The organism is Bacillus pfraonensis, assembly GCF_050768835.1.
Classification (GTDB): domain Bacteria; phylum Bacillota; class Bacilli; order Bacillales; family Bacillaceae_G; genus Bacillus_A; species Bacillus_A pfraonensis.
The window spans coordinates 230,686-284,949 of the sequence record NZ_JAHCDO010000014.1 but is presented as its reverse complement, the minus strand read 5'-3'; the positions used below and the strand labels follow the sequence as shown (position 1 = coordinate 284,949).

Annotated in this window: 50 protein-coding genes, 4 pseudogenes and 1 riboswitch (1 of these 55 only partly in view); of the genes and pseudogenes, 43 read left to right on the top strand and 11 right to left on the bottom strand. The window is 33.6% G+C overall.

What is annotated here, in order from left to right; translation table 11 throughout:
• A partial coding sequence (locus KFD70_RS16010) for an IS3 family transposase (protein WP_431613234.1) occupies window positions 1-907 on the top strand: 907 nt, incomplete at its 5' end.
• Between the two features lie 296 nt (window positions 908-1,203).
• Here KFD70_RS16010 and KFD70_RS16005 read toward each other — a convergent pair.
• On the bottom strand, window positions 1,204-2,490 hold the full coding sequence (locus KFD70_RS16005; RefSeq protein ID WP_336454162.1) for a TcaA 3rd/4th domain-containing protein: 1,287 nt from the start codon (window positions 2,488-2,490) through the stop codon (window positions 1,204-1,206).
• A 232-nt stretch (window positions 2,491-2,722) separates the two neighbouring features.
• Here KFD70_RS16005 and KFD70_RS16000 point away from each other — a divergent pair.
• Window positions 2,723-3,583: pseudogene (locus KFD70_RS16000) on the top strand (M23 family metallopeptidase).
• Window positions 3,584-3,625: 42 nt separating this feature from the next.
• On the opposite strand, the gene KFD70_RS15995 reads toward KFD70_RS16000, so the two are convergent.
• The gene (locus KFD70_RS15995) at window positions 3,626-4,924 is read right to left on the bottom strand and encodes an Nramp family divalent metal transporter (protein ID WP_336454163.1); all 1,299 of its coding nucleotides are present in this window, start codon (window positions 4,922-4,924) and stop codon (window positions 3,626-3,628) included.
• Between the two features lie 539 nt (window positions 4,925-5,463).
• On the opposite strand from KFD70_RS15995, the gene trhO reads away from it, so the two are divergent.
• A complete protein-coding gene (gene trhO, locus KFD70_RS15990; RefSeq protein WP_336454164.1) occupies window positions 5,464-6,438 on the top strand; it encodes an oxygen-dependent tRNA uridine(34) hydroxylase TrhO in 975 nt (324 codons plus the stop codon).
• A gap of 62 nt (window positions 6,439-6,500) precedes the next feature.
• Here the strand turns inward: trhO and KFD70_RS15985 are convergent, their stop codons facing one another.
• Complete coding sequence (locus tag KFD70_RS15985) at window positions 6,501-6,833, bottom strand: DUF1877 family protein (protein WP_336454185.1); 333 nt, start codon at window positions 6,831-6,833, stop codon at window positions 6,501-6,503.
• A 679-nt stretch (window positions 6,834-7,512) separates the two neighbouring features.
• Window positions 7,513-7,716, bottom strand: a complete 204-nt coding sequence (locus KFD70_RS15980; RefSeq protein ID WP_420792384.1) for a GNAT family N-acetyltransferase — start codon at window positions 7,714-7,716, stop codon at window positions 7,513-7,515.
• A 226-nt stretch (window positions 7,717-7,942) separates the two neighbouring features.
• Here KFD70_RS15980 and panE point away from each other — a divergent pair, with 226 nt between their 5' ends.
• The 6 genes from panE to deoR all read left to right on the top strand — a co-directional run bounded on the left by panE (window position 7,943) and on the right by deoR (window position 16,703).
• Window positions 7,943-8,875, top strand: a complete 933-nt coding sequence (panE, locus tag KFD70_RS15975; RefSeq protein WP_336454165.1) for a 2-dehydropantoate 2-reductase — start codon at window positions 7,943-7,945, stop codon at window positions 8,873-8,875.
• A 129-nt stretch (window positions 8,876-9,004) separates the two neighbouring features.
• Window positions 9,005-9,150: riboswitch (cyclic di-AMP (ydaO/yuaA leader) on the top strand.
• Between the two features lie 146 nt (window positions 9,151-9,296).
• Window positions 9,297-11,123 carry an APC family permease gene (locus KFD70_RS15970; protein WP_336454166.1) on the top strand — a complete coding sequence of 609 codons (1,827 nt, stop codon included), beginning with the start codon at window positions 9,297-9,299 and terminating at the stop codon, window positions 11,121-11,123.
• Window positions 11,124-11,751: 628 nt separating this feature from the next.
• Window positions 11,752-12,912, top strand: a complete 1,161-nt coding sequence (gene nheA / locus KFD70_RS15965; protein ID WP_431613233.1) for a non-hemolytic enterotoxin subunit A — start codon at window positions 11,752-11,754, stop codon at window positions 12,910-12,912.
• 53 nt (window positions 12,913-12,965) lie between these two features.
• Window positions 12,966-14,174 (top strand): non-hemolytic enterotoxin subunit B, encoded by a 1,209-nt coding sequence (gene nheB / locus KFD70_RS15960; RefSeq protein ID WP_431613232.1) that lies wholly within the window; start codon window positions 12,966-12,968, stop codon window positions 14,172-14,174.
• Window positions 14,175-14,370: 196 nt separating this feature from the next.
• The gene (gene nheC / locus KFD70_RS15955; RefSeq protein WP_336454169.1) at window positions 14,371-15,459 is read left to right on the top strand and encodes a non-hemolytic enterotoxin subunit C; all 1,089 of its coding nucleotides are present in this window, start codon (window positions 14,371-14,373) and stop codon (window positions 15,457-15,459) included.
• Window positions 15,460-15,755: 296 nt separating this feature from the next.
• Entirely contained in the window at window positions 15,756-16,703 is a 948-nt protein-coding gene (deoR, locus tag KFD70_RS15950; RefSeq protein WP_336454170.1) for a DNA-binding transcriptional repressor DeoR, read from the top strand.
• Between the two features lie 60 nt (window positions 16,704-16,763).
• Here the strand turns inward: deoR and KFD70_RS15945 are convergent, their stop codons facing one another.
• Window positions 16,764-17,126 (bottom strand): hypothetical protein, encoded by a 363-nt coding sequence (locus tag KFD70_RS15945; RefSeq protein WP_336454186.1) that lies wholly within the window; start codon window positions 17,124-17,126, stop codon window positions 16,764-16,766.
• A 164-nt stretch (window positions 17,127-17,290) separates the two neighbouring features.
• Here KFD70_RS15945 and deoC point away from each other — a divergent pair, with 164 nt between their 5' ends.
• From deoC to KFD70_RS15925, 4 genes are all read left to right on the top strand, one after another.
• Window positions 17,291-17,962, top strand: a complete 672-nt coding sequence (gene deoC, locus KFD70_RS15940; RefSeq protein WP_336454171.1) for a deoxyribose-phosphate aldolase — start codon at window positions 17,291-17,293, stop codon at window positions 17,960-17,962.
• Window positions 17,963-18,073: 111 nt separating this feature from the next.
• Window positions 18,074-19,255 carry a NupC/NupG family nucleoside CNT transporter gene (locus tag KFD70_RS15935; RefSeq protein WP_431613231.1) on the top strand — a complete coding sequence of 394 codons (1,182 nt, stop codon included), beginning with the start codon at window positions 18,074-18,076 and terminating at the stop codon, window positions 19,253-19,255.
• A gap of 37 nt (window positions 19,256-19,292) precedes the next feature.
• Window positions 19,293-20,594 carry a pyrimidine-nucleoside phosphorylase gene (locus tag KFD70_RS15930; protein ID WP_431613230.1) on the top strand — a complete coding sequence of 434 codons (1,302 nt, stop codon included), beginning with the start codon at window positions 19,293-19,295 and terminating at the stop codon, window positions 20,592-20,594.
• Between the two features lie 39 nt (window positions 20,595-20,633).
• Complete coding sequence (locus tag KFD70_RS15925) at window positions 20,634-21,029, top strand: cytidine deaminase (protein WP_336454174.1); 396 nt, start codon at window positions 20,634-20,636, stop codon at window positions 21,027-21,029.
• A 140-nt stretch (window positions 21,030-21,169) separates the two neighbouring features.
• On the opposite strand, the gene KFD70_RS15920 is transcribed toward KFD70_RS15925, so the two are convergent.
• The gene (locus KFD70_RS15920; RefSeq protein WP_431613229.1) at window positions 21,170-21,400 is read right to left on the bottom strand and encodes a DUF896 domain-containing protein; all 231 of its coding nucleotides are present in this window, start codon (window positions 21,398-21,400) and stop codon (window positions 21,170-21,172) included.
• 504 nt (window positions 21,401-21,904) lie between these two features.
• Between KFD70_RS15920 and KFD70_RS15915 the strand changes: the two genes are divergently transcribed.
• From KFD70_RS15915 to KFD70_RS15900, 4 genes and pseudogenes are all read left to right on the top strand, one after another.
• Window positions 21,905-22,801 (top strand): LysR family transcriptional regulator, encoded by an 897-nt coding sequence (locus KFD70_RS15915; RefSeq protein WP_431613228.1) that lies wholly within the window; start codon window positions 21,905-21,907, stop codon window positions 22,799-22,801.
• Between the two features lie 58 nt (window positions 22,802-22,859).
• On the top strand, window positions 22,860-23,708 hold the full coding sequence (locus KFD70_RS15910) for a YitT family protein (RefSeq protein ID WP_336454177.1): 849 nt from the start codon (window positions 22,860-22,862) through the stop codon (window positions 23,706-23,708).
• Window positions 23,709-23,927: 219 nt separating this feature from the next.
• Window positions 23,928-24,489 (top strand): annotated as a pseudogene (locus KFD70_RS15905) (NADPH-dependent FMN reductase).
• Window positions 24,490-25,135: 646 nt separating this feature from the next.
• A complete protein-coding gene (locus KFD70_RS15900; RefSeq protein WP_336454180.1) occupies window positions 25,136-26,194 on the top strand; it encodes a lactonase family protein in 1,059 nt (352 codons plus the stop codon).
• A 228-nt stretch (window positions 26,195-26,422) separates the two neighbouring features.
• Here the strand turns inward: KFD70_RS15900 and KFD70_RS15895 are convergent, their stop codons facing one another.
• Together KFD70_RS15895 and KFD70_RS15890 are read right to left on the bottom strand one after the other, a co-directional pair.
• On the bottom strand, window positions 26,423-26,632 hold the full coding sequence (locus tag KFD70_RS15895; RefSeq protein ID WP_336454181.1) for a hypothetical protein: 210 nt from the start codon (window positions 26,630-26,632) through the stop codon (window positions 26,423-26,425).
• 52 nt (window positions 26,633-26,684) lie between these two features.
• The gene (locus KFD70_RS15890) at window positions 26,685-27,236 is read right to left on the bottom strand and encodes a hypothetical protein (RefSeq protein ID WP_336454187.1); all 552 of its coding nucleotides are present in this window, start codon (window positions 27,234-27,236) and stop codon (window positions 26,685-26,687) included.
• A gap of 284 nt (window positions 27,237-27,520) precedes the next feature.
• Between KFD70_RS15890 and KFD70_RS15885 the strand changes: the two genes are divergently transcribed.
• From KFD70_RS15885 to KFD70_RS15815, 15 genes and pseudogenes are all read left to right on the top strand, one after another.
• Window positions 27,521-27,832, top strand: coding sequence for a metal-sensing transcriptional repressor (locus KFD70_RS15885; protein WP_336454182.1), 312 nt, complete (start codon window positions 27,521-27,523; stop codon window positions 27,830-27,832).
• Between the two features lie 12 nt (window positions 27,833-27,844).
• Window positions 27,845-30,241, top strand: coding sequence for a heavy metal translocating P-type ATPase (locus tag KFD70_RS15880; RefSeq protein WP_336454183.1), 2,397 nt, complete (start codon window positions 27,845-27,847; stop codon window positions 30,239-30,241).
• A 20-nt stretch (window positions 30,242-30,261) separates the two neighbouring features.
• On the top strand, window positions 30,262-30,465 hold the full coding sequence (copZ, locus tag KFD70_RS15875) for a copper chaperone CopZ (RefSeq protein ID WP_336454184.1): 204 nt from the start codon (window positions 30,262-30,264) through the stop codon (window positions 30,463-30,465).
• A 325-nt stretch (window positions 30,466-30,790) separates the two neighbouring features.
• Window positions 30,791-31,318 (top strand): annotated as a pseudogene (locus KFD70_RS15870) (helix-turn-helix domain-containing protein); the annotation flags it as partial.
• Window positions 31,315-32,022, top strand: a complete 708-nt coding sequence (locus KFD70_RS15865) for an RNA-guided endonuclease InsQ/TnpB family protein (protein ID WP_431613227.1) — start codon at window positions 31,315-31,317, stop codon at window positions 32,020-32,022. The pseudogene KFD70_RS15870 and the gene KFD70_RS15865, both read left to right, overlap by 4 nt.
• Before the next feature lie 153 nt (window positions 32,023-32,175).
• Window positions 32,176-32,790 (top strand): annotated as a pseudogene (locus KFD70_RS15860) (M24 family metallopeptidase); the annotation flags it as partial.
• Between the two features lie 764 nt (window positions 32,791-33,554).
• A complete protein-coding gene (locus tag KFD70_RS15855; RefSeq protein ID WP_144623521.1) occupies window positions 33,555-35,435 on the top strand; it encodes a KAP family P-loop NTPase fold protein in 1,881 nt (626 codons plus the stop codon).
• 2 nt (window positions 35,436-35,437) lie between these two features.
• Window positions 35,438-36,151, top strand: a complete 714-nt coding sequence (locus KFD70_RS15850; protein ID WP_000537290.1) for a hypothetical protein — start codon at window positions 35,438-35,440, stop codon at window positions 36,149-36,151.
• Complete coding sequence (gene qatC, locus KFD70_RS15845) at window positions 36,144-37,589, top strand: Qat anti-phage system QueC-like protein QatC (RefSeq protein ID WP_000608380.1); 1,446 nt, start codon at window positions 36,144-36,146, stop codon at window positions 37,587-37,589. The genes KFD70_RS15850 and qatC overlap by 8 nt, the downstream gene beginning before the upstream one ends.
• On the top strand, window positions 37,582-38,325 hold the full coding sequence (locus KFD70_RS15840; RefSeq protein WP_000088878.1) for a TatD family hydrolase: 744 nt from the start codon (window positions 37,582-37,584) through the stop codon (window positions 38,323-38,325). The genes qatC and KFD70_RS15840 overlap by 8 nt, the downstream gene beginning before the upstream one ends.
• A gap of 538 nt (window positions 38,326-38,863) precedes the next feature.
• Complete coding sequence (locus KFD70_RS15835) at window positions 38,864-40,180, top strand: hypothetical protein (RefSeq protein WP_000622555.1); 1,317 nt, start codon at window positions 38,864-38,866, stop codon at window positions 40,178-40,180.
• 288 nt (window positions 40,181-40,468) lie between these two features.
• Window positions 40,469-40,789, top strand: a complete 321-nt coding sequence (locus tag KFD70_RS15830) for an ArsR/SmtB family transcription factor (RefSeq protein WP_000658767.1) — start codon at window positions 40,469-40,471, stop codon at window positions 40,787-40,789.
• Window positions 40,790-40,953: 164 nt separating this feature from the next.
• Window positions 40,954-42,339 (top strand): FAD-dependent oxidoreductase, encoded by a 1,386-nt coding sequence (locus KFD70_RS15825; protein WP_000836311.1) that lies wholly within the window; start codon window positions 40,954-40,956, stop codon window positions 42,337-42,339.
• Window positions 42,340-42,418: 79 nt separating this feature from the next.
• Window positions 42,419-42,622, top strand: coding sequence for a hypothetical protein (locus tag KFD70_RS15820; protein WP_000236375.1), 204 nt, complete (start codon window positions 42,419-42,421; stop codon window positions 42,620-42,622).
• Window positions 42,623-42,681: 59 nt separating this feature from the next.
• Complete coding sequence (locus KFD70_RS15815; protein ID WP_000405935.1) at window positions 42,682-43,176, top strand: arsinothricin resistance N-acetyltransferase ArsN1 family A; 495 nt, start codon at window positions 42,682-42,684, stop codon at window positions 43,174-43,176.
• A 125-nt stretch (window positions 43,177-43,301) separates the two neighbouring features.
• Here the strand turns inward: KFD70_RS15815 and KFD70_RS15810 are convergent, their stop codons facing one another.
• Complete coding sequence (locus tag KFD70_RS15810) at window positions 43,302-44,048, bottom strand: GIY-YIG nuclease family protein (RefSeq protein WP_000704751.1); 747 nt, start codon at window positions 44,046-44,048, stop codon at window positions 43,302-43,304.
• 570 nt (window positions 44,049-44,618) lie between these two features.
• On the opposite strand from KFD70_RS15810, the gene KFD70_RS15805 reads away from it, so the two are divergent.
• The 7 genes from KFD70_RS15805 to KFD70_RS15775 all read left to right on the top strand — a co-directional run bounded on the left by KFD70_RS15805 (window position 44,619) and on the right by KFD70_RS15775 (window position 49,459).
• The gene (locus KFD70_RS15805) at window positions 44,619-44,966 is read left to right on the top strand and encodes an ArsR/SmtB family transcription factor (protein WP_000415941.1); all 348 of its coding nucleotides are present in this window, start codon (window positions 44,619-44,621) and stop codon (window positions 44,964-44,966) included.
• Between the two features lie 28 nt (window positions 44,967-44,994).
• Entirely contained in the window at window positions 44,995-46,044 is a 1,050-nt protein-coding gene (gene arsB, locus KFD70_RS15800; protein WP_000072357.1) for an ACR3 family arsenite efflux transporter, read from the top strand.
• 32 nt (window positions 46,045-46,076) lie between these two features.
• The gene (gene arsC, locus KFD70_RS15795; protein WP_000428326.1) at window positions 46,077-46,481 is read left to right on the top strand and encodes an arsenate reductase (thioredoxin); all 405 of its coding nucleotides are present in this window, start codon (window positions 46,077-46,079) and stop codon (window positions 46,479-46,481) included.
• A gap of 63 nt (window positions 46,482-46,544) precedes the next feature.
• Entirely contained in the window at window positions 46,545-46,904 is a 360-nt protein-coding gene (gene arsD / locus KFD70_RS15790; protein WP_000717838.1) for an arsenite efflux transporter metallochaperone ArsD, read from the top strand.
• Window positions 46,905-46,922: 18 nt separating this feature from the next.
• Window positions 46,923-48,683, top strand: coding sequence for an arsenical pump-driving ATPase (arsA, locus tag KFD70_RS15785; RefSeq protein ID WP_431613226.1), 1,761 nt, complete (start codon window positions 46,923-46,925; stop codon window positions 48,681-48,683).
• 39 nt (window positions 48,684-48,722) lie between these two features.
• Complete coding sequence (locus KFD70_RS15780) at window positions 48,723-49,004, top strand: HesB/IscA family protein (RefSeq protein ID WP_001027746.1); 282 nt, start codon at window positions 48,723-48,725, stop codon at window positions 49,002-49,004.
• Between the two features lie 26 nt (window positions 49,005-49,030).
• Window positions 49,031-49,459: a protein-tyrosine phosphatase family protein gene (locus KFD70_RS15775; protein WP_000186248.1), complete on the top strand. Its 429-nt coding sequence runs from the start codon at window positions 49,031-49,033 to the stop codon at window positions 49,457-49,459.
• A gap of 356 nt (window positions 49,460-49,815) precedes the next feature.
• On the opposite strand, the gene KFD70_RS15770 is transcribed toward KFD70_RS15775, so the two are convergent.
• The gene (locus KFD70_RS15770) at window positions 49,816-50,031 is read right to left on the bottom strand and encodes a DUF7695 domain-containing protein (RefSeq protein ID WP_001233388.1); all 216 of its coding nucleotides are present in this window, start codon (window positions 50,029-50,031) and stop codon (window positions 49,816-49,818) included.
• A gap of 224 nt (window positions 50,032-50,255) precedes the next feature.
• Here KFD70_RS15770 and KFD70_RS15765 point away from each other — a divergent pair, with 224 nt between their 5' ends.
• Window positions 50,256-50,402 carry a hypothetical protein gene (locus KFD70_RS15765; protein ID WP_002170282.1) on the top strand — a complete coding sequence of 49 codons (147 nt, stop codon included), beginning with the start codon at window positions 50,256-50,258 and terminating at the stop codon, window positions 50,400-50,402.
• Here the strand turns inward: KFD70_RS15765 and KFD70_RS15760 are convergent.
• Window positions 50,396-50,626, bottom strand: coding sequence for a helix-turn-helix domain-containing protein (locus tag KFD70_RS15760; protein WP_431613225.1), 231 nt, complete (start codon window positions 50,624-50,626; stop codon window positions 50,396-50,398). The genes KFD70_RS15765 and KFD70_RS15760 overlap by 7 nt on opposite strands.
• A gap of 177 nt (window positions 50,627-50,803) precedes the next feature.
• Between KFD70_RS15760 and KFD70_RS15755 the strand changes: the two genes are divergently transcribed.
• The 3 genes from KFD70_RS15755 to KFD70_RS15745 form a co-directional block, all read left to right on the top strand.
• A complete protein-coding gene (locus KFD70_RS15755; protein WP_144623517.1) occupies window positions 50,804-52,171 on the top strand; it encodes a GIY-YIG nuclease family protein in 1,368 nt (455 codons plus the stop codon).
• Between the two features lie 201 nt (window positions 52,172-52,372).
• The gene (locus tag KFD70_RS15750) at window positions 52,373-53,716 is read left to right on the top strand and encodes a hypothetical protein (RefSeq protein WP_431613237.1); all 1,344 of its coding nucleotides are present in this window, start codon (window positions 52,373-52,375) and stop codon (window positions 53,714-53,716) included.
• A protein-coding gene (locus tag KFD70_RS15745) for a DNA-binding protein (RefSeq protein WP_431613224.1) crosses the window boundary here: on the top strand, window positions 53,706-54,264 show its 5' portion. Its footprint extends 2,483 nt past the window's final position; only the first 559 of its 3,042 coding nucleotides appear in the window; its start codon is at window positions 53,706-53,708; the stop codon falls past the right edge of the window. The genes KFD70_RS15750 and KFD70_RS15745 overlap by 11 nt, the downstream gene beginning before the upstream one ends.

Below are 54,264 nucleotides of genomic sequence, written 5' to 3'. Positions count from 1 at the left end.
AGGAACTCGAAAGGAGGCGTCGTTAACAAGTATTCGTCTACAAAATAAATATAGAGCGATTCAAGATTTACATGCGAACGAAAATCTGTCAGTCATCCTTTTATGTGAAATTGCCGGTGTATCTCGTGCTGCCTATTACAAATGGCTACAGCGTACGCCAACAGCTAGAGAATTAGAAAATGAAGCGATTCTTCAAGATATTCAAGCGATTTATGAACAAGTAGGAGGCATTTATGGGTATCGAAGAATGAAATTAAATATTAATAGGAAATACCATAGAAAATTTAACCATAAACGTATTTATCGTTTAATGCACATCGCTGGATTACAGTCTGTGATTCGTCGGAAAAGAAAACGCTATGTTCCCTCAACTGCGCAATATGTCGCTGAAAATCGACTTAATCGTGAATTTACGGCAAGCAGACCTAATGAAAAATGGGTAACAGATGTCACAGAGTTCAAATTAAAAAGCGGAAGAAAAATATATTTAAGCGCTATTTTAGATCTTTATGATAGCTCTATTATTAGTTATGTATTGGGACATTCAAACAATAATAAATTGGTATTTCAGACATTGGACCAAGCTATCAATATATTAAAAGCGAATGAACAACCATTGATTCATAGTGATCGGGGGTACCAATATACATCACATGGATTTAAGAGAAAAATAGAAAAAGCAAACATGATTCATAGTATGTCCCGTGTAGGGAAATGTATAGATAATGGACCGATGGAATCATTTTGGGGAACGTTGAAATGTGAAAAGTATTACTTACATAAATATGAAACATTTGAAGCCTTACAACAGGCAATAGATGAGTATATCCAATTTTATAATAACGAGCGTTACCAAGAAAGGTTAAACGGCTTGAGCCCATTGGAATACAGGATTCAAGCCGCTTAAGGTTTTTTATTATTTCCACTGTCTACTTGACAGGGAGCTGTTCAAGATTGATCAAAATGGATTCTTCTTTAGCATATTTAAGTTTCGGTTTTATAAAAAAGTTTGATCATTTTTCATCTTAGATTTTCCAAAATAGCGCCCTTTTCTTGAATAAACAAATCAACATGAAATTAATAAATACCTTTGAGTTTTACTCTGTAAATGTTATTTACCTTTACTCTAAAGAAACTGCATTTTTTTAATAAAAATGCGGTTTCCTCAAAATTAATAACCACTCAGACCGTTTAACTTCAACATTAAAATGTTGTCTTTACTACTTCTTCGCTTGTCATATAGTCATCATCGATTCTTAATTGATTTCCTTCATTTTCAATAAGCCAATTTTTTTGTTTTTCATTGTACTTTAGTGTTATTAATTTCTTTAAGAACTTTTCCTGCAAAAGAGAAAGATAACCTTCTTCTGATTTTTCATGATATTCAACCGGAATTTCAAGAAGATAGCTCCCTTTATCAATTCGACATGTTACTTGTGAAAAATCGATTCTAGTGCCTAAGGCGTCGCCTTTAAAATAACGTATATTACCATCATAACGTTCAATGGTTTTTGTGTACTCCAATTTCAAATGATCTGATACATTTGTTAACTGATTAGGGTCTTTGTTTACTTTGGCTGCGATTGAATTCTTGTAAAAATCATTTATCACTGTTGTAATCTGTTTTTTTATGGTCTCATCTACTATTGGATTGGGTGCTAAATTATATTGCTTTTTCGATTTGATTTCAACTTTCTGTAGTTCACTTTTCCCTTTACCCCACGGAAATTCCGTTACTCCTTGTAACGTAATGCCATCTTTTACAGGGCCAAATTGAACATCATCTTCAATTTCTTTTGTTTTCTTACCATTTACCAATAAAGTGGTTGGAATATCGATGCTAACCGGTACTGTTTCACCGGAAAAGTTCAAACTCGCTGTTTCCTCAAAATCGTCTATATCAAAAAGTGTGACCTTTTCTTGATCCTTAACAGTTACATAATCAAAATTTTTTTGCCCTTTAATAACGTATACACCCGGTCCAAATGTACCTAACATGATTGATTCCTTATCCATGTCAATATTTTTGTCATTTAGGATAACTTTTGCTCCCTTTTCTCCATTCACTTTTAGCTTATATCCTCGTGCTTTAAGAATGTATTTATCGCCAAATAGGCTGTCTTCTTTGGTTATGTAAAATGGACCGATACTTGAAATACTATTACCAGGATATAATTGGGAAATTTTATTATTCGATATTCCTTCAGTTTCATAGTAACTTGCCTGTGCATTTAATAACATTATTTGATCTTTGAAATCGCGTTCTTCTTCATTCAAGTAATTAATAATACTTTTAGCGCTATTTTTATCCCATTGTAGCCCTTCATCGACCGTAACCAAATCCATCAACCCTTCGGCATCCCCACTTCTAACCTTTTCTTCAAATTCAGCTGAAAGATCCGATGGGGAAGGTGATTTGCCTATTACTAAAAAAATAATAATTAATACAGCAACAGTTGGTATTCCAAAGATTAATAATTTCTTTTTCATAAAATCCCCTCCTCTAATTCTCATCATTCTTATAATATGTGGGAATCTTCAGATTCATAATGGATATTTAGAATTTTAAAATCTATAAAAAAATGATGTGGAGTAACTTTATTGCTACTCAACAGTTCCTTAATCCGCCTTTCAGTTCAGACCTTCTTTTCACTATAAAAACACCCCTTTAGATAAACAGATCCAATGGGGCAAAACGTCGCGACTTTATTTAAAACATCGCATCTTTTTTATAAACTTCGTGACTTTATTTCAAATCCACAGTAGTGTAGCTATCTTTGCTTGGTGGGGAATACAAGCTTTTAGTTTCTTTTCCATCGTTATTTTAATCATCATAATAACTACAATTAGTTGGGATGTGTTTTCTAGAAGTTGTATAGATAAAATAATTATTTTTATTTTGGTTTTATCTATAGTTGGGGCTTGGCCAGCAGGATGATTTGTTGGAATAGGACAAATTGCTTACCCGGCCGATGTTTATTCAATAAAGCCAAAAGTCATGGTTCGTTTGCCATTGAATCAAGCTGTATTAGTAGGATGGGGAGGGGATGAGCTGGATACGAATTATCACGCTTGGGCACCTAATCAACGCTGGGCATACGACCTTCTCATTCCGCCAGCTGGTATAAAAAGCTCGAAGTTAGAAGATTACGGTATATATGGTGCGGAGGTAGTAGCTCCGGCTTCGGGAACAGTTATATCGGTTCATAATGATGAACCGGATTTGAAACCAGGAACTGATGATTTTGATTCGATGACAGGTAATCACATATATTTACGCTTAGAGGAAACTGGAACATACTTAATCCTTGCTCATTTGCAGAAAGGATCAGTACAAGTGAAAGAAGGGCAATATATAAACGAAGGAACAGTGATTGCAAAAGTGGGGAATTCAGGGAATTCCAGTGAACCGCACCTACATATACACCATCAACGACAAGATCCATCTAAGACGAGCTTGTTTCTTTCAGAAGGATTACCATTGTATTTTCGAGATATAGAGGGAACAGCTATGCCAAATGGAGGAGTCCGTTTGAAGGATGGTAAAGAGGTATCGATAGGGGATGTCATTTCACCTAAATGAAACAAAAAGGATGTGATACAAATGTGTATCACATCCTTTTTGTTATTGTCCTGTAAATGTTTGATACAGTAAGAAAATATTTAAAGCGATAACTAACGCAGCAATTAGCCAAGCAATTGTATTTGTAATACGATGATTCACTAGCGCGCCCATAATGTTTTTGTTACTTGTAAACAGAATAAGCGGTACTAATGCAAATGCAATCCCAAATGATAATACGACTTGACTCATAACGAGAGCGTAAGTTGGATTTACCCCTAAAGCGATAATAACAAGAGGTGGGATCATAGTAATAAATCGTCTTACATATAAAGGAATATGCATACGGATAAATCCTTGCATAATAATATCACCAGACATTGTACCGACGGAAGAACTAGATAAACCAGCAGTTAATAATCCAATTCCAAAAAGGCTAGCTGATACAGGGCCAACTAAGTTGCTAAACTCATTAAAAGCAACGTCTAAATCTTCAACATGTAAGCCGTTTTTGAAGAATAGAGCGGCTGCTACGATGAGCATACTTGCGTTAATTGCTCCAGCAATCACCATTGCGATAATAATATCAATGAATTCGAAGCGGAAAATCTTTTTTCGTTGTTCATCTGTTGTACCGACTACGCGGCGCTGCGTTAAAGCAGAATGCAAATAAATTGCATGTGGCATGACTGTTGCACCTAAAATCCCAGCTGCAAGTAAAATACTATCTACACCTTGAAATTTAGGAATAAATAGCCCTGAAAGAAGGGGGCTTAGCTCTGGTTTTGCGTAAAATACTTGTACACCAAACGCTACAACAACGATAAAGACCATTCCTGTAATAACAGCTTCTAATGGACGAAAGCCTCTGCGCTGAAACTCGAGTATAATAAATGATCCAACTGCGGTAATTAAAGCAGCGGGTAACATTGGAATGCCAAACAATAAATATAACCCTAAAGCCGCACCGATAAATTCGGCTAAATCAGTAGCCATAATCACGAGTTCACCTTGTATCCATAAGCCAATTGAAACGGGTTTTGGAAAGTGCTCACGAGCGACTTCAGGAAGGTTTTTTCCAGTTGCAATCCCGAGTTTTGCTGATAGTGATTGAATTAAAACGGCCATTAAATTGGAAGCGAGAATGACCCAAAGTAGTAAGTAACCGTATTGTGATCCAGCTGCAATATTTGTAGCAAAGTTCCCAGGGTCAATATAAGCAACAGATGCGATGAATGCTGGTCCTAGAAAAGGTAATAATCTCTTTATTCCTTTTGTTTCACCACTTAAAGCGAGTTGAGCAGATTGAACTGTTGTACTTTGTGAAGGAGCTTGTTCATCTTTTGTTATAGCTTTATTCATAGTAGTTTTCCCCTTTAGTTTCTTAGCTTAATGCAATCATTGTATGTATTCGTATTAGTTATTTCAATACATTTAAATATTTTTAGTTGATGTTTTTATTTGAACATAAGTGTTTCCTTAATGCAAATTATATGACTTAACGCAATAAAAGGTGCATTCGAAATAACTATGTAACAAAAATAAACGAGGAAGCCTAAATACAGTTATAACTTTTGGAATTGTAGGAGAATAAAGAGAGTTGACCTATAATATGGAATGGAAAAGGGTGTTTTTTAATTGTAAAATAGGATTCACAGCATATTAATTGCTGGAAACGAATTTGTATGTTATATAATATATTGGGATTACATCACAACCGTAGTGGATTGTTATGTAATCTCGTTTTTCATTTGCGTTAACTTCTGGGAAAACATTGTAAATAGGAGAAAGTTATTTGAACAATAGTTAACATATCTTTTCTTATTCTTATATGTTCCGATATGATCGTTAACTTATACATGATTTTAAAATATCGAATTTAGATAGGTGGTAAAAATAAAATGTTAAATCCAAAACCATACAGAGTGTTATTGTACTACATGTACACAACAATTGAGAATCCGGAAGAATTTGCAGCTCAGCATTTAGAATTTTGTAATTCACTTGAGTTAAAAGGAAGAATTCTTGTGGCAACAGAGGGAATTAACGGAACTGCTTCAGGTACTATTGAACAAACAGAGAAATATATGGAAGCAATGAAGAACGATCCACGTTTTGAAGGGATTGTATTTAAAGTAGATGAAGCGGATGAGCATGCGTTCAAAAAAATGCATGTGCGTCCTCGGTCAGAGCTTGTTACACTTCGCCTAGAAGATGATATCAATCCGAAAGAAACAACAGGTAAGTATTTAGAACCAAAAGAGTTTTATGAAGCAATGCAAGAAGAAAATACAGTTATCATTGATGCAAGAAACGACTATGAGTTCGATTTAGGTCATTTTAGAGGTGCAGTTAAACCTGATATTCACTCTTTCCGCGAATTACCAGATTGGATTAGAGAAAATAAAGAAATTCTCGAAGGTAAAAAGATTTTAACGTATTGTACAGGCGGTATTCGTTGTGAGAAGTTTTCAGGCTGGTTAGTTCGTGAAGGGTTTGAAGATGTAAGTCAGCTTCATGGCGGAATCGTAACATACGGAAAAGATCCAGAAGTACAAGGTGAACTTTGGGATGGTCAATGTTACGTATTTGATGAGCGTATTGGTGTACCAGTGAACCAAAAAGAACATGTTATTGTTGGAAAAGACCACTTTACAAAAGAACCATGTGAGCGTTATGTAAATTGCGCAAACCCAGAATGTAACAAACAGATTCTATGTTCTGAAGAAAATGAGGCGAAATATTTACGTGCTTGCTCACACGAATGTCGTGTCCACCCGCGTAACCGTTATGTGAAAGAACATGAGTTAACAGAAGAGCAAGTGGCTATCGCATTAGCAAAAATTGAAGAAGAAAATCAAGTGAAATTAGGATAATCGTTCACTTTAATAAAAAATGGATCTTCTCGTAAAAGAGAGGATCCGTTTTTTATTTCTATTTAGATAATGAAAAAGATTACACATTGCTTGTTTGCAGCAGCTTGTTCATATAGTTCTTGAATTTCTAAAAAGTAACTATAGGTATATTCTAATATTTCATCTGGGCCATCATCTTCAACAAGTGGATAAAGTTGTTCATCCATTAATTCTTGAAAGTTGAACATGTTGTTGAAATCAGATTTGTTTAAATCTTGTATTGCAGAATAAGCCTCTTCGACTTCACTAGCTGTAAGATAAAACGTACCGAGAGAATCGTTATCTATGATGGAATCATTAAGTGGTACGACATGTCCAAGTGGTGGTTCGCCTCCGCCAATTTCACCACATAAAATAAAATGGAGTAATTACCATGACTTATCGATATCTAACTCAGCTTCTTTAAAATAAATATCTAACTCATTGGTTTTGATTTTACTTAATTCTTCATCTGTAACTAATATATACTGTCCAATCATCCCCATAATAGCCAGCTCCTCTAAAGATTTTGAATTTAGTATATCATTTTTTATAGGTATGGATAGAATAAGTACTTTGAAAATAAGGGGAGGAAAGGGTATTTCAACTCCTTTTTAAGGGATGAGGAAATACAGATTACTTCTGGTGAATCAACACAAGAAAAGTGTTTAAATAAAAGAGTAGGTCATAAAATTTTTTGACTTACTCCTTTTATAATTATTCATTAAGAAGCTAAAACTTAATTGTTATAAGGATGTTATGGTTTTTTTTGGATTTTTATTTTTTATGAAGATATTTTCTTAGTCTCGTTAATTAAAGTTTCACTTTATTAGTAGTTAGATTTCATATTGAACAAGTAATGAATCAAAAATCTCCATTTTCGTATTATTGATATTTGCTAAAAAGAAGAGCAGCTACTTACTCTTGTTATAATCAGATCTTGTTAAACCGTAAACAACAGTATCTTCATATACTTCCCAGTACAAACAACTTTGTTTAAATGTTCATTCTTGTGTCAATCCCAATTTTTGCATGACTTTAGAAGAGGCAGGGTTTTTAGTGAAAGCTGTCCCCCTTATCCATAGCTGTATGGGTAGAGGGGATCCACTCTTCTGCCCAGCCATCTGGATAAGGGTGAGGAATAATTGTAGTAGTTTTCGCCACCTCTTTATCTCCTGCTAATTCTTGAACTTTAGGAGCATCATTTAATTCAAATGGGCGTATGGTTAATCTCTTAGATAAGAACATTGGATATTGCATTTCTTCTCATCCTTTCTAACTATACAAGTTTTTACTAAGTGTATAATACATAAATTGAAATGTGACTAATCTATTCGTTAATAACATAATGAATAATATTATATAGTATATAGCCCTTAACTTTTGTTAAAAAGTTGAATTTTCTGTTTGTTTGATGGATCAGATGTATAATATAGTTATGCTACAAGGATGTAAAATTTTCATGTTTGGAAAAGAGGAGTTTTATATGCGTATTTTAGTATTAGGAGCTGGAGGCGTCGGAGGATATTTTGGTGGACGTTTAGTAGAAAAGGGGGAAGATGTCACTTTTCTCGTTCGTAGTAGGCGAAAACAACAATTAGAAGAAAAAGGTCTCGTTATTCGGAGTACGAATGGAGATTTTTCATTTCAACCCAAATTAGTAACGAAAGAAGATGTCGTTTCTCCATTTGATGTAATTTTATTCTCAACAAAGGCATATCACTTAAAAGAAGCAATACTAGATTTGAAGCCGTTTGTAGGTGATCATACAGTTATAATTCCGCTACTAAACGGTATTGCTCATTTATCACTTTTACAACAGGAGTTTGGTGAGGAAAAGGTTAGTGGTGGTTTATGTTTTATAGAGACAACTTTAAACGATGAAGGAGAAGTCGTACAAACCAGTGTTGCTGATAGACTTGTGTTTGGAGAAATGAAACACCATGATTCAGCAAGGATACAACAAATTGCTACAGTATTAACTGGAACGAAAGCGAGTTTTGTTCTAAGTGAAAATATTTTGCGAGATATGTGGCATAAATATTTATTTATTACAGTAATGTCAGGTGTGACGACGTTAATGCATGCACCGATAGGACCGATTCGCGAAAGTGATGGTGGCCGCGATTTTCTTCGAAGTGTATTTGAAGAATCAGCACAGATTATGAAAGTATTTGGTGCTCCGATTCAAGAAAATATTGTTGAGGAACATATGAAGACAATTGATAAAATTTCTTATGATATGAAGTCATCTATGCAGCGAGATATGGAAAAAGGTTCGTTAATTGAAGGAGAACATTTGCAAGGATATTTATTAAAATTAGCAAAACAACTTCGTGTAGATGCACCATTATTGAAAGCGGTCTATCAAAATTTAAAAGTATATGAAGAAATGACTTTAAATAAAGAACCGGTATAGTTTTTATAGCACCGAAATGATTGAAGGATAGAAAAAGTATCATTACTTTTCTATCCTTTTTGTATTCGGCGGGTGAAAATTTTTGTTTACTTTTTTAAAATAAAGGAGTATTATAATCCACAGTTTCAAATTTCTAAATCGCTGAAACCGCATGGTACGGGGGACCCGTTTTTATGGATTATTGCATAATCCAAGGGGTGAATCCTTGAAAAAGGTAGGGCTACTCATAGGCCCGAATCCGACAGCTAACCTCGTAAGCGTTATATTGAGAAGGAAGGTGGAGCTTGTGCGACAAAAAAATTGATGTCTACAAGTCTATTTGTTATGGCTTGTAGACATTTTTTTGTTTTCTGAAAAGATAGTTTATTAGCTTTAACTAGCAAAGAATTGTTCGTACAAAATTATTGGAGAGTGGACAGCAGTGGTTTCATCTATAAAAAGATTTTTAATTGGAAGACCGTTAAAATCAACCGAATTAGGAGAGCAAAAGCTTAACAAAAAGAAAGCGTTAGCTATTCTTTCTTCTGATGCTTTATCATCAGTGGCATATGGTCCAGAGCAAATATTAATTGCCTTAGCGACAGTGGGTGCGTTAGCATTTTGGTATTCCATTCCGATTGCAATAGGAGTATTAATTCTGTTAACAGCTTTAATTTTATCTTATAGACAAATTATTTTTGCGTATCCTCACGGCGGGGGAGCGTATGTAGTATCAAAAGAAAATTTAGGTGTGAATCCAGGGTTAATAGCTGGAGGATCCTTATTAGTAGATTATATTTTAACAGTTGCAGTAAGTGTATCGGCAGGTACAGATGCGATTACATCTGCCTTTCCTAGTTTACATGAACACAATGTAATTATTGCGATTATATTTGTATTATTTATTACAATATTAAATTTAAGAGGAGTAACAGAGTCCGCTTCTGTTTTAGCATATCCAGTTTATTTATTCGTTTTAGCATTATTTATATTAATAGGAGTAGGAATATATAATATTGTAACTGGTCACGTTTCACCAAATTTGCATACGCCAATTGGAACACCAGTTGCTGGTATCAGTTTGTTTTTGTTGTTAAGAGCATTTGCATCAGGTAGTTCGGCTTTAACAGGTGTTGAAGCAATTTCTAATGCAATTCCAAACTTTAAAGATCCAGCCCCTAACAATGCAGCAAAAACATTGCTGGCGATGGGGGCTTTACTGGCTGTTTTATTTTCTGGAATTGTTTATCTAGCTTATTATTACGGAATTACTCCTAGCAAAGAAGTAACCGTAGTTTCACAAATTGCTGAGCAAACATTTGGACGGAATTTTATGTACTTTTTTATACAAGGTACAACAGCTTTAATATTAATTCTTGCTGCTAACACCGGCTATTCAGCATTTCCTTTATTAGCAGTTAATCTTGCGAAAGATAAGTTTATTCCAAGAATGTTTACGATTAGAGGCGATCGATTAGGCTATTCAAACGGTATTATCATACTTGGAATTGCTTCTATTATTTTAATTATTGCGTTTCAAGGTCAAACAGAACATCTTATCCCGCTATATGCAGTAGGGGTATTTATTCCATTTACGTTATCTCAGACTGGAATGGTAGTAAAATGGATTCGTGAAAAGCCACAAGGGTGGATTTTGAAATTAACAATTAATTTAACAGGTGCCGTTATTAGTTTTATCGTTATGAGTATGTTCTTTTTAACTAAGTTTGCACAAGTTTGGACTGTGCTTGTTTTCTTACCTGTTATCATTTTTATTTTCCATCGAATTAAAAAACACTATGAAGCAGTAGGAGATCAGTTAAGCCTTAAAACTTGTGAATCAATTGTGCCAATCGAAGGGAACGTAATCATCGTTCCTGTAGCCGGTATGACTCATGTAGTAGAAAATTCATTGAATTATGCAAAGTCTCTTTCACCAGATCAAATTATCGCCGTATATGTTGCATTTGAAAGAGAAGATGAAAAGAATTTTGAAGAGAAGTGGAAGAAATGGCAGCCTGAAGTTAGACTGGTGACACTTCACTCTCATTACAGAAGTATTATTCAGCCACTGACCAAATTTATTGATACAGTTCAATATAAAGCAAGTGAATCAAATTACCGGGTTACTGTAGTAATACCGCAATTTATTCCTAAGAAAGGCTGGCATAATATTCTTCATAACCAGTCGAGCTTATTAATTCGTGCATTCTTGCTTTATAAGAGAAATGTAGTTATTACGACGGTACCTTATCACTTGAAAAAATAAAGAATAATAGATTTTTTTGATAGCTTTACTTGGGTAAAGCTATCTTTTTATATTTGCGGAATAATGTATATACTATGCATAATTGCATATCGGAGAAATAATTATATTAAAATAATTTTATTTCGAATTAATAAGCAGGGCTTTCTATTGTTATTTATGGGGATTTAAAGTAGATGAGCCTCTTTGATTTTATTGTGGAATAAGGACATGAACTTTTGAAAATAAAGGGAATTAAAATACTTCTTTACGATGAAAAATAGCTGTGTTTAAATGAGGCTACAGTATAAAACTTGAATTTAAATAAAGTGACTTGTTCATACTTTGACAAATTTTTGGTAAAAAATGAATAATATTTTTATGTAATATATTCAATGTATGAATGTGAAAATCTTTGTAAATAGCAAAAAATATACAAGCTTATTCATTGTTTAAAAGTATGATGAGTAGTTAATATGATATTTCTTAAGTTCAAGCAAGTACTGCAATTTAATTTTATTAAATTGAGAGAGGTGGGTATTCAACGAATTATGATGAGAACGTTTTCTGTTTTTACCTATTACAATGTACTCGAAAAATAGAACACGAAAATGAAATATAAATAGCTACTAATACATGAGGAGGAGTTAGAGTGAAAAAGACTTTCATAACAGGGTTATTGGTTACAGCAATGTCTACAAGTTGTTACACTTCTGTAAGCGCTTACAATGGAGGAGGGCAATCTGAACTGAAGCCAACATATGTACAAAACGTAATGGCTGCAAATACATTATCAAACTCGATTAGAATGTTAGGATCACAGTCACCTTTAATACAAGCGTATGGATTAGTTATTTTACAACAGCCAGATATTAAAGTAGACGCTATGAGTAGTTTGGCGAATCATCAAAAGTTTGCAAAAACGAATGTCCGTGAATGGATAGATGAATATAATCCGAAATTAATTGATTTAAACCAAGAGATGATGAGGTATAGTACAAGGTTTAATAGCTATTACAGTAAATTATATGATTTAGTAGGAAAAGTAAATGAAGATGAACAAGCAAAGGGAGAATTTGTAGGAGCGTTTAGTAGACTTCAAAGTCAAGCACAAACAATTCAAGATAACATGGAACAAACTTTACTTGAGTTAAATCGTTTTAAAGCTTTATTGGATAAAGATAGTGCAAGCCTATCTCAAAAGGCTGAAACAGCAATTCAGTCATTAAAAGGTTCAAATGGAGATATTGTACAAATAAGAGCGGATATTAAAAGAATTCAAGAAGAGATTCAAGCGGAGCTTACAAAAATTTTAAATAGACCAAATGAAATTATTAAAGGCTCGATTAATATCGGGAAGCAAGTTTTTACAATTACGAATCAAACAGCTCAAACAAAAACGGTAGATTTTGTATCAATTGGGTCTCTTAGCGATGAAATTGTAAATGCTGCTGATAGTCAAACAAGAGAAGCAGCTAATAGAATTCAGCAAAAGCAAAAAGAATTAATTCCGCTTATTCAAAAGTTATCACAAACTGAAATTCAAGCGACAGAAATTATTTTTATTGAAGATCAGGTGAAAAGTTTCACGGAGCTAATTGATAGACAAATTACGACTCTAGAATACTTGGTTAGTGATTGGAAGGTACTAAATGAAAATATGCTTCAAATGAAATCCAATCTTGAAACAAGTGTTCATATCGATAGTAGTACACTTCAAAGACAATTCAGTCAGCTTAAAACAGTAAGTGATGAGGTGAAGAAACAAACAAATCAATTTGAAAATTACGTGGCAAATGTAGAAGTACATTAAATATAAGTAGATAATACCTCACAATAATTAATAAATATAGGGAGAGAAGAAAAATGACAAAAAAACCTTATAAAGTAATGGCTCTATCAGCAATCATGGCAGTAGTGGCAGCCGGTAATATTCTGCCAGCACATACATATGCATCGGAAAGCCCAACAAAACCAATTCCGATTCATGCTAGTGCATCAGATGCATCGGACAAGTACTCTGAATATTCATTAGGGCCAGACGGTCTTAGAGACGCAATGGAACGAACAGGTTCAAATGCTTTAGTAATGGACCTATATGCTTTAACAATTATTAAACAAGCAAATGTTAATTTTAATGGTATAACGACAGTTGATGATTCTTTAAAAACAAAAGTTGTTCATCATCAAGATGTGGCTAGAGGAAATGCAAATCAGTGGTTAGATACAATTAAACCGCAATTGATTTCTACGAACCAAAATATTATTAATTATAATACGAAATTCCAAAATTACTATGATACGCTAGTAACTGCTGTAGATAATAAAGACAAAGCAACACTAACAAAAGGACTTACAAGATTATCTGCTAGTATTACAGAGAATAAAGAAAAAGTAGACAAGTTAGTGGAAGGCCTAAAAAAATTCCGAAATAAAATGACAGCAGATACACAAAACTTTAAAGGTGATGCCAATCAATTAACGTCTATTTTAGCAAGTCAAGATGCTGGAATCCCACTTATGCAAAATCAAATCACAACGTATAATGAGGCGATTGGTAAATATAACGCAATTATCATTGGCTCATCAGTTGCAACAGCTTTAGGCCCAATTGCTATTATAGGTGGTGCAGTTGTAATTGCTACTGGTGCAGGGACTCCGCTAGGAATTGGACTCATTGCAGGGGGGGCAGCAGCGATAGGTAGTGGAACAGCTGGTATTGTTTTAGCGAAGAAAGAACTTGATAATGCGCAGGCAGAAATCCAAAAGATAACAGGACAAATTTCGCAAGCTCAATTACAGGTAGCTGGATTAACAAATATTAAAAATCAAACTGAATATTTAACGAATACGATCGATGTAGCTATTACTGCACTGCAAAATATTTCAAACCAATGGTATACGATGGGATCAAAATATAACTCTTTACTTCAAAATGTTGAATCTATTAGCCCTAACGATCTTGTTTTCATCAAAGAGGATTTAAGTATTGCGAAAGATAGCTGGAAAAATATTAAAGATTATGCTGAAAAGATTTATGCTGAGGATATTAAAGTAGTAGATACAAAAGCGTAATAAATCACTAATGCTTTATATAGAGATGCTTGATAATTTTTTCGGATATATAAAGTATGTGATGCAGGTCTCCTGTTCAATTTTGAGCAGGAGATTTTTAATCTCATTATTCGTGAACAGAGAGACATAGAGAATGGTTTTGATAAAGAGAACTTCAGTTAATAGAAGTTGCATTTAATACAAAGTAGGTGGAGATATGAATAAGAGGTTTTATAAGAAAATCATGTTGTCAATGATGGTTCTTGGGGTCACGACAAGTAATATCGTACCACTGCATCCCCTTGCAGCAGAACCAAAAAAACAAATCCATTCATTACAAGAAAGTGATAAAAATTATTCCCTTGGTCCTGCTGGATTCCAAGATGTAATGGCGCAAACAACATCTAGTGTATTTGCAATGGATTCGTATGCGAATACAATTCGGAATCAACAGGAAACAGATTTGAGTAGAATTAGTTCAATTAATAGCAGTTTACGAGAAAACATGGTTAAGCATCAAAAAGATGCAAAAGTGAATGCATCTTTTTGGTTAGATGAAATGAAACCTAAAATTATGAAAACAGATCAAAATATAGTGGAATTTAATGGGACGTTTCAGTCTTATTACAGTAGTCTAATAACAGCAATTGACCAAAAAGACAGAGGGAAATTGAAATCTGATCTAGAGAAACTATACAATATTATTTTGACTAATCAGAGTGAAGTGGACAAGCTATTAGAAAACTTAAAAACGTTTCGAAATAGAATGGCGGAAGATACAAAAAGCTTTAAAGACGATTCAAATCAATTAACAGCAATTTTAGCAAGTAGAAATGCTGGAATTCCACTTTTGCAGCAACAAATCAATACTTATAATGATTCAATTAAAAAAAGTAATGATATGCTAATTGCTGGGTCAGTGCTTTGTGCGGCGTTAATTACTTGTCTTGCCGGTGGACCGATGATTGCTGTTGCCAAGAAAGATATTGCAAACGCAGAGAGAGAAATCGAAAATTTAAAGACGAGAATTTCTGGGGCACAGGCAGAGATAGCTATTTTGACCGATGTGAAAAATAAAACAATAAATATGACGGAAACAATTGATGCAGCCATTACTTCTCTTCAAAATATTTCGAATCAGTGGTATACAATTGGTGCTAAGTATAATGATTTGTTACAAAATGTAAAAAGTATCAATCCTGAAGAGTTTACTTTTATTAAAGAAGATCTAAATATAGCTAAAGATAGTTGGCAGGATGTCAAGAATTATACAGAAAAATTACATGAAGATGCAAAAGTGAAATAAAGTGAAACTTGAATCAGTGGTGGTTTTCTTCATCCGCCACTGATTATTATCCTGCACCAATCGGTCTTTTACTGCCTGTTAATGTGGAATAAATAGAGAGGAAAGAATGTAAGTAAGGAGAATATAGAGAGACTTGTTGTTGAAAATTTTTACGCTAAATCAGTCATTTTGAAGTGATTTATCCTAGGGAAGTTAGCTATTAATTCAGATGGTCGAATTTTCTGGAATAAAGCGGTATAATGCTTGTAAGTATGATGTATTTGAGTATAGAAAATGTAAGGAAGGATATATTTAGTATGGATAAAGAAAAACAACAACTAAGCGTTGAAGTTGCAAGATTATACTACCAATCTGATTATAGCCAACAAGAAATCGCTAATAAGTTAAAAATTTCCAGACCGACTATTTCAAGGTTGTTAAAATATGCGAAAGAAAAAGGGTTTGTTCAAATTAACATAGCAGATCCATTTGCTGATTTAGATAATGTAGGAAACTTACTTAGAGAAAAATATAATTTATTAGAAGCACATGTTGTATTTTCTCCGGTACCAGAGTATGCGACAATTACAGAATATATTAGTAAATACGCTGCTGAGTATATGGAAAAGACGGTTAAAAACGGGGACATCGTCGGAGTGAGTTGGGGAACGACAATGTATGAAATTGCTAGGAAAATTATACCTCAGCACGTAAAAGGGGTAGAAGTTGTCCAGCTGAAAGGTGGTATTAGTCATTCAAGTGTAAATACATATGCGAATGAGACAATCGCTTTATTTGCAGACGCATTTCAAACGACACCCAGAAATTTACCACTTCCAGTTATATTTGATAATGCAGTGACGAAAGAATTAGTGGAACAAGATAGACATATTCATCACATTATTGAAATGGGAAAACAAGCAAACATTGCAATTTTCACTGTCGGAACTGTGCGTGATGAAGCGCTATTATTCCGATTAGGATATTTGGATAAGGATGAAACGAGCTTGTTGAAAAAACAAGCAGTCGGTGACATTTGTTCACGTTTCTTTGATGAGAACGGCAATATTAGTAGTAAAGAAATTAATCAGCGTACAATTGGTATTGAGTTAGAAGAACTGCGATTAAAGAAACGTTCTATCCTCGTTGCGGGGGGATCAAGAAAAGTGAGAGCAATCGATGGAGCGTTAAGCGGTGGATATGCAAATGTATTAATTATAGATCAGCATACTGCAAAAGAATTATTGCATTATAAAAAAGGGTAAAATAAAAGGCTCTCTCAAAAGTAATGTTTTGGGAGAGCCTTTTTGAATATATTATCTATTTTAGTATGAGTAAATAAGGGTATAGTATCTCGTATAATATTTATAAGGGATACTCTTCGATTGATCTCCTTTTTCAAAAGTTAGGGAGTTAGCCATTATATCTCTTTCCACAAAAGTCCAACCATCTTCCTCCATCATATGGATAAACGGTTCCATTTTTCCACGTTTTACTAAGTAAGGATATTCATTATCTGTTGGTTCTACTGCTATCATTTCTTTATCTTGAATAACCATTTTTGAAATAGCTATAGCAAATGGTATTGGGTTCCCTTCTTGGAAAATTACTTTCCTTTTTTGAAAGACAAATATAGATAGTGCGATGCATATTAGTAATGCTAGTATAAAGGGCTTCGATTTTAGCAAATGGCTCACATCCTTTGTCTCCCATTTTATACTACAAATTAAGATTCGTTTTATTGGGGATAATTTCCTCCTAGAAAAGATTGAACAAAATTTCATGAGTGTATTTACATTTGTTCAAAAAGGGGTTAGAATGAAGTTGTTAAAAGATATGAGGAGTGAAGAAAATGAACATTGCAAAGTTAATTGATCATACAGTTTTAAAACCAAATACGAAAAAAGAAGATGTAATGAAAGTTTTAGAAGAAGCAAAGAAATACAATTTCGCTTCTGTTTGTATTAATCCTACATGGGTGAAATTAGCTGCTGAAGAATTAGCAGGACATGATGTAGATATTTGTACAGTTATCGGATTCCCTTTAGGTGCAAATACAACTGAAACAAAAGTATTTGAAACAAAAGATGTAATTGCAAAAGGCGCAACTGAAGTAGATATGGTGATTAATGTTGGTGCTTTAAAAGATGGTGACAATGAATTTGTTGAAAAAGATATTCGTGAAGTTGTACAAGCTGCAAAAGGAAAAGCGCTTGTAAAAGTTATCATTGAAACTTGTTTATTAACAGACGAAGAAAAAGTTCGTGCTTGTGAATTATCTGTAAAAGCTGGTGCTGATTTTGTAAAAACTTCAACTGGATTCTCAACTGGTGGAGCGACTGCTGAAGATATCGCATTAATGCGCAAAACTGTTGGAGCAAATGTTGGTGTGAAAGCATCAGGTGGCGTTCGTACACGTGAAGATGCAGAAAAGATGATTGAAGCTGGTGCTTCTCGAATCGGTGCAAGTGCAAGTGTTGCAATCGTATTAAATGATCAAGAAGGCGCTTCAGATAACTACTAATTCATAAGGAATGGGAAGTAATAGATACACAAAATGTTAAAGAGCATAGTGTATCTATTACTTTAATAATTGAAAATATGTAAGCGGATACGGAAAAGGAGGGAGAATGTTATGAAATATGTAATCGGTATCATAGGCTTGATTATTATGTTAGGTATTGCATGGCTTGCTAGTAATAATAGAAAAAAAGTGAAATATCGTCCTATTATAACGATGGTTGTGCTTCAGTTTATTTTAGGTTTCTTATTATTAAACACAAGCATTGGAAATGTACTAATCGCTGGAATTGCAGATGGTTTTGGACAATTGTTAAAGTATGCTGGTGATGGTGTTAATTTCGTATTTGGCGGGTTAGTGAATCAAAAAGAATTTTCGTTCTTTTTAGGGGTATTAATGCCAATTGTTTTTATATCAGCTTTAATCGGAATCCTGCAACACATTAAGGTGTTACCATTTATTGTGAAATATATTGGTTTAGCTTTAAGTAAAATAAATGGGATGGGGAAACTTGAATCGTATAATGCGGTGGCTTCAGCAATTTTAGGACAATCAGAAGTGTTTATTTCTGTTAAGAAGCAACTAGGTTTGCTATCGGAAAGAAGATTATATACATTGTGTGCGTCTGCAATGTCTACAGTTTCGATGTCCATCGTTGGATCGTACATGGTTTTATTAAAACCGCAGTATGTTGTAACCGCTTTAGTACTTAACTTGTTTGGTGGATTTATTATTGCTTCTATCATTAACCCTTACGAGGTTACTGAAGAGGAGGATATGTTAGAAGTACAAGAGGAAGAGAAAAAGAGCTTTTTTGAAGTGTTAGGCGAATATATAATAGATGGCTTTAAAGTTGCTATTACAGTAGCAGCTATGTTAATTGGATTTGTTGCTTTAATCGCTTTCGTTAATGCTGTGTTTAAAGGTGTAATTGGTATCTCATTCCAAGAAATTCTTGGTTATGTATTTGCGCCGTTTGCATTTATTATGGGAGTTCCTTGGCATGAAGCTGTGAACGCAGGTAACATCATGGCGACGAAACTTGTATCAAATGAATTTGTAGCTATGACAAATTTAGCACAAGGAAACTTTAATTTCTCTGGAAGAACAACAGCTATTATATCCGTGTTCCTTGTTTCATTTGCGAATTTCTCTTCAATTGGAATTATTGCAGGAGCTGTTAAGAGCTTAAATGAAAAACAAGGGAATGTAGTAGCAAGATTCGGTTTGAAATTACTTTTCGGTGCAACGTTAGTAAGTTTCTTATCGGCAACGATTGTTGGTTTAATATATTAAAAGTTTCATAGAATACAAAAAAGGAATGGTGATTAAGATGAGAATGGTAGATATTATTGCGAAAAAACGTGATGGTAAAGAGTTAACAACAGAGGAGATCGGGTTCTTTATTAAAGGATATACAGATGGATCAATACCTGATTATCAAGTGAGTGCACTGGCAATGGCTATCTTTTTCAAAGACATGTCTGATCGAGAACGTGCTGATTTAACGATGGCTATGGTAAATTCAGGAGAAACAATTGATTTATCAGAGATTGAAGGAGTTAAAGTAGACAAACATTCAACTGGCGGTGTTGGGGATACAACAACATTAGTTTTAGGACCATTAGTAGCTGCGTTAGATGTACCAGTTGCAAAAATGTCTGGTCGAGGTTTAGGACATACAGGTGGTACGATTGATAAATTAGAAGCAGTAGAAGGCTTCCATGTTGAAATTACGAAAGAACAATTTATTGATTTAGTGAACCGTGATAAAGTTGCAGTTATTGGACAAACAGGAAATTTAACACCTGCTGATAAAAAAATTTATGCATTACGCGATGTAACTGGAACAGTGAATTCCATTCCGTTAATCGCAAGTTCAATTATGAGTAAAAAAATTGCAGCTGGTGCTGATGCAATTGTTCTTGATGTTAAGACAGGTGCAGGTGCATTTATGAAAACAGAAGAGGATGCAAAAGAATTAGCACATGCGATGGTACGAATCGGAAATAATGTTGGACGTCAAACAATGGCTGTTATTTCAGATATGTCACAACCGCTGGGCTTTGCAATTGGTAATGCTCTTGAAGTGAAGGAAGCAATTGATACGCTAAAAGGAGAAGGACCAGAAGACTTAACAGAATTAGTGCTTGTATTAGGAAGTCAAATGGTTGTGCTTGGTAAAAAAGCAAATACATTAGAAGAAGCACGTGAAATGTTAATAGAAGTTATGAAGAACGGAAAAGCAATTGAGAAATTTAAAGAGTTTTTAAGCAATCAAGGCGGAGATAGCTCAATTGTAGATCATCCAGAAAAGTTACCACAAGCAAAATATGTAATTGATGTGCCAGCTAAAACTTCAGGTGTGGTTTCTAACATTGTGGCTGATGAAATTGGTATTGCTGCTATGCTTCTAGGTGCAGGTCGTGCAACAAAAGAAGATGAAATTGATTTAGTGGTTGGCTTAATGCTACGCAAAAAAGTGGGAGAAGTTGTTAAAGAAGGAGAACCACTTGTTACGATTTATGCAAATCGTGAAAACGTAGAAGATGTAAAAGCTAAAATTTATGAAAACATTTCTGTATCAGAAAATGCTGAAACTCCTAAATTAATTCATACAATTATTACTGATTAAGAACTATTAAAATGAACTGTACTTTGAGGAGGAAATAACATGGATAAAAAAAGATATATTGAAGAAGCGACTAAAATGTTAGAAAAAGCTTATATTCCATATTCTAAATTCCCTGTTGGTGCAGCGTTAGTTACGAAAGAAGGTAAAGTGTATACCGGTTGTAACATAGAAAACGCTTCTTACGGTTTATGTAATTGTGCGGAAAGAACAGCTATATTCAAAGCGGTATCAGAAGGGGAACGTGATTTCAGTTATTTGGTAATCACGGGTGAAACAGATGGCCCGATTTCGCCATGCGGGGCTTGTAGACAAGTTATTGCCGAGTTTTGTGATCCCCAAATGCCGGTATTACTAACAAATCAAAAAGGTGATGAAAAAGAAGTAACGGTGGAACAATTGTTGCCAGGTGCTTTTACAATAGCGGATTTATCTTGAGTGTAAAAGTGTTTTAAATTATGAAGTAATCGGATTAGAGACAATGAGATTATATGTTAAAAAGAGCCATGATTTCTAAAGATAGAAATTAGGCTCTTTTTATGTTTTATCAAATTTTTTCGTTACATCCATTTGAGTATTCATTTTCCAAGTTTCAAGCGATTTTTTGCATGCTGTAAAGCAAGCGGAGTTACGTTTTCTCCGTTAGGATCCACAATTGTTGTGTTTAATAAAATAGAGTCTAAACTCCCGCGAAATTCTTTCATATAGCTTTGTCGTAACATTTGTTGTTCCTGTTTTTCAGTTTCTTTTAGCCCGGAAGTTCTTTCTTTTTTTGCTAGTTCATTAATGCGAAATAATATATTTTTCATTATACTCACCTCTCGTTTTTAACTTTAAATTAGTAACTTACTAATTTAAAGTTATTGTAATGTTTTTGTTTGATTATGTCAATAGTGGCAAATAAAAAAGACGCTCTTTTTGAAAGAAGAGTGTCTAATTGTAGTATATTTAATTTACCCATCATTTTTATAAATGATTTCTATTAAAATAATTCATTTTATTTATTTGTAGTCTAAATATATAATAGCGATTAGATGAGTGTAAAGGAACAGCTGTTTCATGGATGATTTAAATAGAGAATAAAAGGTCCTCAGAGACTTGCTCAGTGTGAACATATGTGAGTTTGTGTGTAAAACCAACTAAATTCATGAGAATGATTATTTTTGTTGGTGTCTCGTTACATAATAGACTGCGTTTTCGAGTAAATGGAAAACGATATAACTTACATATTCATTTTCTCATTAATATAGAGATATGGTTATAAAAAGAAAAAAATCGAGAAGATATAGGATCGTACAACAGGAGGAGTAAGTATGGAGCTGCGCCATTTGAAAACTTTTATTATTGTAGCGGAAAGCGGTGGCTTTACACGGGCTGGAGAACAACTTGGGTATACGCAATCGACAATCACCAATCATATTCGATCGTTAGAAGAAGAGATTGGGAATCCATTATTTGATCGCCTTGGTAAAAAAGTAATTTTAACTGATATAGGGGAGCATATGCTTTCTTATGCGCATAAAATATTGGAATTATCAAATGAAGCATTGGAATCATCTCAAATGAACGGGGAATTTTCAGGGACAATACGCATTGGAGCAAATGAGTCTTTAATGATTTATCGATTACCTGCTGTTTTATATGAATTTAAAAGGAAGTACCCGCAAGTACATATCATTTTACAACCATCAGAGAGTCAAGAATTGCACAATGAGCTAAAATCAGGGAAATTTGATTTCGCTTTATTTACACATCCAGAACAACTAGGTGCGGATATCGTTACCCATTCTCTTGTTCAAGAGAAGATTGTGCTTATTGCTCCGCCGAAACATTCACTCACAAAAAAAGTGAGCGTTAGCCCTGCTGATTTAGAAGGAGAAATGTTGTTGCTTACAGAGCCAGGGAGCTATCGAGATTTGTTAGAAAGACGGATTAAAGAAGATGGTATTAATTGTTCTCATATTCATTTTTGGAGTATTGAAGCGATTAAGCAAACTGTTATGTGTGGGCTAGGGATATCTTATTTACCGTTTATAACGGTAAAAGAAGAAGTCGAGCAAGGTAAGCTTAGTGTATTACCATGGACGTATAGTGAAGATTTCGTCACAACTGAATTGGCATATCACAAAAGTAAATGGTTAACTCCTGCAATGAAGAAATTAATTGAAATGATAGAAAAGCATGCAGAGAAATGGAAAGAATTCGCTTGATTCTCTGATCTAAAAGTAGCTGAAAAAATATATATTGGGGTAGATAGGGGGAAAAAGAATGAATGATAGAGTAATGAATGAGAGAGTAAAAGAAGTAGCGCTTGTCGTAATTGGATCATTATTATTTGCGATTGGAATTAACTTTTTTGCGATTCCAAATCGATTATCTGAAGGTGGCATTATTGGACTTACAGTTATTACATATTATTTATTTGAATGGTCACCAGGCACTGTAAACCTGTTAATAAATGCAGTACTACTTGCAATTGGGTATAAGTTTTTTGATAAAAAGACAATGGTGTATACAATACTTGGTATTGTCTCTTCATCTTTCTTTTTATATATCACAGAAGATATTGCGACTCCGGTAAATCATGATACATTATTAGCTGCTCTATTTGCGGGTGTTTTCGTTGGCGTTGGTTTAGGATTTATGTTCCGTGCAGGTGGTACATCAGGTGGATCTGCAATCATAGCACAATTAGCAAACCAATATTTAGGCTGGAGTGTTGGAAAAGGTGTATTAATTATTGATATCGTCGTTATTGCAGGTTCAGTATTTATTATTGGACAGGAAAAAGCGATGTATACGCTTGTAGCGGTATTTATCGGTGCAAAGGTTATTGATTTTATTGTAGAAGGATTGAATACAAAGACGGCTGTAACAATTATTTCAAACAATCCAGACATGATTAGAGAATCTATTATGAAGAATATGACACGTGGTGTAACAGTATTAGAGGGAAAGGGCGGTTATACAGGAAATAATAAAGAAGTATTATATATTGTCATTAATAAACAAGAACTTATGCAATTAAAGAAAGTCGTGAGTCAAAAAGACGAAAATGCATTCGTTGTTATTCACGATGTACGTGATGTGTTAGGTGGCGGCTTTAAAGCGAGTTAAAAAAAGCTAGTCTTCAATTTTGAAGACTAGCTCTTTTATTGAAATCGGTAAAAACTAGATGAGTAGAAGCGTGTAAATCATTTTTAAATCTATGATTCGTTTTAAAGTGAATAACATGTATACAAAAAGTAAAAGCTATGGATTGTGAAATTATAAAATACAGATGGACTTTTTAACTCTCTATCTGCATTTATATTACGATGAATATGGAGGAAAGACATGACTAGAATAGGAATTATTATTGGAAGTACACGTCCAGGGCGTAACGGTGAAGCAGTTGCTAAATGGGTATACGATATGGCAAAGAAACGCAGTGACGCTGAGTTTGAACTTGTTGATATTGCTGATTATAATTTGCCATTGTTGGATGAGCCGGGTTCTCCAGCGACTGGACAATATACTAAGTCACATACAAAGGTATGGTCTGAAAAAATTGGGTCACTTGATGGGTATGTTTTTGTGACACCTGAGTATAACCATGCAACATCGGGAGCGCTTAAGAACGCACTGGATTATTTATATAATGAGTGGAATAATAAAGCAGCTGGTTTTGTAGGGTACGGTGGAATGGGGGGGATCTCGTGCAATAGAGAATTTAAGATTAATCATGGGTGAGCTGCAGGTTGCTGATGTGCGTAACCAAGTCGGATTTTCGTTATTCACAGATTTTGAGAACTTTACTGTTTTTAAACCTGCTGCGCACCATGAAGGCGCAGTCAATAACATGATCGATCAAGTTATTGCGTGGAGTGATGCGTTAAAGGTTTTACGAAATAAATAAGAGATGCTGTGTGGGGAATATTCATAGGAGTCATCGAGAGTATAAAGATCATGGGTCGTTTGAATTTTCTTTCGAAAAAACGCTATTCTATCTGTAGATTTTTACAAAAGAATAGCGTTTTTCTATATGATGAATACAATTTGATGATGTGGTAGAGAGTTTTACTGCCTGTTAATGCGAGATAAAATTGTAAATGTTAAAAATTTAGACCCTTATCGAGACTTTGGCTACGATTTTGATAAGGGAGCTTTTTTATGAAAAGAATTATTTGTGTAGGATTATGTGTCTATGGTTGTTGTTAGTTCTATGAAAGGGATTTTAATTCCATTTTTGTGGTAGAATGTCGTAAAGTGAAACGTTGATTAGACCTCACCATTGCACGTTTACCCCGCTTTAACGGGCTGTAATACTCCCACCTCAAAACTGAAGAGAATACGAAGAAGTTTAGGTAGGAGATAAACAAGCCCATAAAAGCCCGATTGGTTTAACTAACAATCAGTAGGGGATGGAGAAAACCCCCACTGATTGAAGTTTCACTTTATAGATAGTTGATCCCTATTTAATATCTTTGCAATTGTTACATGTTACGGCGGGGGCTTATTATTCGTTAATGCGGGTTAAATTATTTTAAGGGAGGATATTAAGAATGAATAACGGTAAATTGCTTGGGTATATCGGAACATATACGCGAGGGGATAGCGAAGGGATTTACAAATTTACATTGGATACAAGGGCAGCGACAATTAAAGAGGTTAGTCTAGCGGCTAAATTAGATAATCCTACATATTTAGCTATTAGCGAAGATAATCAATTTTTATATTCCGTCATAAAAAAAGGTGAATCAGGTGGAGTAGCAGCTTTTTCTATTAACCATCCTATTAACAGTCTTGAAGTAATAAATAGCCAAGTATTAGATGGGGCATCACCATGTCATGTGAGTATTGATAAAACAAATCAAGTAGTAGTTACGGCAAACTATCATAAAGGGACAATTGAATCTTATATAGTAAATAGAGAAGATGGAGCTTTAGATTCGGCGACATCTATTATAGAGCATAAAGGTTCAGGTCCAAATAAAGAGAGACAAGAAAAGCCACATACCCATTACGCTGGATTTACGCCTGATCATAAATACGTAGTAGCTGTGGACTTGGGAATTGATCAATTAATTACGTATAAAGTAAGTAGCGGTATTTTAACAGAAGTTAATCGATCGTCAGTTCAGCCTGGAAGTGGTCCAAGGCATCTTGTATTTCATCCAAATGGAAGATACGTCTATGTGATGACAGAACTGAGTTCGCAGGTAATCGTTTTAACATATAATGCTGAGAATGGTGGATTTAAAGAAGTTCAATATATCTCCACTATTCCAAATGAATATAGTGGAAATAATCAAGGGAGTGCAATTCACATATCTTCCGATGGTCGTTTTGTATATGCAGCAAACAGAGGGCATAATAGTATTGCTGTTTTCAGTGTGAATCAAGATTCAGGGGAGCTTACTTTTGTTGAATCTGTATATACAGAGGGGGATTGGCCCCGAGATTTCATATTAGATCCTACTGAGAAATTCCTTATCGTTATAAACGAAAGAACTAATAACCTTGTGCTATTTTCAAGAGACGAGTCTTTTGGAAAATTAAAGCTTTTGCAGTCTGATGTTGTAGTACCTGACCCGGTATGTGTTAAGTTTTTGAATATGTAATGTATTGGTATTACTGTATTTATGTAATGAAATATTTTAAGGTGAAGCGTATGTTTCTTTCTATAAGCATACGCTTTTTATTAACCATTTTAACTGGGAAGCCTCCTCATCTAAATAAAGTGAAAGTGGGAATAGGTCAATGAGGGCTTGCTATTGATGCAGGATAAAAAGAAAAATATTTTTTTGACGAGAAAATAATTAAAGTGTACTGTGTTTATGTAAAGTAATTTAAAAAAGTAAGAAATGAAAACGAGCAGTTTCGAAACTACAATATCGAAACTGCTCGTTTTCATTTCTTTTAACTAAACCTTCAGCACTAAATTTCATGAGCGACAAAGTAATTCGCAAAACAAACAAGATTTGGATCATTGCTTGTGGAAAAGCTGCTAAACGTTTTGTATATATTATCCAGTATTTGTGGGTTTTAAATTGTTGCACTGAGTCTTTTTCTCCCAATATTATAAAACGTTGAGAGAATTGATTATAGGTGTTAGTTGTTATATATATGTTGTTCATGTTTGGTTGGAAGTGAGGGGGTATGCTCTGGGAATGTTACAAATACAGTTAGAACAATTGCTGTGCCAATTGAAAGTAATAATAGGAACCAGCGATGAATATAGGAAGAAAAAGCTTCTGATAAGAATTGGATGATGCATGATGTAGTAATGGTTATCGTAAGCATGATACTAATAAGAAGTATACTGTGTGCTTGTTGAGCGCTTAACATTTCTGTAATCATAGTTCCCATCATACTAGCCATCATTCCAGAGAACATGCCTTCTAAAGCAGAGTATAGATGAAAACGGAGCCCAACTAAAAATCCAATTATGCTACTAATCAAAATAGAAAACAAAGTAGAATATAACAAGTCGCCTTTGAAAATAATACCAAAATAAAATCCGATACTTAATCCTATGCTCATACTAAAAGACATAATAAATACCATATACTCCATTAGGGTACCTTTGGATTTAGAAATATAAGCAGTAGAAAGAACCAAGATAAAACAAAGTGTTAAGGTAGTCAATGTATAAGTGGATATAGTAATACCTCCCTGTCCTTTTGTTCACTTCATCATATAAGGGAGTATAGAATATTTATGCCTATATATATCTGCAAAGTATCTGCATAATTTAGAAGGTTTAACGATAAATGAGATTCATTATAGAGATGATTATTTCAGCATTATGAAAAAGACAGAATCATCGATACAATAGCATATGCTTAAAAATTTTTAAAAATAGGTTTGTAATCAGTTGCAAATTATACCCCTTACCCGTATAATGTATGTAAAGAAAGCTAATTTCAATAACTGAGGTGATATTGATGGGGCATTGTGAAGGGAATGAAACAAATCCAAAAATGGTTCCTCGAACAGAAGAGGAAGTTCAAAATGTTATAAAACGTTTAAAGCGTATTGAAGGGCAAGTCCGTGGGGTTCAAAAAATGGTGGAAGATAATCGGTACTGTGTTGATATTTTAATTCAAATTTCAGCAATTAATGCAGCTTTAAATAAGGTAGGTTTTTCTTTGTTAGAACGTCATACAAAACATTGTGTAGCAAAGGCGATTCATGAAGGGAATGGAGATGAGTCTATTCAAGAATTGATGAATGTCATGAAACAATTTTCAAAGTAGGAGGGGTATACAATGGATAAACAAAAACATGTTACGCTTGGCGTTACAGGAATGACATGTGCAGCTTGTGCAACTCGGATTGAAAAAGTATTAAATAAAATGGATGGAGTAGAAGCTAATGTAAATTTAGCTATGGAGAAAGCAAGTATCAAATATGATCCATCCCAGCAAGAAATCTCTACTATAAAAAATAGAATTAAAAAACTAGGCTATAACGTAGCGGAGGAAAAAGTTACGTTAGATATTGAAGGAATGACATGTGCAGCTTGTGCAACTCGAATTGAAAAAGTGTTAAACAAAATGGAAGGCGTTTCGAATGCAACTGTAAATTTAGCTACAAACAGCGCGGTTGTAGAATACAATGAAGGCTTACTTTCTACAGAAAAAATCTTAGAAAAAATAAAGAAAACGGGGTATAAGGGACAAATACGTAGTGAAGATGTAGATCGTTCAGAGAGAAAAGAAGAGGTAATTAAGGAGAAGAAGCGTCAACTTATCATTTCTATTATCTTATCCTTACCTTTACTCTATACAATGGTAGGGCATATGCCATTTGATACGGGTCTACCGATGCCACATATTTTAATGAATCCATGGTTTCAACTTCTATTAGCAACGCCGGTTCAATTTTATATTGGTGGTCATTTCTATGTTGGTGCTTATCGTGCTCTTAGAAACAAAAGCGCGAATATGGATGTACTAGTTGCCTTAGGAACATCAGCAGCTTACTTTTATAGCTTATATGAGGCATTGAAAACATTGGGAAATCCTGCGTATGTGCCGGATCTTTACTTTGAAACAAGTGCAGTTTTAATCACATTAATTTTAGTTGGAAAGTATTTTGAAACATTAGCAAAAGGACGTACAACAGAAGCGATTTCTAAATTATTGAGTTTACAGGCTAAAGATGCACTTGTTGTGCGTAATGGTCAAGAAATACGAGTACCCCTTGAAGAAGTAGTTATTGGAGATACGATTATTGTAAAACCAGGTGAAAAAATACCTGTGGATGGTATGGTAACTTCAGGGGTATCTTCCGTTGATGAATCTATGATTACTGGAGAATCTATTCCAGTTGATAAAAAAGAGGGAGACGCTGTTATTGGCGCTACTATTAACGCAAACGGTGTTCTGACTATTAGAGCTGAAAAGGTTGGAAAAGATACAGCTTTAGCAGGCATTATCAAAATTGTTGAAGAAGCGCAAGGTTCTAAAGCGCCTATTCAAAGATTAGCAGATGTTATTTCAGGTATTTTTGTACCGATTGTTGTAGCTATTGCCTTAGTTGCTTTTATTGTATGGTATTTCTTTATCACACCAGGGGATTTACCAAAAGCATTGGAAGTTGGGATTGCTATCCTTGTAATTGCTTGTCCATGTGCGTTAGGTCTGGCTACACCAACTTCTATTATGGTTGGTACAGGAAAGGGAGCAGAGAAAGGAATTCTCTTTAAAGGAGGTGAATTTTTAGAAGGGACGCATAAAATCAATGCTGTGTTACTTGATAAAACAGGAACAGTAACAAAAGGGAAACCGGAAGTTACTGATGTGTTAGAATTTGAAGAAGGTATGCTCGATTATGCTATTTCAGCTGAAAGTGCTTCTGAACATCCATTAGCGCATGCCATAGTTGAATATGGAAAGAAAAATGAAATTGTCTTGAAAGATTTAAAACATTTTTCAGCAATTCCAGGCCATGGGATTGAAGCAAGCATTGAAGATAAAAAGGTTCTTGTTGGAACACGTAAATTAATGAATGAACAATCAGTAGAAATATCACAACATGAAGAAGTTATGAAAGAATTAGAGTATCAAGGTAAAACAGCAATGCTTGTCGCAATTGATGGGAAACTTGCTGGAATGATCGCTGTAGCTGATACAGTAAAAGAAAGCTCAAAGTATGCGATTCAAACATTAAAAGAAATAGGGATTGAAGTATACATGGTGACGGGGGATAATAAACGTACAGCTGAAGCGATTGCGAAGCTAGTTGATGTTGATCATGTATATGCAGAGGTATTACCAGAAGATAAAGCTAAAATTGTAGATGATTTACAAAAGCAAGGGAAACGAGTAGCGATGGTAGGAGACGGTATCAATGATGCGCCGGCTCTTGCGAAAGCTGATATTGGTATGGCGATTGGAACTGGTGCGGATGTAGCGATTGAAACTGCAGATGTCACTTTAGTTGGCGGTGACTTGTCACATATACCAAAAGCGATTGAATTAAGTCGTAAGACAATGAAAAATATTCGTCAAAATTTATTTTGGGCACTATTCTATAATGCAATTGGAATTCCGGTAGCTGCGGCTGGATTATTAGAGCCTTGGGTAGCAGGGGCTGCAATGGCATTTAGCTCAGTATCTGTTGTGACTAACGCGCTTCGCTTGAAACGCGTCAAAATATAAATTAAATGGAGGAATGTATGATGACTATCACATTAAATGTACAAGGAATGACATGTAACCACTGTAAAATGGCAGTAACAAATGCACTAACAGAGTTAGAAGGAGTACAAAATGTTGAGGTGCATTTACAAGAAGGAACTGTAAATGTAGAGTATGATAACGCAAAAGTAGATGCAGACAAAATGAAAGAAGTTATTGAAGATCAAGGATATGATGTGAACTAAAAGATAATCTCAATTATCTTTTAGGAAAAAGGCCGCTTTATAAAAGGGGTCTTTTTCTTTTAACATATGTTCCGAAAAGAAGTCCCCTTCCTCAAGGAGCGAGAAGGGCGTGGCCCAGCGAGTAGGTGGGGGGTGAATTTTCGGTAGGCGGTAGCTTACATGTTTTTTGCACACGATTTTTTGATCCTATACGATATAATAAATATGAAAATAGAAAGAAAGGAGAACGTATATGGCAACCACAAAAGAGGGTGTATATATCAAAGGAACGAAAAAGTCACTGCCAGATGGATGGGTCACCTATGCCTTTTGATACGCCCTTTTCCCCACACAAGAACAAGCCGCAAGATTAGAAAAAGCGTTCGGATGTGAACGAAAAGTGTATAACGAATATGTTTCTGGTTTGTATGAATATCTAGAATCGATTGCCTTTGAAGGTGGGTTCATTCGTTATAAGGTGCCGAATCACACAACGATTACTGCTAAATATGATTACTTAGATAAGAGTAACGATTCTTTTGTGTATAATGACGCAAAAATGAGATTCCAGGCAGCCATTAAAAAATATAATGAGACGTATGCAAAACGCCCCGTACAATACAAAAAAGCAGTGCGAAAAAAGATGAAAACAATCGGATATGTTCCCACGTTAAAAGACATCAAAGGTATGCCCAAGTTCCACAGTAAAAAACAAGGAAAATTCAGCTATACGACAAATCAAACAAATGGAAATATTAAAATGAAGCAAGTAAATGAATCTTATGTGTTATGTATTCCGAAGTTCCAAGAAGGTATTTCGATTCATCTTCACCGAGAATTATCGATTGGCGGGATCATAAAAAAGCAACCGTGAAACGAGAAGGCACGAACTACATTGTTTCTCTTTCTGTTGATTCGTTTTGTCCACATGAAAAACAGGTAGAATTCCTTACTTCTGAAGAGGTAATTGGATTAGATTACAGTCAAAGTGAATTGTATGTAGACAGCGAAGGACGAACCGCGCAGTATAGCCGATACAACAAAATCATTGAAAAACGACAACGAAGAATGAACAAATCCTTAGCGCGCAAGAAGAATCATGCGAAAACAGATGAAGCAGGGCACACCCTATATAGTCAGAATTATGAAAAACAAGTGAAGGGATATCAAAAAGTAACAACAAAAGCAAAAAACCAAAGAAAAGATTTTCTACACAAGAAAAGTAATCAGATAACCAATGATTACCATGCTATTGTTGTAGAAGATTTGAACTTAAATAACTTGGCGCAATGTTTACGTTTAGGAAAAAAACTACACGACAATGGATTTGGTATGTTTCGTACGATGTTGCAATACAAATCTAAGAAAAAAGGTAAACATTACATTGTTGCAGATCCGTATTTTGCATCAAGTAAATTATGTAGTACGTGTCATCACAAAAAAGAGATGTTGAAGTTATCGGAAAGAATCTATACGTGTGACAATTGTGGCACGAAAATCGATAGAGATTACAATGCGGGTCGGAATCTAAAATATTATGGCCTTCGTGTTTTACACGAACAAGGTCTGCTCGCATAGTTTGTATCGATTTTTGGTAGCGGTAGGGACGCCGCGAATACAAGGCTTTGGACATGAGCCAGTAGGCTTGTGGGTGAAGGAGCAATAAAAGAGAAAGTCTTTTGGCTTTTGAAGCCCTCACTTCAAACAAACTGTAAGGTTGTTAAGTGGGGGGAGTTCACTACGATTTTAGCGAGTGGTAAAAATGCAACTGTGCTACATTATGAAGATAATGATTCCAAAATTAATAAAGGCGACCTGGTGTTGCTTGATCTTGGAGCTCAGAAGGACTACTATAATGCTGACATTAGCTATACGTTCCCTGCAAGTGGAACATTTTCGAATCGCCAAAAACAGATTTATAATATTGTGTTAAAAGCATTGAGAGAAACAATTGAGATCGTGAAGACGGGATTAAAATTCGCTGCGTTAAATGAACATGCAAAAAAGGTGCTCGCTGAAGAGTGCAAGAAAATCGGTTTAATTCAAGAGAGCTCGGAACTATCCAATTATTATTATCATGGAGTGAGCTATTTCCTTGGTTTGGATACTCACGATGTAGGTTCATACAAAGACCGAGTGCTAGAGGCTGGTATGGTCATTACAGTGGAACCTGGTTTATACATTGAAGAAGAGGCGATTGGAATACGTATCGAAGAGGATATTCTAGTTACTGAAGAAGGATATGAAAACTTGTCAAAAGACATGATTAGAACGGTTGAAGAGATTGAGAATTTCATGGGAACATATAATTCATATGTGAAGGAAAGACAGATTATTGCAAAATAATAAAGGGTAAAAGGCGCTCGATTTCGGGCGTCTTTCTTATTTGAGAAGTGTATAATAGAAGGTATATGTATGATATATAATGAGTTCTTATTGTGAAGGTGTGAAGGTTAAGCGTATAATATTATAGGTCTAAAAAATATAAGACAAATTGTGAATGATAAAAATGATAGATATTTTTTCATCACTTATAAAAAAGAGATAAAATGAGAGTAACACTGGAATTCAGATAGGGAGTTATAAAATGAAATTAATTATTTTATATGGATAGGCATGGTCAAACAATAATAAATACACTACTTATAGCCCTCTTAACCCTTGGTATATAAAGGATTAAGAGGGCTATATTTGTTTGACTATTATTATGAATTAGTTCAATCAACAGTGTTGTGCATAGATGAAACATATGTATAAAAGATGTATATTACTAGTTTATTTAATTGAGGGCTGAAATTAAGTATAATCAATCTGAAAAAAATTAACTGTTTATAAAAAGTTGTGAATGATTTTCAACATAGAATTACAGAATTGATAGAATAATAAAAGGGAGATTGTCCTTTCAGTTTGTACTATTATTAACGGATTTATTCATTAGGATGGTAGAAAAAGTGAATAGGGACAGGGTGGTGGACAAGTTGAAATGTGCTTCTTTCTTGTTTTATAGAAAAAATTAGAAATTTAAAAGTAAAAAAAGTACAATGTATATATAAGGAAAATATGATTAGGCATTGAAATGAATTGATATTTTAAACAAGGAGAGTGATTTTATGTGGGCAGATGATGCTTCAAAAATTGATATGCTTGCATATAGACCATATGCAGATTTAATAACTGAGATTGCTATAAGTGAAAGAATGAATCCTTTGACGATTGGATTATTTGGAAATTGGGGAAGCGGTAAGTCGACATTATTAAATTTAATAGAAAAGCAGACCTCTATCTCAAATGAAAAAAAGATAGCTGTCGTAAAAGTAAATGCATGGATGTTTGAGGGTTATGAAGATGCAAAAACAGCATTAATGGAGGCTATTTTGCAAAGTTTGAAAGAGAATCAGACTTTCTTCCAAAACTCTACTGAAAGAATAAAGGGTTTAATGAAGAGGGTAAATTGGATGGGGGTAGGAAAAACCGTTTTAAAGCAAGGGATCCCTATGGCCATTAGTGGAATGACAGGTGCTCCGCTAGTTATGATGCCCACTACACCCAAAGTAACAGATTTGGACACCCCTGAAGAAATAGGTTCACAAATAGATAGAGTAAGCGAAATAAGTAAAGAATACCTTAAAGACGCTCCACAAGAAAATATTGTAGAGAATATTCGTAAGTTTCGTGAGGAATTTACAGGTATTATTAATGATTCCAAAGTAGATAACCTTGTGATACTCATTGATGATTTAGATAGATGTAACCCAGACAGAATTGTGGAGACACTTGAAGCCATAAAATTGTTTTTATCGGTGGAAAAAACAACCTTTATAATTGCAATGGATGAAAATATTATTACATATTCTATTAAAAGGAAATATCCTCAGTTAGATAAAGAAGGATTAGATGTTTCAATTGATTATATTGAGAAAATTATACAGCTTCCAATTAGAATTGCGGAACTAGCTGAAAGCGATGTTAAGAATTATATGCTATTACTTATAGCCGAGATGTTCTTAAGTGAGGAAGCGTTAAATCAATTAATTGAAGAATTAAAAGTAAAAGGGATTTTTATAAAGGGAGAAATCATTACAGGAAAAGAAATATTGGAAATTGTCCAAGAAAAAATAGCTGGAGGCCAATCTAAGTATAAGCAAAATGTTACTCAAAATGATTTTGAAGAGCAAATTCAAATATTCAACAGTATCGGAAGTGTAGTTGCTTCAACACTTAAAGGAAATCCACGTCAAACAAAGCGATTTTTAAATACATTCTATATACGTAAAAGACTTGCGGAGATTCAACAAATTGATTTGAATCTTTCTGTTTTAGCAAAATTAATGGTTTTAGAGTATTTTGATAGCGATCTATTTAAAGAATTATTCCAATGGCAATTTGAAAACAGTGGTATTCCTGAGCCTTTAAAGATACTTGAGGAAAGAGTTTTTAATGAAGAGTATGATGAAAAAGATAGTTCCCAATCCGATGATTTCCTTATGAACACAGCATGGTCAGGAGAAAAGGCGAAACGATGGATTGGAGTAGAACCTAAACTATCTGATATAGATTTGTCTTCTTATTTCTATTTGGCTCGTGATTCAGTTTCTGATAGAAAATTATTTACTACAAACTTAACACAGGATGAAAGGAAGTTTATTAATCAAGTATGTAATCTTGATACGAATAAGGCGATACGAAGAAAGAAAATTGAGCAATTACTTGATATGGATGAAATTACTCGTAGTGAAATTGTAAAAGGGGTTATTGAAAAATACCATCAAGACTCGAAGCAATTAGAGACGTTAATAGAACTTTACAAAACACTTCCTCAATATCAATCGAAATTATATGCAGAATTTAAAAAATTGACAAGTAAAAAGGTCACGATGGCTGTGATTTTACTTTTCCATCAGTTGGATGAAGAAGTGTTTGAGAAGTTGAAAACTTATTATACTGAAGAGAAACAAGCAAATAAAAAACTCTGGGAGATAGTAGGTGAGTAATTATGGGGACTTCAAAAGGATATGTACCACCAACAGGATATTTATGGCCCGATGTTAAGAGAGATGTGACAAAAATGGTCAAAAATAATTTTTCTTCCTCCTCAATGGATAAGGCTATTTCAAGTTTTGCAAAAGCGTTAAATAGTTCTGGTAGTTCAAGAGCTCGAGCAGCAGTTCAATCAAGTGGAAGAGCTCTTAGTTTTATAGATTCAGTGAAAAGATATGGGTTCTTTGAAACATTGGAACGTCTGGGCTTATCGCATTTGAAAAATGAAACCCCTGAAAAAGTTCGTACAGGACTTTTACAATACTTTAGTGAGGGAGGAAATGAATTCTATGACAATATTTCCTCGCAAAGTATGAATGAATTGATGAGAGAATTGCTTGAAGGAATAGATGATATTAACGAATATGAAGCAGTTATGAATACACTGAATACTGGAGATTTCATTCGAGAATTCATTATTAAATTCATACAAAATTGCTTTTTCGCAAATTTCACTGAAAAATTGTTAACATTATTTGATAGTTTGGATAAATATGAAATTGCAGAACAAAGTGTGAAATCGTATATTAGAAATTCCATAGAAAAAAATTACTCAATTAACGAAATTCAAAATATAGATTGGCATGGTCAAGAAGGAAACAAAATTATAAATGATAATTATAATAGGGCTCTTGAAATTCTTTCGGTTTGGAGTGAGTCAATTGATTAATATATGGTTTAATAAATATGAAAATGACTACAGTGATTATAAAACAAAAGATGAAGCATTTTTATTTTTTAATTTGTATGATAAAAAAAATAAATCTAATGTGAAGAGTGATGTTGAACAGTTGTGGAGAAGGTTTGGGGTTGAAGCCTTGTCAAATCTACAAGAAGACTTTCTTTTTATTGCAACAAGTATATTTTGTGCTGACAAAAGAATTCCACGTAAAATTTTTCCTGACAACTGGACAAGAGAAATAAAGTTATACATTCCAGTTTTAGAGGTTGAAAAATGGAAATTAGTCAAAGATGAGTTCGAAAAAACAATTGGTTTTTTGAGTGGGGATAAATGGACTTTTGAATTTAGGGCCACAAAAGCAAAATTTAGAGCTAATAAAAAGAATACGAAATATAAACTTATTGATTCACAAAAATTTAATTCCGTTAGTTTATTTTCTGGTGGTTTGGATTCATTTTGTGGAGCATTAACACTTTCGGATAAAAAAATGAAGGCTTGTTACGTGGGGTTTAGAGAATATAACCTTTTGACAAGTCGTCAAAAGGAACTTTTCGAAAGTATCAATGTACATTATCCTATGTTAGAAAAGGAGTTATTGTTATTTAATGTAAATCCGTTAGCTCCTCAACAACTAGGGAATAGCCAAATTAAACTTTCGGTAGAGAGCACAAGTCGAAGCAGGTCCTTGCTTTTTATTGCAGGAGCAGTTGCTGTTGCTTCAATCATTGGGGAGAAAACACCTGTTTATATACCTGAAAACGGGTTTATAGGTATTAATGTTCCGCTTACTGAGAGTAGAGCTGGGAGTTGTAGTACCAGAACCACCCATCCGATTTTTCTGGGTTCACTTAATACCATATTCAAAAGAATAGGTATACAAAATGAAGTGTCAAATTTTTATTGGAGCAAATCAAAGGGAGAAATCTTAAAAGAACATCAAGACAACCCTGTGTTCATAAAACAAGCTCATAGAACTCTCTCATGCTCTCATCCATGTTTATCTCGATATGATAAAAAGCGTAGCGATAAGATTGAAACCCCTTGTAATTGTGGATATTGTTATCCATGTTTAATTAGGAGAGCATCATTTACTGAAGTAAAAACAGATCGAACGAAATACAATCCTTTATATGAATTAAATAATGAGTTCATCTTGAATTATAATACTCTTCAAGGTAGGGCAAGTGACTTAAAAGCAGTTCTCTATAGTTTGAAAAGATATATACAGCATAAGGATGATAAAGAATATATAAGAAGTCTTTTATTAAGACAAGGACCTTTGAGTAGTAGAGAGTTAGAAGGATATGAAAGGTTATATCATAAATCAATGAATGAGTTGTGGGAACTAATTAAAAAAACGGATGATGAAAATAATAGTGGTCTACTGAAATATGCAGGAATAAAGGACAAAGTACAAAATGTCTAGATTAAGTGATTTCCACGTTCATATCGATTATTTTCAGAACTATAGGGAAATGTTTCAATATTTTGATACAAGAAAAACTTATGCGTTATTCGTTACGAATCTACCAGAAATTTTTCGGGAATCTAGGAAGGTGTTTCCCAATAGCAAGTATGTCAAATTAGGATTAGGCTATAACCCTCAATTAGCAAACAAATATAAGTTTAATAAAAGTTTATTTGATAAAATGCTTCCTCATACAAAATACGTTGGAGAAGTTGGGTTAGATTACTCTAAAAATTTTTTAGACTCTAAATTTGAACAGCAAGAGGTGTTTGACTACATCTGTTCCCAATCATCTAAATCAAATAAAATAATGTCGATTCATTCTCGAATGGCTGAATTCGATACATTGTCTATTTTATTGAATAATAATGTTAAATTTGCTGTGTTTCATTGGTTTTCAGGAAATAAAGACATACTCCATAAAGTTATTGAGGAGGGGTATTACTTTTCAGTTAACTACTCAATGTTATCTTCTCGAAAAGGGCTTGATATTATAAAATCTATACCACTAGATAGAATGCTCATAGAAACAGATGCTCCTTTTGGAAAAACTAATTTACGTGGCACAACATATAATTTACCCGAAATTTATAATGAGTTTTCAAACAAACTAGGGATAGAAGACTTTGAAATGGTAATTTACAATAACCTAAGTAAGTTGTTAACTCAACAAAGCAAGTTGTTAAATGAGTAAGTAAACTCTACTAACTATACCATGTCAGTAAGGCGGAATTCACATTATAAATTATGGGATGAGAATAATTTATAATGTTTAAATTTATAAAATCCCTAGGTTATAGAACTTAATAAATAAAAGATCATTTAGATTATTCACTATTTATTTAATTGTATTTTAATTAATCTTTTTAATAAAAATGAAAACCTCGCATTTTGATTAGTCTTTTTTCAATATGCGAGGTTCTCTTCTATTATAAAAGGACTATTTGTAGAATTATTTAAGCTTTTAGTTAATAAATCCCTTTAGAAATCTATTAAAAACCTATAATTTATATATAAATTTCGTATTGATAAGCTGAATTAATTAAAAAGTCCTAATACTAGAAGTGGGAGAGAATCTCTGATGAAACAAACAACGTTATATTAATTCCAATCTCGTTTTTTAGTTAGAAATAACTATCGCATTTAAACCATGATTGGAGAGTTAATTGATATATAGAAGTATATGAAGCATAGAAGAAGTACTGATACAAATTGTGAAAGTGAGGAATAAAATGATTTCGGAAATAAACCCAACACTTGTGCATGAATTCAGGAGAAAAGTTCATGAAAATAATGATTTTATTCGATGCTATTTTGTTGAATTTAAACAAAATAGTAATAAAGAAGGAAAAGATATTTGGAGTAAAATCTGTTCTTGTATGGATTGGTTAACAGTAGCTACAGATGCAATAGAGAGACCTAGACGTCATAAAAATGCAAATTATACTTCTTTAGAGTTTACGCACTTCATAACTACAATTGATATGATTGTGGAAGCTATTAATCACTTATGGTTAGCGATAGGAGAAGCTACAAAAATGAAACAACCATATATTAAAGATAGAAGTATCTTTCACAAAAGAGAATTTGACGAAGAACTTACGGATGAAGCGTATTTTAAAGAAATAAGAGCTTGGTTTGGTATTCATGCTGTTAACGGAAATGCGACTGAACTTGAAGGATTTAAACAGCCCGTTCGTTTTTTTAGTAGTTGGTCAACAAATTCACGGTGGGATGAAGAAGGCACATTTTATGTTCAATTATATTCAAATAACCCAGCAGCTGAAAAAAAATATGGGGGAAGAAAAGAAATCAAAGTTGACGATCTTTTGAAATTTGTAACTTTAAGATATAATACATTGACTCAACTTATGAATGAAATTGATGTTCTTTACCGTAAAGTAAAGAAGGAACTAAAAGAGCTTCCAGTACACTTAGATGAAAGTAAAAGTGAATTAATTCAATTAGAACAACTTATTGAACAAGCTAAGGAAAGAAAACTAACAAGTGAATTTTATGAATATGATATTTTAACATACAAGTCGTTTTTAGAGTGCGATTTGGCAGAATTTCAATCGGCAGATAGGGAATTAGTTTCAAATTATCTAATGGATTTAAAACCAATTATACCTACTTATAAAACTATCATTCAAAATGTCGATGATAGTGAATATGATGTTTTTAAAAAATTACATATGTGCTCACAAATTTATGCAGAGAACACATATGACTTTGCAAAAGTACTCGAATATGCCGACGGCTATGGTTCATACACGTCAGGAGTTATTTCTTTAGAATTATTAATTGAAAAAGGAGTGTTACCAGAATATAGTACTAATTTATCAGGAGCTTGTTTGTATTTATTGATTCACGCATTAGACTATAAATTTAATAAGACTCATCCGAGAAAATCGAAAAAGCAGGAATGTGTACAGATAATTGATGATTTTTCTGATCATCCCATTTCAATAATAGTAAAGGATGATAGAGTGACAATAGAGGAAATCTTTAAGGATGAAATTCGAGAGTTAAATAAAGAAAGTGAATAATTAATATAAAAAAGAACGTAACTTTGAATTTCTTTCTAATTACGTTCTTTTATTTTGTATTAATGTTATGTGTAAAATCAAATTTACATATAGCATATATGATGATGTCTTAAGTTGATTGGCAAATCAATGCAGCCTTAGTAAGGATTTATAAATTTTGAAAGAATAAAATAGTGGAGTGAAGCTAGTGTAACATATAAATCAATTTTTTTTGATTTATATGTTGTAAAGTGAGGACTCTTAGCGTACAATGAAAATATCAAAAAAAATTGATGAAAGGAAAGCGCCATGAAAGAAATAAAATTGTATAATCAATTAACTACCCAAACTTTTGAAGTATATGAAAAGAAGTTCAAAGCATTGGCAGATCAAAAAAGACTACACATTTTGTACGAATTATGCCAACGTGGAGAAACTTGTGTATGTGATTTAACAGGTGTTCTTGGTTTACCACAATCAAAACTTTCATATCATTTAAAGCTTTTACTTGATGCGAATCTTATTACAAAAGAAACAAAAGGAACATGGAGTTACTATAACATTAATAAAAAAGAAGTAGACGCACTATTATCTGAGCAATTATGCTGTATATTTCGTCCTATGTCATAATTTTGGTTGGGACGAAAGGGCATTTTAATATATCTTAAATCGATTTTTCTTGATTAATATAACTTGAATGATAATTCTGGTTTCTAAATCAATTTTTTTTGATTTAAAGAATCCAATTAAGGAACTACATTTGCAAATTTAGATAAAATAAGGAGGTTTTTTTCATGAAATCTATTCAACTTTCATTCAAAGTACAAGAGTCTTGCGGAACGGAAAATCAAACATTACAAAACTATACTGATATGCAGAGTTTAAAACAGTTACCAATAGCCATTATTGGGGGCGGACCCGTAGGGTTGGCAGCGGCAGCACACTTAGCAAAACAGGGTGAATCATTTATCTTATTAGAAGCTGGAGATAAGATAGGATCAAACATTCTTACATGGGGCCATGTGCGGTTATTCTCACCTTGGCAATATAACATAGATAAAGCGGCTTTGGCTCTTCTTGAACAGCATGATTGGGAATCACCAGACATAAAAGCATTGCCAACAGGAAAAGAAATTGTAGAACAATACTTACAGCCGCTTGCGAACCTTTCAGAAATTAAACCATTTATCCACTTGAATACTAAAGTACTATCTATAGGTAGGAAAGATAAAGATAAAATGAAAACAGCGAATCGTGAAAAAATGCCATTCATGATCTATACAGAAAAAGAAGGTGTACTTCAAATTTATGAAGCTAGAGCGGTGATAGATGCTTCAGGTACGTGGGGAAATCCGAATCCGGCAAATTCTAATGGTATTTGGTTGAAAGAAGAACAATCCCTTAACGAGCATATTTTTTATGGAATTCCAGATATTTTAGGAAAAGAGCAAAAACGATATGCAAATAAGCGAGTAGCTGTTGTTGGAAGTGGTCATTCCGCAATCAATGCTTTATTGGAGTTAGCAAAGTTAAAAGAATCCTACCCTGAGACTACGATTGTATGGGTCATGAGAAAGCAACGTGTGGAAGAAGCATACGGAGGAGAGGCAAAAGATGCTCTTGAAGCGCGTGGTGCCTTGGGTAGCCGCATTCATCAATTGGTTGATGAAGGAAACGTGGACGTAATGACACCTTATAAAATTCAATACGTAGTTGGAACAAAAAGTGGAATGGATATTGTAGGTCATCAAGAAGAGCAAGAAATAAAAATTACTGATGTCCAGGAGATGATTGTAAATACAGGTAATCGCCCTAACTTATCTATGATAAGTGAAATACGAACTTCTATTGATTCTGCTACTGAAAGTGTAGAAGCGTTAGCACCACTAATTGATCCTAACCTTCATAGTTGTGGCACTGTTCGTCCTCATGGTGAAAAAGAGCTTCGACACCCAGAAAAAGATTTCTATATTGTAGGTTCAAAAAGTTATGGAAGAGCGCCTACATTCCTTATGGCGACAGGCTATGAACAAGTTAGATCTATAATTGCTTATCTTACTGGGGATTATGAGGCAGCTGAAAAAGTAGAACTTGATTTGCCAGAGACTGGTGTTTGTAGTGTGAATTTAAATCCTAATAAAGTTGATGATTCATGTTGTGGTACAGAATCTTGTTGTTAAGGAGAATAACTGTAAGGAGGCGTAATTTATATTACGCCTCCTTACAGAATAATTAAGTTTGAAAGGAGAACACAATGAAATGGTTATTAATCATGCGGGTAATTTAAAAAAAGACTATTTTGTATCCTATATAAGATTAATAATGAATGCCCACCAATGTAATGTTGAAAATGCAAAAGATTATGTTTTTCAAAATATGTTCAGACTCCAAACAAACAGTTTAGGAAAGAAAACTTATCAAAGTTTCCTTGAAGCTTATCAAGAATTGAAACAACCTAATTAAATTAATAAATTTTATAAGAAATTTATGAGATAAATAAGAGATATTAGGGGGAGATATGTATGGAGATTAGGAGAGCAGTCGAACAAGATGTACAAAAAATTATGACTATTTATAATGAGGGTATCGAGGATCGTATTGCAACTTTAGAGACAGAAATAAAAACAGATAAATATGTGATGGAATGGCTGTTTCAAAGAGAAAATAGATATTCGGTAATTGTTATGGAAGAGAATTCACATGTTGTCGGTTGGGCTTCCATTAATCCATATAGTCATAGATATGCCTATCGGGGGGTAGGTGAACTATCTATATACATAAAGAGAGAATACCGTGGAAAAGGTTTGGGGCAAAAATTACTTTTGGCTTTAGAAAAGACCGGACAGCAAAATGAATTCTATAAATTTGTTTTATTTACTTTTTCTTTTAATAATCTAGGGCAAGGGCTATATCGTAAAATGGGTTATCGTGAAGTAGGAGTGTTTGAAAAGCAGGGGATAATGGACGGCGAGCGTGTTGATGTGATGATCATGGAGAAATTATTATCTGGAGAATAAATATTATTGTATCAAAAGTGTATAAAAAAGGTATTTACAAAATTAGATGAAATGACTATGTAAATACCTCTTTATTATGTAGTTATTTACCATTTCGCATTTTAGAAATCAAATAGAAGAATCTGTTAGTATCTATCGATGTATTTTAGAACGTCAACTAAATGATATACGTCATACCCTTTAGTTTTATAGGTGAAATAACTCTCGTAAGTAATTTGACCATAAAAGATTAGACTCTTAGCAGATTTGGCAGGGGATTTGTAAGCTTTTCCACCCTTTTCCTCTATAAAATCATTTACCTTTTGGATTAGAGGTTTTACTATATCTTCAGTTTTTTCTTGATTAACAAACCCATTAATTGAATCGTCATATAATGGAGCAATTCCATAAAAAGTTGTCTTGTAAATATGGGATTTTAAAAGCTTCTCCATGTCAATTTCATCGTAATAGACATCTTCCTTTTTAAAGTAATACTTATCTACTCTACTTACTTTAATAACAGGAGTTTCCATAAATTCATAGCTATCTGGTCTTTCATTCGCACCGAGGGCATTTGGAGCTATCACGTTCGTTAAAACGTGGCCCTCTTTTTCTCTTTGACTAAATAAGCTCTCTTCTAAGATTAATGCTTCATATTCAGTGAGATTTTCTTTCACAAAACGAGTGCCACAATCATAGTGATTTTTAACGCTTAAAAAGTATGGATTATTTTTCTCTTGTTTATAACGTTGTCCTTTACCTTTACCAATATAAAAGACTTGGTTCGTTTCTTTAATAAACCATTCATAAACATAATATACTGGTTCAGTACTTAATCCTGACTCATCTGGAACCGTTGTAATTTTAATATCGTTACCAATGGTAATTTTCATACGCAACCCCCTTTTAGGTATATTTTACCACAAAAAACCATAATCATTTATGTATGTATTGCTATGGTACGATTTCTTAGATAAATAGCATTGATAAAACTTTTTTGATACCATTTATATAAACATATAATTATTTACTTATGACGTAGTTTTAAAAATACACAAGAATTATTTATTAAAAAGAATGGGGGGACAAGCTTGTTAGATCAATTGCTAATTGTAGGTATGTACCTTTTAATAATTTACATGTGTGCATATGTTACGCTCGAATATCAGAAAAATAAAATTAGTAAGCAGCACTTTCCGATATGGTTAATTTTTATTTTTTTGACTGGGCCTATAGGATTTATTATTTATATCTTTTGGGATAAGAAAAAGAGTACAAACTTTAAATAAGAAAATCTAATGTGAACTTTATGTAAAGGTGAGACTTTTTCGTTGAATATATAAGCGAATAGTTATATACTTATTTCGAAAGAGAGAATAAAGCAACTTAAATGAATAATGCATTTTATTTTTACACAACATATAAGCATATGCTTATGTAATTATAACGAGGTAGGTGTAGATATGGAAAAAACAATTGTAGAGGTAACAAGGGCATCCCAATTACTCAAACTATTAGGAGACAAGACAAGGTTAACAATTGTATCGATTCTTAAACAACGTGAATGCTGTGTCTGTGAGCTTCTCGAAGTATTTGATATGAGCCAACCTTCTATCAGTCAGCATCTTCGAAAGTTGAAGGATTTAGGTTTAGTGCAAGAAGAGCGTAGAGGTCAGTGGATTTATTATTCTTTAAATCAAGCAAGTGATTTATATGCGCTTTTAGAAGATATTTTAGTGCATGTATCTGACCAAACAGAGAAAATTAAACAAATTGAGAAGAGCAATCCTACACTTCGGTGTGGTTGTTAATAAATAGTTAGAAAGGGAAGTGAGAGGGATGAGCAACACGGGGAAAAAACGTCTGTCTTTCCTAGATCGATATCTAACCCTATGGATTTTTCTTGCGATGGCAGTAGGGATTGGAGTTGGATATCTATCACCTGGATTCGTTGATGGAATGAATAGTTTACAGGTAGGAACAACGTCTATTCCACTTGCGATTGGCTTAATTTTAATGATGTATCCACCACTTGCTAAAGTTCGCTACGAAGAGATGGGACGCGTTTTTAAAGATGTAAAAGTATTGGTATTATCACTGGTACAAAACTGGATTATTGGTCCTGTTTTGATGTTTGCTTTGGCTGTTATATTCTTACCAGATAAGCCGGAATATATGGTGGGCTTAATCATGATAGGTTTAGCTCGTTGTATTGCGATGGTTATCGTATGGAATGACTTAGCAAAAGGAGATACAGAATATGCGGCAGGATTAGTAGCATTTAACTCTGTATTCCAAATGTTATTTTTCTCAGTATATGCTTATGTGTTTGTAACAGTTATTCCAGAATGGTTAGGAATTGAAGGTGCTGTTGTAGATATAACAATGGCAGAGGTTGCAAAATCAGTGTTTATATATCTAGGAATTCCATTCATCGCAGGAATGCTAACACGCTTGATTTTTGTAAAAACGAAAGGACGAGAATGGTATGAAAAAGTATTCATTCCAAAGATTAGTCCAATTACTTTAATCGCATTACTATTTACAATCATTGTGATGTTCTCTCTAAAAGGAGAAGTGATTGTTAGCGTACCGTTTGATGTTGTACGTATTGCAATTCCGTTACTCATTTATTTTGTAATCATGTTCTTTGTCTCTTTCTTTATGGGCAAAAAGATCGGTGCAAGTTACGGGGTATCAACAACATTAGCGTTTACAGCTGGTAGTAATAACTTTGAATTAGCGATTGCAGTAGCTGTAGGTGTATTTGGAATTCAGTCAGGTGCAGCATTTGCAGCAGTTATCGGGCCTTTAGTCGAAGTTCCAGTTATGATAGCACTCGTAAATGTGGCACTTTGGTTCCAGCGTAAATACTTTCAAACACAATAAAAATAAACATTCATAATAAAGGTGGAATTATCATGGAAAACAAAAAAACAATTTACTTTTTATGCACAGGAAACTCATGTCGTAGCCAAATGGCAGAAGCTTGGGGTAAAAAATATTTAGGTGACAAATGGAATGTACTTTCTGCTGGTATCGAGGCGCACGGAGTAAACCCGAATGCAATTAAAGCAATGAAAGAAGTAGACATTGATATTACGGACCAAACATCTGATATTATTGATCGTGACATTTTAGACAAAGCTGATCTTGTTGTAACGCTTTGTGGTCACGCAAACGATGTGTGTCCGACAACACCACCGCATGTAAAACGAGTTCACTGGGGATTTGATGATCCAGCTGGCCAAGAGTGGTCTGTATTCCAAAAAGTTCGCGATGAGATTGGTGGACGTATTAAAAAGTTTGCTGAAACAGGAGAATAATTGAAAACAAAATAAGCCGAGAATCTTCTCGGCTTATTTTATAAAGAAGGGGAGAAATCAGAGATGAAAAAGATTGAAATTTTTGATCCTGCAATGTGTTGTTCTACTGGAGTTTGTGGACCGAGTGTTGATCCAGAATTAATTCGTATTTCAGTTGCTGTAAACAATTTAAAGAATAAAGGTATGAATGTTACTCGTTATAACCTGGCAAGTGAACCAGATGCATTTGCTAATAATGTTGTTATCAGTCAACTATTAACGGATAAAGGACCGGACGTGTTGCCTGTAACTTTGGTAGATGGAAAAGTAGTAAAAGAAAAAAGTCACCTGACAAATGAAGAACTTGCACAGTTAACAGATGTAACAGAAGAAGAGTTGAGTCAAAAGCCAGTCGTACGTTTAAAGCTAAACGTGAAAAAATAGAGAAAGAAGTGAGAGGCAATGACAAACTTATATAACCCAAACACAATAGCATTCACACCATTTTTATTCTTTACTGGCAAAGGTGGAGTAGGAAAAACATCTACTGCATGTGCAACAGCTATTACCTTAGCTGATATGGGGAAACAAGTTTTATTAATAAGTACTGACCCAGCTTCTAATTTACAAGATGTGTTCGAAATAGAACTTTCGAATAAACCGAAAGAAATTCCAAGTGTTCCAAATCTACAAGTAGCTAACTTAGATCCTGAAACAGCAGCCCATGAATATAAAGAACGTGTTGTTGGTCCATATCGTGGAAAGCTTCCTGATACGGTTATTGCAACGATGGAAGAACAATTATCTGGAGCTTGTACAGTAGAAATGGCCGCATTTGATGAGTTTTCTACGTTACTTACAAATAAAGAATTAACATCTAAATTCGATCACATTATATTTGATACAGCGCCAACAGGTCATACGTTACGTCTTCTTCAGCTCCCTACGGCTTGGAGTGGATTCTTAGAAGAAAGTACTCATGGAGCTTCTTGTTTAGGACCATTAGCAGGGCTTGGTGATAAAAAAGAGTTATATAGTCAAACGGTTCAGGCACTATCTAATCCGAACCAAACAATGTTATTGCTTGTCACACGACCAGATAGTTCTCCATTGCAAGAAGCGGAACGAGCAGCTCATGAATTAAAAGAAATTGGTGTTAGTAATCAATTTCTGCTAGTAAATGGGATCTTGAAAGACTATGTACAAAATGATGATGTCTCAGATGCATTGTTTAAGAGACAATCACATGCGTTAGAAAACATGGCAGAAGAATTAAAGAATCTTCCTATTTATGAAATTCCATTAGTACCGTTTAATGTTACTGGGATAGAGAATATGAGAAAACTGGTTCAACCAATGGAAAATCTTTCGATTTCGAATGAAGAAGCAAATACCGTCTCTATCCCTTCACTTCAGACATTGATTACTAATCTTTCAGAATCAGGAAAACGAGTAATTTTGACAATGGGAAAAGGTGGTGTCGGGAAGACTACGGTAGCTTCTGCAATTGCAGTTGGTCTGGCTGAAAAAGGACACCATGTACACTTAACTACAACTGATCCCGCAGCACATATTGATTATGTCATGCATGGAGAACAACGGAATATTACGATAAGTCGAATTGATCCAAAAGTAGAAGTTGACAACTATCGTAAGGAAGTCATAGAGCAAGCAAAAGATACGGTTGACGAAGAAGGTTTAGCGTATTTAGAAGAAGATTTACGTTCTCCTTGTACAGAAGAAATCGCAGTCTTCCGTGCTTTAGCGGATATTGTTGAAAGAGCAAATGATGAAATTGTAGTTATTGATACAGCGCCAACGGGTCATACGTTATTGTTATTAGATGCAGCACAAACCTATCATAAAGAAATTGCACGTTCTTCGGGTGAAGTACCACAGTCTGTGAAAAACTTATTACCACGTCTTCGTAATCCAGAAGAAACAAGTGTTGTAATTGTAACGCTTGCAGAAGCGACACCAGTTCATGAAGCAAGCCGTCTACAAGAAGACTTGAAACGTGCGGATATTACTCCAAAATGGTGGGTTATCAATCAAAGTTTTTACGCAACACATACAAGCGATTTAGTGTTAAGAGGAAGAGCACAGTCTGAAATACAGTGGATTCAAGCGGTACAAAAGGAATCACAAAATAACTGTGTTATCATCCCTTGGCAATCGGAAGATATTGTAGGGTATGAGAAGCTTAAAGATTTAGTAAAATAAAACATTTTTAATTAGTTACTATGAAGGGGAGAAATGAAAATGAATATTACAGATAAAGCAAAAGAGTTTATTGAAACTGCTATGAAAGAAAATGGTGTTACAACATTACGCTTTACATTTGATGGTGCTGGATGCTGTGGCCCTAGCTACGGTATTAATTTAGGAGAAGCACAAGAAAATGATGTCACAGAAACAGTAAACGGAATTCTAGTTGCTATGGATCCAAAGGTTGCTGAATTAGTAAATACATTGACACTAGATTATGTAGAAGATCAACAAGGTGCAGGCCTTGTTATCAGTGGCGGATCTAACTGCTGCTAAATAATAAGTGAAGGAGATTAACAAACATGACGAACTATCACGAACTCGTAAAAGGAAAAGTATATATTGGTGGAGTGGACGCAATACAAGAGGCAGTAAAAAAACACGGGATTACAGAGGTGTTTGACTTACGTGCTGGAGGAGAAGAACCAGAAGGATTTCCGGCTGGAACTAAACGTCATGCTTATCCTATCGTAGAAGGTGTTGAAGGACAAGATGAATCAGTAAGAAAAGCAATTGCAGCGGTCAAGGAAGCTGTTGAACAAGATAAGAAGGTATTTTTCCATTGTTCTGGTGGACGTAATCGTACAGGTACAGTTGCAACTGGTTTATTATTGGCGCTCGGATATGCTTCTAATGTAGATGAAGCGGAACAAAAAGCAAAAACAATCCGTCCTGTTATTAGTATTAAGCCAGAATTAAAACAAGTGCTAGTAAGTTTGTACCAAAACTAGCAGAAAACATGAATAATGAGTATCGTAGCTTTAATATAAAGTTATGATATTTGTAAAAATTTACGATACATTGACTTTTTCAATTAAAGAATTCTAAGTGAGTTTAGATCGAATCCTTTAATAAATTGGAGAGTCAATCCAAAAAAGAAACCACTTTGATTGATCTTTTTCAAAATGGTTTCTTTTTGTTTATTCTAAAATCTGGGCGTGGACGGATGTTTTTACTGAAACTTTATTTTAAGGTTTCAGTTCTTTGATTGGAATGAAATCCTGATCATCAAACTTTTCAATGAGTGTAAAAATCTAATTTCATTTACTTACTAGTTGAAATTTCAGTCTAATCTCGCCTTATAAAATTATTCTTCATAAACTGAATAACTAAAATCAACATAATCCTCTATAGGTAATTCTTCTTCTGGGCGATCTAATCCCCAACCACAACGTTGATAATCCGTACCACCATCTACGAAAATTGCTTTACACTTACATGACTTAAAATCATGTCGATGTTTGGATTCAATGATGTCATTACATTTTTTGCACCGTAACTTATTTATTAGTACTTTTCGCATTACCATTAGCACTCCTTTACTAGATTAGTTCATTATGGTGACATTTACATTAATCACTATCTTTATAAACATAATACATATCTGTTCGCCAAGAAACCATTTTCCAAAGTAATAGTGTTCTCCTGTTCCATGTATATAGAAATAATCCCATTCTTTGTATGACAGTTTATCTGGTCGTACAGTAATCTTATTTGCATTTTTAATAGTAATTGGACTATCAAGATTTGCAAGCAAAGCTTGATAGCATGCTAATTCAAGGAGAAGAAGAGCAGATGGTTCAGGGGATTACGGAATTGATGTCAGTGCTAGAAGGAAAAGGAATGCAAGCAAAAGAGAAGCAAACAGTAAAATCTTGCTTCTCTTTTTATTGATAGTTTAAGCATTCTTCAACTTCTTTAATTAATTGGGCTGGTTTAACTTTTAGAGTTCTAGCTAAGGAAAATAGAGTATTTATTGTAGGTTTTCTTTTTCCTCTTTCTAAAAGACTTATATATGTTCTATCTAATCCAGATTGAAATGCTACTTCCTCTTGACTTAATTGTAAATTAGTTCGGTATCTATGCAGTACAATACCAAATGCTTGCTCGGTTTTCAAGAGATCACTCTCCTATTAGTTCTAAACTAATTTTGAGAGAGTAGATCTTTTTGTTCTACAGACTATAGTCTACAAACTTAGTGTAATATATAATAAACTTAATTTAATTTTATTATTGAACTTTGAAGAATATATCTGGTAATTACTAAAAAAGTAAAATGTCAGGAGTGAAATTACATGTCTGATGTGATTCAAGAATTATATCATCGGATATTTGAATTGGAGTTAATGTTAGAAATTGAAAAATGGGAGAGAACTGAAGTTGAAAAAAAACTAAATTTAGAAATCGAAAAGAAGGGGGAAATGGAAAGGTTATTACAACTTGATTGGGATGTAACTGACAAGCTAGATGTTTATTATGTTGAATTAATTGAGAGTATGTTAGAAGAAGCTAAACATCAGAAAGAGATATTGAAAAAACGATGTTGTAAGTTGGAGGATAAAGTAAGTCATTTAAATAAACAACTTTACATTGCGGAACAGAAAAAAGAAAGTTATCTGAGAAGCTATCAAGAATGTTTCCAAGAAAGACATATTTTAAAATGCGATGTATATCAAAATAACATTCGGATAAAAGAGTTAAAAGAGAAGTTGGAATGTTGTTATAATAATAATGGCAATCTAAGTCTTTCAAGTCGAGAAAAAATGTGCGATATTCTTAAGCAAGTTAATGAAATGTGTCACTCTTTAAAATTGATGGGAAAAGCTAGAATCAGAAGGGCTGATACTATTGTTAAGATTAAAAATAAACTAGGAGAGTATGAAACATTATTTTATATCAACAATAGGTTACTAGATCAGGAAGTAAAAGGTTTTTGTATAAAAATTAATACTATTCTCAATGATTGGGGTTATTATTATAGAGGATATAACTGGAGAAAAACAGCAAAAGCGGTCGAGGATCAGGAGCTTTATCAATTAGCTGAATTAAGTAGTAGTTTAAAATACATAACGCTCTATAAAGTATTTGATAGTAGTCCCAATCCTATAATGCATATTGACAATGTGTACGAGCTTTTTATTAACAAGTTTGTTTTTTCAACTAATTATAGTTTATCAAGATTTAGAAAAGAAATTGAGTTTTTAGTCGAAAACCAAAAATTTGAAAGTGATATGTTTATTATAAGTAGAATTTACCCAGGCGATATTTTTTGTTACGAGAATGATTTTAGAAATTTAGATTATAATTTCACTTTAATGAAAACATATAAAAAGGCTAAAATATTATATGTTTTTGGGGATCAGAGTACCAAAACATATAAAGTAGGTGTTACCTTTAGTTCATTATCTAGACGTTTTATAGAAGCGGAAGAAGCTTATAGATTTCGATTTCCTAATGGGACTTTTAAGAAGCTGAAAGTTATTTCAAATAATAATGCATTTAACTTGGAACTGTATGTAAAGAAAAAATTCATAAATAAAAGGCATGCATTATTTCAGTCTACAGAATGGTTTAATCTTCAAGATAATGAAGTTTCTTATTTATTAAATGAAGGTTATTTACAAGACGAAGAGTTTATGAAAATCTATAATTTTAACTTCTAAAAATGGTAAGATAGGTATGGTGATGAGGCTACTAATTAAGTTATGTATTATAATTTGAGAGGTTTAAATCAAAAAATAAGGTAACAATGTTGATTTTAATTATGTGAGACGTTTGTAGTGATTTGATTGTCATAATGGATTAAACTAAAAGAAATTAATTGAATATTACAAAATTATAGGAGGTGGATTTGTTTGAAACAAATGGATATAAGCAATAATTATAAGTTTGATTGGAAAGTAGTTCAATATCCTCGAAAACAGGGTGGGAATATTATTAAGACCAAATCTTTTATCATAGTATTAAAAGATTTAACAACTGGGGAGATGTACCCACATCCAATTACTCACTTTTTATATAAGTACTATCATAGAAATTCAGGGTCTATAAATACTGAAAAAACGGTAGCTGTTATTATTGTACCCTTTTTAAATTTTATTTTGGAAAAGGTAAATGAAGGAAATCCAGAGTTTCAATATGTAAAAGGATTAGGAGATTTACGAGAAGAACATGCTAATTTATATCTCAAGTTTTGTGTGGAAGTAAAAGCTAATAAAAATATAACTTTAGAAGTAAAAGAAAATTATATATCTAAATTTTACAAATATCTATTAGATGAAAAGGTTCTGAAGCATGAACCGCGTTTTAAGATAGTCGTGATACGGACAGGACGTGATACAAAAAAAGTATATAAAATGGATTTTACATATAAAAAAACAGATGAGGTTTTACTAAGGGAGAGAGTAAAAAGAAAAGATATAGTTCCGCAAAATCATGAATCAAATGAAAATAGACATATTATTCGTTTACATTATATACGTGAAATATTGTTGATAGCAAAGCAAGAAGTACCTGATATTGCATTTGGAGTTGCCTTGCAAATTTTTGGTGGACTTCGAAAAGGTGAATTAATTAATTTGGTAAGAACAGCTTTGAAGCCACAAAATAGTAAATATGGACAAGAAGGGCTTATAGTTAAAATTAGAGATAGACAAAATGATTTATTTAACAGGTTTATTAATACATCAAGTGTCCAAGTTAAAAAGCCGAGAGATCAATCTACACTTATAGATCCAATTTTACCTTATCTATATAAGCATCATATGGAAGTGGTTTTGAAAAAAATAAAAAAACCTAAGCACTTAAATGCGCTATTCTACGATTCTGAAGGAAATCCAATGTCATCAGATACATACGATAAAAGGTTTTTAAAATTAAAGAATATATATCTAGGAATGTTACTAGGAACTAAAGGGAGGTATCAAGATTATATAGATTTTTCACAAACAAAATGGCGGTCGCATATAGGAAGAGGAGCCTTTACTAATATGTGTTTAGACGCAGGATTTAATGAAAAACAAACGGCAGTTTTACGAGGAGATAGATCAACTCAATCTATGGAATCTTACTTTGACGTTATAACTGTAACTTTTAATATTCGCAAAGCCCTTGAATTACTATCTCCCGAACAGTCAGATAAAATATCTCACTTAAACATGCCTTTTTATCAACGATATTGGAAGGATGTTGAAAATTTTGAATCGTGATTTGAATTTTGATGTGAAGAAATATATTACTATTTATGATATTGCGGAAATGATTGGAAAGAACCTAGAAACCCTTTTAAACAGTGAAATTACTAGGGGAAAGTTTATGCAGTATATAGATGATTTACCTAAGGGAATGATTCGAAAAATAGAACTATCAGAACCGGTATTAGTAAATGAAAAATATCCTCCTGTTACAGTAATATATAATCTTGAATCTATAGAAAAATTTTTAAACGATAATATTAGCATAAGTGAAGCGTTAAACCTGATTGATGAACCGTATACCAAGTTATCATACTGGGGGAAAAAATGTAATGTTTCAGTTTATAGATTAGGGAAAAAAATTGAATTTAAATTTTATTCACGTGAGGAATTTGAACAACTTATTAAATTTGCCAAATTAAGGGTTAAGAAAATAAGAAATAATGAAGAAGCTAATTTTAAGGTGGAGCAGTATATTACTATTTATGAAATAGCACAAGAAAAATTGGGTAAATCTCTAACAGCAACAGAGATAATAGACAATATTAGAGATTCAATTGATA

What these genes read in the sequence shown, in the direction of transcription:
- KFD70_RS16005 (WP_336454162.1), bottom strand. Translation starts at nt 2,490, where the DNA reads ATGAAAAAGAAATTATTAATCTTTGGAATACCAACTGTTGCTGTATTA.
- KFD70_RS15995 (WP_336454163.1), bottom strand. Translation starts at nt 4,924, where the DNA reads ATGAATAAAGCTATAACAAAAGATGAACAAGCTCCTTCACAAAGTACA.
- trhO (WP_336454164.1), top strand. Translation starts at nt 5,464, where the DNA reads ATGTTAAATCCAAAACCATACAGAGTGTTATTGTACTACATGTACACA.
- KFD70_RS15980 (WP_420792384.1), bottom strand. Translation starts at nt 7,716, where the DNA reads ATGCAATATCCAATGTTCTTATCTAAGAGATTAACCATACGCCCATTT.
- panE (WP_336454165.1), top strand. Translation starts at nt 7,943, where the DNA reads ATGCGTATTTTAGTATTAGGAGCTGGAGGCGTCGGAGGATATTTTGGT.
- nheB (WP_431613232.1), top strand. Translation starts at nt 12,966, where the DNA reads ATGACAAAAAAACCTTATAAAGTAATGGCTCTATCAGCAATCATGGCA.
- nheC (WP_336454169.1), top strand. Translation starts at nt 14,371, where the DNA reads ATGAATAAGAGGTTTTATAAGAAAATCATGTTGTCAATGATGGTTCTT.
- deoR (WP_336454170.1), top strand. Translation starts at nt 15,756, where the DNA reads ATGGATAAAGAAAAACAACAACTAAGCGTTGAAGTTGCAAGATTATAC.
- deoC (WP_336454171.1), top strand. Translation starts at nt 17,291, where the DNA reads ATGAACATTGCAAAGTTAATTGATCATACAGTTTTAAAACCAAATACG.
- KFD70_RS15935 (WP_431613231.1), top strand. Translation starts at nt 18,074, where the DNA reads ATGAAATATGTAATCGGTATCATAGGCTTGATTATTATGTTAGGTATT.
- KFD70_RS15930 (WP_431613230.1), top strand. Translation starts at nt 19,293, where the DNA reads ATGAGAATGGTAGATATTATTGCGAAAAAACGTGATGGTAAAGAGTTA.
- KFD70_RS15925 (WP_336454174.1), top strand. Translation starts at nt 20,634, where the DNA reads ATGGATAAAAAAAGATATATTGAAGAAGCGACTAAAATGTTAGAAAAA.
- KFD70_RS15920 (WP_431613229.1), bottom strand. Translation starts at nt 21,400, where the DNA reads ATGAAAAATATATTATTTCGCATTAATGAACTAGCAAAAAAAGAAAGA.
- KFD70_RS15915 (WP_431613228.1), top strand. Translation starts at nt 21,905, where the DNA reads ATGGAGCTGCGCCATTTGAAAACTTTTATTATTGTAGCGGAAAGCGGT.
- KFD70_RS15910 (WP_336454177.1), top strand. Translation starts at nt 22,860, where the DNA reads ATGAATGATAGAGTAATGAATGAGAGAGTAAAAGAAGTAGCGCTTGTC.
- KFD70_RS15900 (WP_336454180.1), top strand. Translation starts at nt 25,136, where the DNA reads ATGAATAACGGTAAATTGCTTGGGTATATCGGAACATATACGCGAGGG.
- KFD70_RS15885 (WP_336454182.1), top strand. Translation starts at nt 27,521, where the DNA reads ATGGGGCATTGTGAAGGGAATGAAACAAATCCAAAAATGGTTCCTCGA.
- KFD70_RS15880 (WP_336454183.1), top strand. Translation starts at nt 27,845, where the DNA reads ATGGATAAACAAAAACATGTTACGCTTGGCGTTACAGGAATGACATGT.
- copZ (WP_336454184.1), top strand. Translation starts at nt 30,262, where the DNA reads ATGACTATCACATTAAATGTACAAGGAATGACATGTAACCACTGTAAA.
- KFD70_RS15855 (WP_144623521.1), top strand. Translation starts at nt 33,555, where the DNA reads ATGTGGGCAGATGATGCTTCAAAAATTGATATGCTTGCATATAGACCA.
- KFD70_RS15850 (WP_000537290.1), top strand. Translation starts at nt 35,438, where the DNA reads ATGGGGACTTCAAAAGGATATGTACCACCAACAGGATATTTATGGCCC.
- KFD70_RS15840 (WP_000088878.1), top strand. Translation starts at nt 37,582, where the DNA reads ATGTCTAGATTAAGTGATTTCCACGTTCATATCGATTATTTTCAGAAC.
- KFD70_RS15835 (WP_000622555.1), top strand. Translation starts at nt 38,864, where the DNA reads ATGATTTCGGAAATAAACCCAACACTTGTGCATGAATTCAGGAGAAAA.
- KFD70_RS15830 (WP_000658767.1), top strand. Translation starts at nt 40,469, where the DNA reads ATGAAAGAAATAAAATTGTATAATCAATTAACTACCCAAACTTTTGAA.
- KFD70_RS15825 (WP_000836311.1), top strand. Translation starts at nt 40,954, where the DNA reads ATGAAATCTATTCAACTTTCATTCAAAGTACAAGAGTCTTGCGGAACG.
- KFD70_RS15820 (WP_000236375.1), top strand. Translation starts at nt 42,419, where the DNA reads ATGGTTATTAATCATGCGGGTAATTTAAAAAAAGACTATTTTGTATCC.
- KFD70_RS15815 (WP_000405935.1), top strand. Translation starts at nt 42,682, where the DNA reads ATGGAGATTAGGAGAGCAGTCGAACAAGATGTACAAAAAATTATGACT.
- KFD70_RS15810 (WP_000704751.1), bottom strand. Translation starts at nt 44,048, where the DNA reads ATGAAAATTACCATTGGTAACGATATTAAAATTACAACGGTTCCAGAT.
- KFD70_RS15805 (WP_000415941.1), top strand. Translation starts at nt 44,619, where the DNA reads ATGGAAAAAACAATTGTAGAGGTAACAAGGGCATCCCAATTACTCAAA.
- arsB (WP_000072357.1), top strand. Translation starts at nt 44,995, where the DNA reads ATGAGCAACACGGGGAAAAAACGTCTGTCTTTCCTAGATCGATATCTA.
- arsC (WP_000428326.1), top strand. Translation starts at nt 46,077, where the DNA reads ATGGAAAACAAAAAAACAATTTACTTTTTATGCACAGGAAACTCATGT.
- arsD (WP_000717838.1), top strand. Translation starts at nt 46,545, where the DNA reads ATGAAAAAGATTGAAATTTTTGATCCTGCAATGTGTTGTTCTACTGGA.
- arsA (WP_431613226.1), top strand. Translation starts at nt 46,923, where the DNA reads ATGACAAACTTATATAACCCAAACACAATAGCATTCACACCATTTTTA.
- KFD70_RS15780 (WP_001027746.1), top strand. Translation starts at nt 48,723, where the DNA reads ATGAATATTACAGATAAAGCAAAAGAGTTTATTGAAACTGCTATGAAA.
- KFD70_RS15775 (WP_000186248.1), top strand. Translation starts at nt 49,031, where the DNA reads ATGACGAACTATCACGAACTCGTAAAAGGAAAAGTATATATTGGTGGA.
- KFD70_RS15770 (WP_001233388.1), bottom strand. Translation starts at nt 50,031, where the DNA reads ATGCGAAAAGTACTAATAAATAAGTTACGGTGCAAAAAATGTAATGAC.
- KFD70_RS15755 (WP_144623517.1), top strand. Translation starts at nt 50,804, where the DNA reads ATGTCTGATGTGATTCAAGAATTATATCATCGGATATTTGAATTGGAG.
- KFD70_RS15750 (WP_431613237.1), top strand. Translation starts at nt 52,373, where the DNA reads ATGGATATAAGCAATAATTATAAGTTTGATTGGAAAGTAGTTCAATAT.